General features: G+C 58.9%; 45 protein-coding genes (1 of these 45 running past the window's edge). 37 read left to right on the top strand and 8 right to left on the bottom strand.

Annotated features, from left to right (window positions below):
* Positions 1–1094, bottom strand: the 5' portion of a protein-coding gene (locus K6T12_RS01225) for a Na/Pi cotransporter family protein (RefSeq protein WP_222218645.1). Its footprint begins 625 nt before the window's first position; 1094 of the gene's 1719 nt are visible here — the first part of the coding sequence; it begins with the start codon at positions 1092–1094; its stop codon lies off the left edge, out of view.
* Between the two features lie 207 nt (positions 1095–1301).
* Between K6T12_RS01225 and msrA the strand changes: the two genes are divergently transcribed.
* The 13 genes from msrA to K6T12_RS01160 all read left to right on the top strand — a co-directional run bounded on the left by msrA (position 1302) and on the right by K6T12_RS01160 (position 15594).
* Positions 1302–1883 carry a peptide-methionine (S)-S-oxide reductase MsrA gene (gene msrA, locus K6T12_RS01220; RefSeq protein WP_222218643.1) on the top strand — a complete coding sequence of 194 codons (582 nt, stop codon included), beginning with the start codon at positions 1302–1304 and terminating at the stop codon, positions 1881–1883.
* Positions 1884–2080: 197 nt separating this feature from the next.
* On the top strand, positions 2081–3100 hold the full coding sequence (locus tag K6T12_RS01215; protein WP_255611467.1) for a DUF4231 domain-containing protein: 1020 nt from the start codon (positions 2081–2083) through the stop codon (positions 3098–3100).
* A 173-nt stretch (positions 3101–3273) separates the two neighbouring features.
* Positions 3274–5829: a toll/interleukin-1 receptor domain-containing protein gene (locus tag K6T12_RS01210; RefSeq protein ID WP_222218641.1), complete on the top strand. Its 2556-nt coding sequence runs from the start codon at positions 3274–3276 to the stop codon at positions 5827–5829.
* Between the two features lie 275 nt (positions 5830–6104).
* Positions 6105–7028 carry a DUF808 domain-containing protein gene (locus K6T12_RS01205; protein ID WP_222218639.1) on the top strand — a complete coding sequence of 308 codons (924 nt, stop codon included), beginning with the start codon at positions 6105–6107 and terminating at the stop codon, positions 7026–7028.
* Positions 7029–7123: 95 nt separating this feature from the next.
* Complete coding sequence (gene selD, locus K6T12_RS01200; RefSeq protein WP_222218637.1) at positions 7124–8179, top strand: selenide, water dikinase SelD; 1056 nt, start codon at positions 7124–7126, stop codon at positions 8177–8179.
* The gene (gene mnmH / locus K6T12_RS01195) at positions 8176–9303 is read left to right on the top strand and encodes a tRNA 2-selenouridine(34) synthase MnmH (protein WP_222218634.1); all 1128 of its coding nucleotides are present in this window, start codon (positions 8176–8178) and stop codon (positions 9301–9303) included. Before selD ends, mnmH begins: the two co-directional genes overlap by 4 nt.
* A gap of 29 nt (positions 9304–9332) precedes the next feature.
* Positions 9333–10190: a putative selenate ABC transporter substrate-binding protein gene (locus tag K6T12_RS01190; protein WP_222218632.1), complete on the top strand. Its 858-nt coding sequence runs from the start codon at positions 9333–9335 to the stop codon at positions 10188–10190.
* Positions 10183–10926, top strand: a complete 744-nt coding sequence (locus tag K6T12_RS01185) for an ATP-binding cassette domain-containing protein (RefSeq protein ID WP_255611466.1) — start codon at positions 10183–10185, stop codon at positions 10924–10926. The genes K6T12_RS01190 and K6T12_RS01185 overlap by 8 nt, the downstream gene beginning before the upstream one ends.
* Positions 10923–12449 carry a PhnE/PtxC family ABC transporter permease gene (locus K6T12_RS01180; RefSeq protein WP_255611465.1) on the top strand — a complete coding sequence of 509 codons (1527 nt, stop codon included), beginning with the start codon at positions 10923–10925 and terminating at the stop codon, positions 12447–12449. The genes K6T12_RS01185 and K6T12_RS01180 overlap by 4 nt, the downstream gene beginning before the upstream one ends.
* 92 nt (positions 12450–12541) lie before the next feature.
* On the top strand, positions 12542–13612 hold the full coding sequence (locus K6T12_RS01175) for an alpha/beta hydrolase family protein (RefSeq protein ID WP_222218630.1): 1071 nt from the start codon (positions 12542–12544) through the stop codon (positions 13610–13612).
* A gap of 212 nt (positions 13613–13824) precedes the next feature.
* Positions 13825–14700, top strand: coding sequence for a carboxylate/amino acid/amine transporter (locus K6T12_RS01170; protein ID WP_222218628.1), 876 nt, complete (start codon positions 13825–13827; stop codon positions 14698–14700).
* 129 nt (positions 14701–14829) lie between these two features.
* Positions 14830–15405: a hypothetical protein gene (locus K6T12_RS01165; protein ID WP_255611464.1), complete on the top strand. Its 576-nt coding sequence runs from the start codon at positions 14830–14832 to the stop codon at positions 15403–15405.
* Positions 15406–15417: 12 nt separating this feature from the next.
* Positions 15418–15594, top strand: coding sequence for an antibiotic biosynthesis monooxygenase family protein (locus tag K6T12_RS01160; protein ID WP_222218627.1), 177 nt, complete (start codon positions 15418–15420; stop codon positions 15592–15594).
* A 230-nt stretch (positions 15595–15824) separates the two neighbouring features.
* Here K6T12_RS01160 and K6T12_RS01155 read toward each other — a convergent pair whose 3' ends face one another.
* Positions 15825–16037, bottom strand: coding sequence for a hypothetical protein (locus K6T12_RS01155; protein WP_222218625.1), 213 nt, complete (start codon positions 16035–16037; stop codon positions 15825–15827).
* A 138-nt stretch (positions 16038–16175) separates the two neighbouring features.
* Here K6T12_RS01155 and K6T12_RS01150 point away from each other — a divergent pair, with 138 nt between their 5' ends.
* The 15 genes from K6T12_RS01150 (at position 16176) to thiM (ending at position 32754) form a co-directional block, all read left to right on the top strand.
* Entirely contained in the window at positions 16176–16721 is a 546-nt protein-coding gene (locus tag K6T12_RS01150; RefSeq protein ID WP_222218623.1) for a TetR/AcrR family transcriptional regulator, read from the top strand.
* 31 nt (positions 16722–16752) lie between these two features.
* The gene (locus tag K6T12_RS01145; protein ID WP_255611463.1) at positions 16753–17172 is read left to right on the top strand and encodes a VOC family protein; all 420 of its coding nucleotides are present in this window, start codon (positions 16753–16755) and stop codon (positions 17170–17172) included.
* Positions 17173–17248: 76 nt separating this feature from the next.
* Positions 17249–17755 carry a YgjV family protein gene (locus K6T12_RS01140; RefSeq protein WP_222218619.1) on the top strand — a complete coding sequence of 169 codons (507 nt, stop codon included), beginning with the start codon at positions 17249–17251 and terminating at the stop codon, positions 17753–17755.
* Between the two features lie 235 nt (positions 17756–17990).
* On the top strand, positions 17991–18950 hold the full coding sequence (locus K6T12_RS01135) for an ABC transporter substrate-binding protein (protein ID WP_222218617.1): 960 nt from the start codon (positions 17991–17993) through the stop codon (positions 18948–18950).
* A 161-nt stretch (positions 18951–19111) separates the two neighbouring features.
* A complete protein-coding gene (locus K6T12_RS01130) occupies positions 19112–20017 on the top strand; it encodes an ABC transporter permease (RefSeq protein ID WP_222218615.1) in 906 nt (301 codons plus the stop codon).
* A complete protein-coding gene (locus tag K6T12_RS01125; RefSeq protein WP_222218613.1) occupies positions 20014–20817 on the top strand; it encodes an ABC transporter ATP-binding protein in 804 nt (267 codons plus the stop codon). The genes K6T12_RS01130 and K6T12_RS01125 overlap by 4 nt, the downstream gene beginning before the upstream one ends.
* A 993-nt stretch (positions 20818–21810) precedes the next feature.
* Positions 21811–23199 carry an aminotransferase family protein gene (locus K6T12_RS01120; protein WP_222218611.1) on the top strand — a complete coding sequence of 463 codons (1389 nt, stop codon included), beginning with the start codon at positions 21811–21813 and terminating at the stop codon, positions 23197–23199.
* Positions 23200–23813: 614 nt separating this feature from the next.
* On the top strand, positions 23814–25283 hold the full coding sequence (pdxR, locus tag K6T12_RS01115) for a MocR-like pyridoxine biosynthesis transcription factor PdxR (protein WP_222218610.1): 1470 nt from the start codon (positions 23814–23816) through the stop codon (positions 25281–25283).
* A 443-nt stretch (positions 25284–25726) separates the two neighbouring features.
* Entirely contained in the window at positions 25727–26833 is a 1107-nt protein-coding gene (gene ald, locus K6T12_RS01110) for an alanine dehydrogenase (RefSeq protein WP_222218608.1), read from the top strand.
* A gap of 69 nt (positions 26834–26902) precedes the next feature.
* The gene (gene xsc, locus K6T12_RS01105; protein WP_222218606.1) at positions 26903–28666 is read left to right on the top strand and encodes a sulfoacetaldehyde acetyltransferase; all 1764 of its coding nucleotides are present in this window, start codon (positions 26903–26905) and stop codon (positions 28664–28666) included.
* A 128-nt stretch (positions 28667–28794) separates the two neighbouring features.
* On the top strand, positions 28795–29544 hold the full coding sequence (locus tag K6T12_RS01100; RefSeq protein WP_222218604.1) for a sulfite exporter TauE/SafE family protein: 750 nt from the start codon (positions 28795–28797) through the stop codon (positions 29542–29544).
* 76 nt (positions 29545–29620) lie between these two features.
* Positions 29621–30619: a phosphate acetyltransferase gene (pta, locus tag K6T12_RS01095; protein WP_222218602.1), complete on the top strand. Its 999-nt coding sequence runs from the start codon at positions 29621–29623 to the stop codon at positions 30617–30619.
* Positions 30620–30897: 278 nt separating this feature from the next.
* Entirely contained in the window at positions 30898–31197 is a 300-nt protein-coding gene (locus K6T12_RS01090) for a DUF6506 family protein (protein WP_222218600.1), read from the top strand.
* Between the two features lie 11 nt (positions 31198–31208).
* Complete coding sequence (locus K6T12_RS01085) at positions 31209–31868, top strand: LuxR family transcriptional regulator (RefSeq protein WP_222218598.1); 660 nt, start codon at positions 31209–31211, stop codon at positions 31866–31868.
* A gap of 31 nt (positions 31869–31899) precedes the next feature.
* The gene (gene thiM, locus K6T12_RS01080) at positions 31900–32754 is read left to right on the top strand and encodes a hydroxyethylthiazole kinase (protein ID WP_222218596.1); all 855 of its coding nucleotides are present in this window, start codon (positions 31900–31902) and stop codon (positions 32752–32754) included.
* Between the two features lie 149 nt (positions 32755–32903).
* Here the strand turns inward: thiM and K6T12_RS01075 are convergent, their stop codons facing one another.
* Positions 32904–33161: a hypothetical protein gene (locus tag K6T12_RS01075; protein WP_222218594.1), complete on the bottom strand. Its 258-nt coding sequence runs from the start codon at positions 33159–33161 to the stop codon at positions 32904–32906.
* Between the two features lie 233 nt (positions 33162–33394).
* Between K6T12_RS01075 and K6T12_RS01070 the strand changes: the two genes are divergently transcribed.
* The 3 genes from K6T12_RS01070 (at position 33395) to K6T12_RS21720 (ending at position 41432) form a co-directional block, all read left to right on the top strand.
* Positions 33395–39400 carry a DUF4347 domain-containing protein gene (locus tag K6T12_RS01070; RefSeq protein WP_222218592.1) on the top strand — a complete coding sequence of 2002 codons (6006 nt, stop codon included), beginning with the start codon at positions 33395–33397 and terminating at the stop codon, positions 39398–39400.
* Between the two features lie 250 nt (positions 39401–39650).
* Positions 39651–40154, top strand: coding sequence for a helix-turn-helix domain-containing protein (locus K6T12_RS01065; RefSeq protein WP_222218590.1), 504 nt, complete (start codon positions 39651–39653; stop codon positions 40152–40154).
* 327 nt (positions 40155–40481) lie between these two features.
* Positions 40482–41432 carry an AraC family transcriptional regulator gene (locus K6T12_RS21720; RefSeq protein ID WP_222218588.1) on the top strand — a complete coding sequence of 317 codons (951 nt, stop codon included), beginning with the start codon at positions 40482–40484 and terminating at the stop codon, positions 41430–41432.
* 152 nt (positions 41433–41584) lie between these two features.
* Here K6T12_RS21720 and K6T12_RS01055 read toward each other — a convergent pair whose 3' ends face one another.
* The 5 genes from K6T12_RS01055 to K6T12_RS01035 all read right to left on the bottom strand — a co-directional run bounded on the left by K6T12_RS01055 (position 41585) and on the right by K6T12_RS01035 (position 48040).
* Positions 41585–42508, bottom strand: coding sequence for a homoserine kinase (locus K6T12_RS01055; protein ID WP_222218586.1), 924 nt, complete (start codon positions 42506–42508; stop codon positions 41585–41587).
* 62 nt (positions 42509–42570) lie between these two features.
* Complete coding sequence (locus K6T12_RS01050; RefSeq protein WP_222218584.1) at positions 42571–43194, bottom strand: sarcosine oxidase subunit gamma family protein; 624 nt, start codon at positions 43192–43194, stop codon at positions 42571–42573.
* A gap of 1 nt (position 43195) precedes the next feature.
* The gene (lipA, locus tag K6T12_RS01045; protein ID WP_222218582.1) at positions 43196–44167 is read right to left on the bottom strand and encodes a lipoyl synthase; all 972 of its coding nucleotides are present in this window, start codon (positions 44165–44167) and stop codon (positions 43196–43198) included.
* A gap of 239 nt (positions 44168–44406) precedes the next feature.
* Positions 44407–45525 carry a glycine cleavage system aminomethyltransferase GcvT gene (gcvT, locus tag K6T12_RS01040; protein WP_222218580.1) on the bottom strand — a complete coding sequence of 373 codons (1119 nt, stop codon included), beginning with the start codon at positions 45523–45525 and terminating at the stop codon, positions 44407–44409.
* A 1867-nt stretch (positions 45526–47392) separates the two neighbouring features.
* On the bottom strand, positions 47393–48040 hold the full coding sequence (locus K6T12_RS01035) for a helix-turn-helix domain-containing protein (protein WP_222218578.1): 648 nt from the start codon (positions 48038–48040) through the stop codon (positions 47393–47395).
* Between the two features lie 321 nt (positions 48041–48361).
* On the opposite strand from K6T12_RS01035, the gene K6T12_RS01030 reads away from it, so the two are divergent.
* The 6 genes from K6T12_RS01030 (at position 48362) to K6T12_RS01005 (ending at position 57488) form a co-directional block, all read left to right on the top strand.
* Positions 48362–49741, top strand: a complete 1380-nt coding sequence (locus tag K6T12_RS01030) for an L-serine ammonia-lyase (RefSeq protein WP_315853546.1) — start codon at positions 48362–48364, stop codon at positions 49739–49741.
* 50 nt (positions 49742–49791) lie between these two features.
* Positions 49792–51087 carry a serine hydroxymethyltransferase gene (gene glyA / locus K6T12_RS01025; protein ID WP_222218576.1) on the top strand — a complete coding sequence of 432 codons (1296 nt, stop codon included), beginning with the start codon at positions 49792–49794 and terminating at the stop codon, positions 51085–51087.
* A 94-nt stretch (positions 51088–51181) separates the two neighbouring features.
* Complete coding sequence (gcvH, locus tag K6T12_RS01020; protein WP_222218575.1) at positions 51182–51574, top strand: glycine cleavage system protein GcvH; 393 nt, start codon at positions 51182–51184, stop codon at positions 51572–51574.
* 223 nt (positions 51575–51797) lie between these two features.
* Positions 51798–54695, top strand: coding sequence for an aminomethyl-transferring glycine dehydrogenase (gene gcvP, locus K6T12_RS01015; RefSeq protein WP_222218573.1), 2898 nt, complete (start codon positions 51798–51800; stop codon positions 54693–54695).
* Positions 54696–54977: 282 nt separating this feature from the next.
* Positions 54978–55445, top strand: a complete 468-nt coding sequence (locus tag K6T12_RS01010; RefSeq protein WP_222218571.1) for a YehS family protein — start codon at positions 54978–54980, stop codon at positions 55443–55445.
* A gap of 522 nt (positions 55446–55967) precedes the next feature.
* Positions 55968–57488: an alanine/glycine:cation symporter family protein gene (locus K6T12_RS01005; RefSeq protein ID WP_222218569.1), complete on the top strand. Its 1521-nt coding sequence runs from the start codon at positions 55968–55970 to the stop codon at positions 57486–57488.
* The last annotated feature ends 183 nt before the right edge of the window (positions 57489–57671 follow it).

The raw sequence follows: 57671 nt of genomic DNA, 5'->3' as shown, positions 1-57671 counted from the left end.
TCATGCAGCAGCTCGCCCAACTTTCTCATCATCCGCTGTTGCTCCAGCTGCAATGCCTTGATCGCCATATCGGGCACCTCGGCGGTGACCCGGTCGAGATACTTGGGCCGCGATGCCTGCTCCTCCTGGGAGTGAAAGCGACCTTGCAGGAAGCGGGTCAGCCGATCGGACAGCGGGATCATCGCCAGCACGCCGACCAGATTGAACACCGTATGGAACAGTGCCAGTGATACCGCCGGCGCGGCGTCCAGCTTCAGTGCCTCGCGTACCATCTCGACCAGCGTCAGGAAGAAGGTCAGCAAGACAAACGCGATGGCGGCGGCGATCAGGTTGAACACCACATGGGCGCCGGCCAGCCGGCGAGCATTGGCGCTGGCCTTCAGTACCGCCAGCAGGGCGGTGACGGTGGAGCCAATATTAGCGCCGATCACGGCGGCAGCACCGACCATCAGCGGCAGCATACCGGTGGAGACGGCGGTCAGCACGATTGCCAGTGAGGCGCTGGAGGATTGCATCAGCGCGGTCAGCAGGATGCCGAACAACACCATCGCCAGTAGATGCCAGATACTGTCGGGCCTGATCCAGGAGAGGTCGATATGCTGCTCGACACCGCTGAACGACTGCTGCATCAACTGCAGGCCGAGAAACAGCAGACCAAGTCCGGCCAGCGCACCGCCCAGCGACTTTCTACGTATGTGGCCGCTGAAGATGTACAACAGTGTGCCTAGGCCGACCGCCGGCAGCGCGAGGATCTCCACCTTCACCTTGAAACCGATCACCGCCACGATCCAGGCGGTCATGGTGGTGCCGACATTGCTGCCGAAGATCACCCACAGCGAGCGACTGAGATCCAGCAGGCCGGCATTGATAAAGCCGATTACCGCCACCGCCACCGCGCCGGAGGACTGCACCAGCGCTGTGATAGCGAACCCGGAGGCGAACGCCCGCTTGCGAGTCGAGGTGCCGGTCGCCAGTATATGTTGCAACGCATAGCCGCCAGCCAGTTTCAGGCCGTCGGTCATCATCCCCATGCCCAGTAGAAACAAACCCAGCCCGCCAATCAGGCCGGAAACAAGCGCCCAGGTACTGTCCATCGTCGATCCTTAATCTTGGCCGGGGCAGGGAGTTGCCAGCCGACTGCTGTTTCCGTCTAACTATAGATATTTACGGATAAAGCGGTCGAGAATTGCTTGATGCGCTGCCCGCTGGCACTGAACCAACCGCAACGACCTGTAGTCGAATCCGTAGACGAAATGGCTGAAACAGCCGAACAGACGGACTGGCCCGCAGGAGCGTCTTCCATGAAATCGACCACCTTACTGCTTGTCGCCACACTCGCCTCCGTTGCTGCAGGCACCAGCCGTGCCGATCAGGCGATCTTCGCCGGCGGCTGCTTCTGGTGCATGGAGGAGGCTTTTCAAAAACTGGACGGCGTTAGCGAAGTGATCTCCGGCTTTACCGGTGGCACTCTGGAAAACCCCACCTATGACGGCAACCACGAAGGCCACTACGAAGCGGTACAGGTGACCTACGACCCGAAAATAATCACTTATCAGCAGCTGCTGAAAGTCTACTGGCGTAATATCGACCCGTTCGACGACAAGGGCCAGTTCTGCGACAAGGGCCACAGCTACCTCAGCGCGATCTTCGTCGCCGACGACGAACAACGCCGGCTGGCCCGCGTATCGAAAGAAAAGGTGATCATGCGCTTCGCCGACCAGACGGTGGTCACCCCGATCCTCGCCGCTACCACCTTCTACCCGGTGAAAGCGCACCACCAGGACTACTATCTGAAGAACCCCTGGCGCTATAAGTTCTACAAAGCCGCCTGCCGCCGCACCGACCGGCTGGAGGAGATCTGGGGCAGGCCGGAGAAGCATTGATTCCTTCTTTTAATATCAATCTATTCCCTTAGCCAGTATGTGTTTGTTGAGTGTATTTGTATAAACGTTCGTTTTCTGGTTGGTGTTTAGTTTCGTCCCGGATTTGGAGCAAACAAAGCGCGGCTTCTAACCAAAGTAGTGCTGGTGGTGTTACTTTGGGCTAGCGATTTTCATAAAAATTTAGCAGAATCAAGAGGATGGACACGTGGGCAGTGATTGTTCCGCATATAGCTGGTATGCAAATGCAGCATTGTACGAAAGCCGGACTAAGAGATGTTAATATTTTTCTATATCAAGAATATGACTTTACCTGTGATCGGGGGTTATTAATAATAATGGATGAATTTAAAATAGATTCGTCATCTTTGCCCGGGCTATATAGATCTGCAGATCAAGCCTCTCTTTATGCGCAAAGTGCCTACTTTTGGGGATTAAGGTGGTATCTTTTGCTACTCATTGGTGCTGCATTTATTTCGTATAGTCGCCCGAGTGATATTGTGGGTGCGCTGATATCTTCAATTTTGTTCCTTGTTACGCTCGGTATACTTATATACATACGTGTGAAAAGACCTGATGATATCTGGTATAACGGAAGAGCCGTTGCTGAATCTGTAAAAACTAGATCTTGGCGTTGGATGATGAGAGCGGGTACTTACGGTGATTCTGAAAATATTGAAGTGGTTTCAAAGAGGTTTGTTGACGATCTGAAAGCTGTGTTAGATCAAAATAAAAGCCTTTCGCATTCTCTGCAAACTAGTATATTAAGTGATCCAATATCCGAAACAATGAAAGAAGTTAGAGCTTTGACGGTGTATGAACGATTAAAGATATATGTGGAGCACCGAATTATAGATCAAGCTAATTGGTATTGGTTTAAATCTGCGTTTAACAAGCGACGAGCCAAACAATGTTTTTGGGTCTCTGTGGTATTGCATGTCTTGGCAATAATAATGTTGCTGTGCAGAGTAAAAGACCCATCTCTTTCGCTTCCTGTAGAAGTGGTGGCAACTGCGGCAGGAGCTGCTTTAACTTGGTTGCAGGCTAAAAAATATAATGAACTGAATTCTGCATATGCTTTGGCTGCACATGAGGTTATCCTAATAAAAGAAGAGTCAAATTATGTTAGTAGTGAAAAGCAATTATCTGAATATGTTATTAATAGTGAAGCGGCCTTTTCACGAGAGCACACCCAATGGACGGCTAGAAAAATGGGTTAGTGTACAGATTGATGCTATTTTTAATAATGAGATAGGGTGAAAAAAGTCTTGTATAAAATTTTATCAAGTAGATGTTTTATGAATTAAGTGAAGTATCTTTTTTAGTGGTAGGTTTTGTTGGTTGGGGTGAAATTGTCTTTTCTTTGAGCGGTCTCTCTATAAGGAAGATGGGAATGACTAAGAAAGTATTTATAAGCTATTCGCATAAGGATGAAGCTTTTCGTGATGCCCTTGATGAGCACTTGTCCAGTCTTAGAATTAATGGAATCATAAATGATTGGCATGATAGAAAGATAGTGCCGGGACAAGATTGGGATAGTGAAATCTCAAAAAATTTACAAGAGTCAGAGGTTATAATATTTCTTGTAAGTTCAAGCTTTCTTGCTTCAGGGTATTGCATGGAACTAGAAGCTAAGAAAGCAATGGAAATGCATGAAAATAGTAGTGCGATACTAATACCAATAGTTGTTAGAGCATGTGATTGGGCAGGACATGAATTCTCAAAATGTCAAGGCCTTCCAAAAGACACAAAACCTGTAGCATCATGGGATAATGAGGATGAAGCTTGGCTGGATGTAGTAAATGGTTTAAAAAAATATCTATCTAGCTTTAGTCCTATTCGTAGTATAAAAAATGTGCCTTCTAGCAGTGAAAAAATTTCACTTAATAGTCAGGTGTATGAGTGGCTCGATGATACAGAAGTTGTTCTCACTCATCGTAAAGTTGATAAAGTCAAACTGTCAGATATATATGTTACTATTGACTTTGCGGTTGAGGGAGAGGTGGCTAAAAATGAAATGTCGGTGGTTTCATCTTCTAGCTTGAAAAGAAAAAAAGGGTTTTATCTTGTGTCGGGCGAGGAACAACAAGGTAAAACTAGTCTTCTTAAGGATTTGTTTAAGTATTTTGCGCTTAGTAAGAAATTTGTTATTTATGTCGATGCAAAGGATATTAAAAGTTCTGACTTAAATCAAGTGATACAGCGTGCTGCTCGTGAACAGTATATCGGTCTGGAAGTCGAAGGTGCTTTAAAAGAATGCGAGATTATTTTCTTGCTGGACAATCTTGATGAAATAGGGCTGAATCAAAAATTTAGGTCTAGGTTTTTGAAGCAGGTTAATGATGAGCTTGGTCATGTTGTTATTACGTGTCATTCATCATTTTCGTATGTTACCACAGAAATTCCGGAACTTGATAATTATATTATTCTTGAGATGCTGGGGCTTGGACATCAACGTAGGGCCGAGCTTGTAGAGAAATGGATATCACTTGGAGTAGAAGAGTCCATTGATGATGAAGAACTCTATTCTAAGTGTGATGAGCTGAAGGAGCGATTGGATACAGTAATAAGAAAAAATATTGTACCGGCTAAACCGGTTTACGTTCTTATGCTTTTACAGATGTTTGAAGCGTATGCTCAGCAGAATCTAGACTTGACTTCTCACGGCCATTGTTATCAGCAGCTTGTTTATAAGTCTTTTGATCAAGCCAAAATTCCTCCATCTGAAATAAGTAAGTATATTAATGTTCTTACTGAGTTGTCATGGGAGATACATAAAAATGGTAAAGGGTTGAATGCTCATCAGCTGGATCGATTCTTTTTAGGTTATGGGAAAACATATTTGCCTGTAGATCAGAGTGATGTTGTTGATAGGCTTAGGAAAAGTTTAATATTGACTGATCGTGAATACAGGGTTGAGTTTAAATATCAATATTTGTTTTATTTTTTTGTTGCAAGAAAAATTGCAGAGTCTTATTCGACGGATAAATCTATTAGGGATGAAGTTCAGGAGTTATTGAGGAACCTTCACAGGGAAGACTATGCTAATATTCTTGTGTTTGTCAATCACCATACAAAGGAGTCTTGGGTTCTTGATGAAATAAAGGGAGTATTATCGGGGCTTTTTAATGATGATAGTCCCGCTGAATTATCTAAAAGCCAGCTTTCATTTATGGATGAGTTTATAGCTCAGATCCCTGAGCTTATAATTGAACAGCGGGAAATAAGAGAAGAGCGCGAGAAGCATAACAAGAAGCTTGACTTTGCTGAAAGGGAGAAGGTTGAAGTTGAAAGTGAAGATTTTGAGTCTCTTCACTTGTTGGCAAATATAAATAAAACATTTAAAGGCATGGAAATAGCGGGGCAAATTATAAGAAATAGGCATGCATCGCTGACTAGAGATAGCCTATATGATCTTGCAAGTCATGGTGCTCTTACCGGATTAAGGTTTTTGAATTACTTTATAAATATTTCAGATGTTGCTAAAAGTGAAATAATTAGAATAATTGAAAAAAGTTTAATGGAGCACCCAAATCTTACGGATGATGATATTCAAGCTTCTGCGAAAAACGCATATTTGCATCTCACCTATGGTGTGATTGATGGTGTGGTTAAGAAAATCGCAGCGTCTATAGGGTCGAAAGAAGCTGGACAAATATATGATCTGCTGGAGAGTAATGAAAATACGCCTGCAATAACTCTTTTGAAACAGGCTATTGAATTAAAATTTTCTAGGTCTTTGGATGTTCAAAAAATAGAGATGTCGACTAGAAAGTTAAAAGATAATCCTGTTTGTAGTAGAATATTAAAGGAGATGGTTATACAGCACATTTATATGTTTCCTGTGGATTATAAGGTTAAGCAGCAGCTTGCTAACTTGTTGTCTATATCTGTTCGTGGTCAGAGGTTGATGGATATTAAGAAGTTAGGTAAGGGGGCAATGATTTAGTACGGTTGTTTAGATTCTATATTGTTAGTTTAGGACGAATATGACCGATTATTTTCAGATCGATATCGGTTTGGGAACTAACATGACCGCGGAATGAAAGTGGCGCAACAAAGTGAGGGCAGATGAAATTTTCTGATCGTCTTCCAGTAACAACAGGGAGCTGGCGGTTGAAGTTGTCTCGATTCAACAGATTCTAATACCGGCATCAAGGCTGCGCTATGCTGCAGCCAACAGGTTTCTCGCCCTATGGTTGAATGACACGCAAGGAGTGCCCATTGGCTGCAGCAAATTTACTGGCGTTGATCGATGATATTGCCACCCTGCTGGACGATATCGCGGTGCTGTCCAAGGTCGCGGCGAAAAAGACCGCCGGGGTGCTCGGTGACGATCTGGCGCTGAACGCCGAGCAGGTCTCGGGCGTCAAGGCGGAGCGCGAGCTGCCGGTGATCTGGGCCGTTTTCAAGGGCTCGCTGATCAACAAGCTGATCCTGGTGCCGGCGGCATTGCTGATCTCCGCCGTGGCGCCCTGGCTGATTACCCCGTTGTTGATGATCGGCGGTGCCTATCTCTGTTTCGAGGGGTTCGAAAAGATTCTGCACAGCATCAGGCCCGACAGGGAGGCGCATCAACGCGAATTGGCGGCGATCGCCGACCCCAACGTGGACCTGGTGGCGTTCGAGAGGGCGAAAATAAAAGGTGCCATCCGTACCGATTTTATCCTGTCGGCGGAGATCGTGGTGATCGTTCTGGGGACCGTCCAGGCGGCGGCGTTCAGCCTTCAGGTGGCGACCGTTTCCAGCATCGCGTTGGCGATGACCGTGGGGGTGTATGCGCTGGTGGCGGGCATCGTAAAACTGGATGATGCCGGGCTTTATCTGGTTCGGACAGGCGCCGGGGTGAGGGCGGCGCTGGGCCGGTTCCTGCTGCGGTTGGCGCCCTGGCTGATGAAGGCATTGTCGGTGGTCGGTACCGCGGCGATGTTTCTGGTCGGCGGCGGTATTCTGGTGCACGGCGTGCCCGGCTCGCACGCGTTTTTTCACCATCTCTCTGAATCCGCCGGGGCGCTGCCGGCGATTGGTGTTGTCATTGGTGGATTGCTGCCGATGCTGATCAACGCCGCTATCGGCGTGCTGGCCGGTGCCCTGGTATTTGCGGCGGTGGAATATATCGTCCAGCCGTTATTGAGATTGCGTAGTTAAGCCGCCATACCAACGGACGAATCGTCCCTTGTCGGCCTGACAAACCCCCTGGTTGCTCGTATCATTCATCCCCTGTTTGAATACGGAGACACGGCATGTCTGATTCCCCTGTACGCCTGACCGAATACAGCCACGGTGCGGGCTGTGGTTGCAAGATTTCCCCCAAGGTATTGGACCAGATTCTGGTGTCGCAGCTGCAGCTGCCGGAGTCGCCCCAACTGCTGGTGGGCAACAGCAGCAAGGATGATGCTGCCGCCTACGATCTGGGCGACGGTCAGGTGGTGCTCAGTACCACCGATTTCTTCATGCCGATTGTAGATGATCCGTTCGATTTCGGGCGGATCGCCGCCACCAACGCGATCAGCGATATCTACGCGATGGGCGGCATGCCGCTGATGGCGATCGCCATCCTGGGCTGGCCGATCAACAAATTGCCGCCTGAGGTCGCCCGGCAGGTGGTCGACGGCGGCCGCCGCGCCTGTGCCGATGCCGGCATTCCTCTGGCCGGCGGTCACAGCATCGATGCGCCGGAGCCGATCTTCGGCTTGGCGGTGACCGGCCTGACCAGCCGCGAACAGCTCAAGCAGAACGACCGCGCCCAGGCCGGCGACCGGCTCTACCTGACCAAGCCGCTCGGCATCGGCATTCTGACCACCGCCCAGAAGCAGAAGAAATTGCAGGCCGAACATACCCACTTGGCACGCGACATCATGTGCCAACTGAACAGCGTCGGTGCCCGGGTGTCCGCGCTCGAGGGGGTCAATGCGATCACCGATGTGACCGGCTTCGGCCTGATGGGCCATCTGCTCGAGGTGTGCGAAGGCAGCGGGCTGCAGGCGCGGGTGGATGCATCTGCCGTGCCGCTGATTCCGGAAGCGGTGGCCTATCTGCAGCAGGGCTGCGTACCGGGCGGCACCGGTCGCAACCTGGACAGCTACGGCCATAAGCTGGCGCCGATGGCACCGCACCTGCAGCAGCTGCTGTGTGACCCGCAGACCAGCGGTGGCCTGCTGATCGCGGTGCGGCCTGCGATGGCCGCCGCGCTGGAGACGTTGCTGGCCGAGCAGGGTGTTTGCCACCGCAGTATCGGTGAATTGCAGCCGGCGGATGGCGAGCATCGGGTGCAGGTGACCGGTGAGGTGGCACTGTGAGCCGTCCCGATAGCGGCGAGTTTCTGTCGATCTTCCTGAACGACATCCCGCTGATCGACACCCGCGCGCCGGTGGAGTTCGACAAGGGCGCCCTGCCAACCAGTCACAGCCTGCCACTGATGACCAACGAGGAGCGGGCGCAGGTCGGCACCTGCTACAAGCAGCAGGGCCAGCAGGCGGCGATCGAGCTGGGCCATCGGCTGGTCAGCGGCCAGATAAAGGAACAGCTGGTCGCTCGCTGGGTCGAGTTCGCCAATCAGCATCCGCAAGGTTACCTCTACTGCTGGCGCGGCGGGTTGCGCAGCCAGATCTGCCAGCAGTGGATGCGCGAGGCGGGCTGCGATTATCCGCGCATCACCGGCGGTTACAAGGCGATGCGTCGCTTCCTGATCGACGCCTTCGAGCGGATCTGCGCCGAGCAGCCGATGTTGCTGCTGGGCGGCCGTACCGGCTGCAACAAGACCCAAATGATCGAAGAGTTGCCGCAGGCGGTCGATCTGGAAGGACTGGCGCACCATCGCGGCTCCAGCTTCGGTCGTCGTCCCGGCGGCCAGCCGACTCAGCTCAATTTCGAGAATGCCTTGGCGGTCGACTTGCTGAAGGCGGAACACCAGCCGGCGGTGCGTGCCGGCCAGCCGATCCTGCTGGAGGACGAAGGGCGTCTGGTGGGGCGTTGTGCACTGCCGTTGCAACTGCAGAAGGCGATGGCGCGTAGCCCGATCGTGCTGCTGGAGGTGCCGCTGGATGAGCGAATCGAACACAGCTACCGCAACTACATTCTGCATAAGCTGGCCGAGTGGCAGCAGCAACTGGGCGAGGCGGCGGGCTTCGAGGCGTTCGCCGATGACCTGAGCCAGTCGCTGTACCGGGTGCGCAAGCGATTGGGTGGCGTGCGGTATCGCGATATCGGCGAACTGCTGGTGCGGGCACTCGCGGCCCACCGCGATGGCAGGCCGGCGCTGCACCGCGACTGGATACGCAGGCTGCTGGTCGACTACTACGACCCGATGTACGACTACCAGCTGAGCAAGCGGGCGGAGCGGATCGTTTTCCGGGGCGACCGGGCCGCGGTGCGCGATATTCTGTCTTCAAAAACCGGCTTTTTAAAAAGTAAAACTGACTGAACCTGACTGAAAGAAGCAAGGAGCTTTTTATGTCTTTCCTGCGTCGTTTTCTGGCCCTGGCACTGCTGCTGCCGGCACTGGCCCGGGCCGATACCTTCGTGTTCACCGCCATTCCGGACGAGGACGAATCCCGCCTGCAACAGCGCTTCGGCAAGGTGGCCGACTACCTGAGCGACCGGCTCGGCGTGGAGGTGCAGTACATCCCGGTCAAGTCCTATGCCGCGGCGATCACCGCGTTCCGCAACAACCAGGTGCAGCTGGCCTGGTTCGGCGGCCTGTCCGGCGTGCAGGCGCGCCGCCTGGTACCCGGCTCCGAAGCGTTGGCACAGGGCTACGAAGACCAGTTCTTTAAAACCTATTTCATCGCCCACGCCAGTGCCGGGGTCGAGCCGGCTGACCAACTGAGCGACTCACTTCGGGGCAAGACCTTCACCTTCGGCTCCAAGGGCTCCACGTCGGGCCGGTTGATGCCGGAGTTCCATCTGCGCGAACAGTTCGGCGAAGCGCCGCAGAAGATCTTCTCGCGGGTCGGCTTCTCCGGCGACCATAGCCGCACCATCGCCCAGGTGCAGTCCGGCGCCTACCAGATTGGCGCGGTGAACTACAGCGTCTGGGAAAGTGAGCTGGCGCAGGGCAAGATCGACCCGGACAAGGTGCGGGTGATCTGGACCACGCCGAGCTATCCGGATTACCAGTGGACCATCCGTGGCGATGTGGACGGCCGTTTCGGTGACGGTTTCAAGGAGCGGGTGCGCAGGGCGATGCTGGAGTTGAACGATCCCGAGCTGCTGGCCAGCTTCCCGCGTCAGCGCTTCGTGCCGGCCAGCAACAGCGACTATGCGCCGATCGAAGCGACCGCCAAGGCGATCGGCCTGCTGGATGACTGATCGCACCGGCAGTTCCGCCGTGCTGTTCCAGCTGGCCCGGCAGTCGTTGAGTTACGGCGAGCAGCGGGTGCTGGACGATATCACTCTGACCATCCGGCATGGCGAGAAGGTGGCGCTGCTCGGACCCTCCGGGGCGGGCAAGTCGACACTGCTGAACCTGCTCTACCGGCAGCAACCGGAATGCAGCGCGTGGCAACCGCAGGGCGGCGGGCTGGTCGACCTGCTGTCGGTCTACCAGAACATTTTTATCGGCGCGCTGGACCGGGTCGGCAGCCTGCCGGCGTTGTGGAATTTGCTGTGTCCGCTGCCGGCCCACCGCCGGGCGATCGAAGCACTGGCCCAGCTGTTGGGGCTGCAGGAGAAACTCTGGCAGTCGGCGGACAGGCTGTCCGGCGGCCAACGGCAGCGGGTCGCCATCGGCCGCGCTCTCTACCGCCAGCAGCCGGTGTTCCTCGGTGACGAGCCGGTGTCTTCGGTGGACCCGCTGCAGGCCGAGGCGCTGCTCAAGCATCTGCTCGAAAAGCACGAGACCGCCGTGGTCAGCCTGCATAACCGCCAGCTGGCACTGGATCATTTCGACCGGGTCGTGGTACTGCGCGATGGCCGCATCTGCTGCGATTGCCCGGCCAGTGAGCTGAACGCCGCGCGACTCGACGAGTTCTATCAGCAGCCAGACTCACCGGCCTACGAGCGACCGGAACCGGCCAGCGAAGGCTGGGTGATCCGTACCTCATGATTGCGCTGAGCGGCCTGCTACCCAGCCGGGGTTCCAGCGCACGTACGCTGAACGGCGTCTGCCTGCTGATGATCGGCGGCGCGCTGCTGGCGCTGATCGGCGCCGATATCCAGCTCTACTCGGTGGATCCCTGGCAGGAATTGTCGCGCATCGGCCTGGGGCTGCTGCAGCCGGGCTGGCGCGATTTTCCGACCCTGCTGGAGGCGGTGGGGCAGACCGTTGCCTTTGCGCTGCTGGCGGTGGCCCTGGCCGCGCCGCTGGGGCTGTTGCTGGCGACGGTCTTCCACTGGCTGCCGGTTCGGCTGCTCTGTGCGGCGCTGCGTTCGGTGCACGAGCTGTTCTGGGGGCTGATCTTCATGCAGCTCTATGGGCTCAGCGCCACCACCGGGCTGCTGGCGATCCTGGTGCCCTTTACCGGGGTGTTCGCCAAGGTGTTCGCCGAGATCTTCGAGCAGCAATCGCCGGAGCCTGCGCGGACGGTGCCGCCCGCCGCCGGGGGGCTGAAGCGACACCTGTATACCCTGATCCCCCAGTCCTGGCCGGCGCTGGTCAGCTACACCCGCTACCGGTTCGAATGCGCGTTGCGCTCCAGTGCGATTCTCGGTTTCATCGGCCTGCCGACGCTGGGCTTTCATCTGGAGACCGCCTTCAAGCAGGGCCAGTACAGCGAAGCCGGTGCGTTGCTCTGGGCCTTCCTGCTGCTGATCGCCAGCATCCGTTTCTGGCTGCGGCCACGGCTGATTCCGCTCTATCTGCTGGCAGCGCTCTGGCTGCTGCCGGAAACGATCGGTTTCAGCAACGGCGGCTACCTGTGGCAGTTCATCAGCAGCGATATCTGGCCGGCGGCAGTGCGGGCAGGGGAGTGGGGAGCGGCGCTGGACTGGTACGCCATGATGTTCAACGAACAGCTCTGGCCGGGACTGGTGCAGACCCTGCTGCTGACCCAGATCGCCCTGGTATTGAGCGGGGTCGTGGTGCTGGCCACCTATCCGTTCGCCAGCCGCGCGCTGGCCGGGCCGGTGCTGCGCTGGCCTGGCCGCTTCCTGCTGCTGGTGCTGCGCTCGACGCCGGAGATGGTGCTGGCGTTTGTGTTCCTACTGCTGTTCGGCCCGTCCGGGCTGCCGGCGGTACTGGCGCTGGCACTGCACAACGGCGGCCTGATCGCCTTCCTGGTGGCCAACGACAGCGATGCCGAGCGCAACGGCCCGCATGCCCGTCCGGACGACCCTAAAGGCCTGATGCGCTATGCCTATATCGAAACGCCGCGCCGCTTCCCGGCGCTGCTGGCGCTGCTGTTCTACCGCTGGGAGGTGATCCTGCGCGAGAGCGCCATCATGGGGATTCTGGGCATCGCCACGCTGGGCTTCTATATCGACTCGGCGTTCGAAGAGATCCGCTACGACCGTGCCTTCCTGCTGATCGCGGTGACCGCGCTATTGAATATGCTGGTCGACAGCCTATCGCGCCGCTTGCGGCGGTTGGCGCGAAGCGATCGGGCGGGGCTGTTGTCACGCCGCCATTGAAGGGCGGTAACCCGAGGCTGCTAACGTCATCGGCGTCAATGCGTTGGTTAACGCGAGTAAAGGGGGTTAACTGTTGGTATGAGGATTCTGGGATGAAAGGTCGGCGGCTTATCACGTCTGTAATCTATCTTGTCTTGATGGCCGCTGGCGCTCAGGTACAAGCATCGAGTGCAGTCGGTTATCAGGCCAGGGAGGTCCATGTAGCTGACCGAGGGGCGGCTATCAATGTCGATATCTGGTATCCGACAGCAGCGGAAACGCCTGTTGAGGAGATTTTAGGCAACAAGATCTTTCAAGGTGTGCCCGCCAGGAAAGGCGCGGATATGGCCGGCGGCAAGTATCCGCTGGTACTGCTGGCTCATGGCGGGCTGCGATCCGCGCCACGGATGGGTGGCTGGATTTCGGCTAACCTGGCATCGAGGGGATATATCGTGGTGGTGCCGCATCCGCCGCACTTAACCGACAACGATGCGGGCCTTGCCGTCAGCGAGCCATGGAAGCGCCCGAACGATCTGCGCAGTGCATTGGCCGAGCTTGTGCAGGACCCGGCGTTTGGCGGTCATATTGACGGTGACAGGGTCGGGGTCGTGGGGTTCTTCATCGGCGGAACTTCGGCGCTTGCATTGGCCGGCGCCCGGCTCGATCCGGATAAATACCGGCGATTATGCGAAAGTGACGCGTTGGCGATGGACTGCGCCTGGTTCGAGAAAAATGGTGTGGACCTGCACCGGATCGACTTTGCAAATTTTAAGGTGCCAATAAACGACAGCCGCATCAAGGTGGTGGTGGCGATCGATCCTGAACTGGGTCATGTATTTACCCCCGCAAGTTTGTCGGCAATAGAAACTCCGGTCAGCATCATCAACCTGGGCGGGAAAAAGGAGATAAACCTGGCACTGGATAGCGCGGGTTTGGCAGCTTCGATACCGATGTCCGGTTATCGGCGTGTGCCTGAGGCAACGCCATTCAGCGCTTTCAGCCTGTGTAAAAAGAGAGGGCTGAAAATTCTGCGGGCGTTAGGCGAGGACCAGCGCCTCTGTCAGGATCAGGCTGAGCGGTCGCGCGCGGAAATTCACTCTGAGCTGGCCGATATGATCGCCGGCTCGCTTGAAAAATATCTGCAGCCTCCTGTGCAAAACATCGACGGGGCAAGTTCGCCATAACAAGTTGGTAACGAGAACCGGAGCAGGCCGTCATGTCGGTCGGCACGGTTGGTTGGCGTGAATTTGGCGAACCCCTGCGTATCGACAATGCCCGCCTGTTCTTATTAAGAAGTATTCTTATTCGCACTGCTCTAATCTACAATGCCAGCGCTTCTTTAATTGCGTCCTGATAGCTCCGCACTGCGTTCTCTTCACTGATAAGGAAAATCATCTTGCGTTATCTGGTTTTGGTTACTGCCCTCTGGGCAGTCTCGTTCAGTCTGATCGGCGTCTACCTCGCCGGTCGTGTCGACAGCTATTTCGCGGTAATGACCCGCATTATCCTGGCCGGGCTGATCTTCCTGCCCTTTACCCGCTGGAGTGGCCTGCCCGGACAGCTGAAAGGCGGCATCGCCCTGGTGGGCAGCCTGCAGTTCGGCGTTACTTACGTCTGCCTGTACCAGTCGTTCCTGTACCTCACCGTACCCGAGGTGCTGCTGTTCACCATCTTCACGCCGCTGTATGTCACCCTGATCGATGATGCATTGAACCGCCGCTTCTCGCCGGCACCGCTGATAGCCACGGCGATCGCCGTGTTGGGGGCAGGGGTGATCCGCTACGACGGCCTGAGCGACGACTTCCTGACCGGCTTCCTGCTGCTGCAGGTGGCGAATATGGCGTTTGCCGCCGGACAGGTCGGTTATGCCAACCTGGTTAAGCGCTATCCGGTAGATCTACCGGCCTGGCGTTCGTTCGGCTATTTCTTCCTTGGCGCACTCTGCGTAGTGCTGCCGGCTTATCTGCTGCTGGGCAATCCGGATAAATTGCCGTCTACGGTTTTGCAGTGGAGCGTACTGGGCTGGCTGGGCGTGGTCGCCTCCGGCGCCGGTTTCTACCTGTGGAACAAGGGTGCCTGCCAGGTGGATGCCGGCACATTGGGGATCATGAACAATGCGCTGGTACCGGCCGGCCTGATCGTGAATATCCTGATCTGGAACCGGGACGCGGATATCGTCCGGCTGCTGATCGGCGGTGCTATCATCGCCCTGTCGCTCTGGGTCAACGCCCGCTGGAACCGTTGGTTCCAGTTGTCCGCCAAGGCGGCGTAACGAGAATTGGATTGCAACGAAAAGGGCGGCTCATTTGGGTTGCCCTTTTCTGTTGGCTTCGATTTGCTATGGTGTAGATCCTGAATTGTATGGGATGCTGAGTTCACAAACCTTAAGGATCAGGGCGCTATGAAAAGGATGTTCATTACTCTTCTGTTTTCTTCAGTACTGCTTGCCGGTTGCGCCGCGACCGGGCCGCAAAGTCAAAGAACCCATACCGTAGCAGGAATCGACGGCGTCGCTTGCGTCGGCCAGGTGATGTCGCCGCCGGGCGGATTTGTCGAAGTGATGGACCCTCCACTGTTGGAAAAAGCGCTCGGCGTCAGCGGCAAGGGCGGCCTCTGCGAGGGGCGGGTCTTCGAGGCGGCTGAACCGGTCGCGGTCTACCGGGTCTGGAACAGCGACAAGAGCTATACCTTGTACGGCGGCTGGTGGTCATTCGAACCACCGCACGGAACTAAGGCGCAATATCGCGAAGCCAACGCGATCTGCCCGTCATGGAGTACCCTGGACCGCGTCAGCCGCTGCACCTTGAAGGTCGGCAGCAGGGTGGTGGTTGGCCCGGGCCAGAGCGCCCAGTGCCAGGATTTCAGCTATGCCAAGTCCGCCGTCAACCAAGTGTATATTCCCAACGATGCCCGGAACGATCTTGTCTATGTGAAGGATTGTGATGAGTTGCGCCAGGATAATTGGACCGTGCATTGAAACGTGGAGAAGATGATATTGGAAGTCGCAATACTCAATGTAAAACCCGGCAAGGAAGCCGATTTTGAGCAAGCCTTCGGCAAGACTCAGGCGATTGTCTCAACCATGAAGGACTACCTATTGCACCATTTCTATGATTCTTTCCCCACCGTAGAGCGCTATACCTCTGTGTACGAAAATGCACACTAAGGTATTTATGAGGAGGCTGAGAGCCGCTACTAGTTATCCGGTTCCAGATTCAATCCTGTAAATGCGGACAAGCACCGGATTGCCGGACCATGCGGGGCGCGGCTCCCACTTCCCACTTCTCAGCGCTGGCACAAGGGCGCGATAACGACTTACTTTAATCCAATGGCCAGTCAGGCCGCACACCGACACGGTGGTCGGTAGCAGCCGGTTGGAGGCGCGCCCCGCGGCGATTATTCCACCGGTGCCGCTTTTGGCCGGCCTGAGTGGCCAAACAGCTCCTCTTTATAAATCTGCCATACTTCGCCACGGCCGATCGCCAGCAGCATTATCAGGCCGCCCGGCACCAGCACCAGGATCAGCAGCGGGCCCGCCACGTAGGAAAAGAACATCTGGTAGGGCAGGTACAGGCCGTAGCCCAGCATAAGTTTGATAAACGACTTCATAGAGATCTCTTCTTGATAAATGAGCGCGCTCAAAAAATAAATTGAGCGCGCTCATTAATCAAGAGCTTTCGCTGGCAAAGTGCGGTAGGCTTGCCGACAACGACTCAAACCAGCATTCGAAGGCCTCAGATACACACGATGGCGACCACCAAGCGACAGCTCACCCGCGAAAAAATTCTCAATGCCGCCTGGCATCTATTCAATCAGCAGGGCTATCAGGACACCAGTACCCGTCAGATCGCCCGCCAGGCCGGGGTGGCGGACGGTACCGTGTTCAGCCATTTCCCGACCAAACTGGAGATGCTGAAAGCCGGTATAGTGGCGCAGGTGGACAGGGTGTTGACCGAAGCGGAACAGCAGGATCCGGGCGGTTCTCCGGCTGAGCGGCTGCTGCACTATGCCGGTTATCTATACGGTTACTATGCCGACAACAGCGAGTTCAGCCGTGAACTGTTCAAGGAGACAATTTGGCAGCACGCGGAACTACAGCCGCAGATTGAGGTCTTCAAACAGCGCTTGATGGCCGATCGTCAGGACCCGGCCTATGCCGAGATCATGATCGACTGCTATTTCATGACGCTGCTGTACGGCCTGAACCAGCGCCAACCCAGTGCCAGCCGGATGCTGGAGCGCTTGCGGGAAAAATTGGCACGGCTGGGCGAGCCCAATGTCGTCAACGCCTGAGAGTGACTGTCATAAAGGAGGTAAGAACGGGATGAGCAAGGATATAGGGCTGACCCATGTGGCGCTGACGGCCAGCGATATCGCGGCCAGTGCCGATTTCTATGCGCGCTATGCGAACATGGCGGTGGTACACGAGCGTACCGATGAAGCCAGGGGCGTTCATGTGGTCTGGTTGTCGGATAGAACGCGGCCGTTCGTGCTGGTGCTGTCCCGATCGGATCAGCCGACTCCGATCCTGGGGCCGTTCGCCCATCTGGGCGTGGGGTGTACCAGCCGAGAGGAAGTGGATCGGCTGTGCGATCAGGCGCGGCAGGAGGGGATTCTGGCCAAGGAACCTGTCGATTCGGGTTACCCGATCGGTTACTGGGCGTTTATCCGCGACCCGGATGGCCACACGCTGGAACTGTCCTATGGCCAGGAGGTCGGTTTGACGGTTGAGCGATCAGAGTAAATGGAACAAACCGAACCGGCCGGTAAAGAGATGATGGCCGCCGAAAATACGGGACGTTGAATTGACGGAGATTGCTGTGTCCCACTTCCTGCTGTCACAGATTCTGGTCGCCATCGCGATCTGTTTCGATCTGCTGTCGTTCCAGTTCAAGGAACGCAAGCGCATTGTCGCGTGCCTGGCCTGTGCCGGGGTGCTGATCTCGTCGCACTTCGCGTTGCTGGAGCAGTGGACCGCGGCGGCGCTGATGTCGATCGCCACGGTGCGTTACCTGACCTCTGTGTTCACCACCTCCCGGTTGACGATGCTGCTGTTTGCGGCGGCCTCGGTTATCAGCACCCTGTTTACCTATGCCGGGCTGATCAGCCTGCTGAGCTGTAGCGGTTCGCTGTTGCAGACGGTGGCGGCGTTCCAGCGTGACGACAGGCGGTTGCGGTTGCTGATGATCGTCGGTACCAGTGTCTGGTTGCTGCACAATTACCTGGCCAATTCGCCGGTGGCGGTGGTGATGGAGGCGCTGTTTATCGGCAGTAACCTGGTGGGCTACTACCGTCACTATATTCGGCCGCAGCGCTCGGCAGTTTGAGCTGCTACGTTTATCGATCCATGCGTCGATGTTCAGATTTACTCGGATTCACAGTGTATCTGAATCAACCCAAGGCCCGATTTTAAGGCCCATTTCCCCATCCGACTTGCCTGCAAGGCATTGATTTATGGATACTACGCGCCATCCTTCCTGTTCGTTAGCGGCAAAACCGCTTTTCGTGCAGGCCGGCCGGGGAGTTCGGCCGGAATAACAATAGTTTTCCGGAGTATCAGTGATGAGTATCCGCACCCTTGCGAAAGCGGCCCTCGCCGCAGCTGTTCTGTCTTGCACCGCTGTTCAGGCGGAGCAGGTGCACGTGGCGACCACCGCGATTGTCGAGCACCCGGCGCTGGATTCGGTGCGCGACGGCATCAAGGCCAAGCTGGTCGAGGCTGGCTATACCGAAGACAAGATGAAATTCACCTACGAGAGCGCCCAGGGCAACCCGGCGATCGCGGCGCAGATCGCCCGCAAACTGGTCGGCGAGGCGCCGGACGTGATCGTGGCGATCGCTACCCCGTCGGCACAGGCGGCGGTCAGCGCGACTCAAGAGGTCCCGGTGGTGTTCTCGGTGGTGACCGATCCGCTGGGAGCCAAACTGGTCTCCAACCTGGAGCAGCCGGGCGGCAACGTCACCGGCCTGTCCGATATGCTGCCGGTGGCACAGCACCTGGCGCTGCTGAAGGAGATCGTCCCCTCGCTGAAGCAGCTGGGCGTGCCCTACAACCCGGGTGAGCCGAACGCGGTCTCCATCGTCGAGATGATGAAGATCGAAGGCGCCAAGATGGGTATCGAGATCGTCGAAGCGCCGGCGCCGAAATCCTCCGACGTGATGGTGGCCTGCCAGAAACTGGTCGGCAAGGTGCAGGCGATCTACACCCCGCTGGACAACACCATCATTACCGCGCTGGAGTCGGCGATCAAAGTGGGTATCGATGCCCAGATCCCGGTGTTCTCCGCCGATACCGATTCGGTGGAGCGTGGCTCCGTCGCGGCGCTGGGCTTCAACTACGCTGACCTGGGTCGCCAGACCGGCGAGATGGTACTGCGGGTGCTGAACGGCGAGCAGCCGGGCCAGATTCCGGTACAGATCGCCGAAGGCACCAACCTGTACGTGAACACCAAGACAGCCCGGATGATGGGGGTTGAGATCCCGGAGTCGGTGCTGTCGCGCGCCACCAAGGTGATCCAGTAATCAGTCATCCGTTTAGCGGTTGATCGAATCACGCCGCGTGGGTCCGTTTTTCGCAGCTCTCAAGTGGCGATAGGCGGGCCGCGCGGCGCGCTTTTTTGACGTTTTTAAACGTCGTATAGAGTTTTCAGGCGCTACTGCGTTTTATCAATCAGGAAGAGTGTATGTCCTTGTTTGCCTTTATGGGTACGCTGGAGATAGGGCTGGTCTATGGCCTGGTGGCCATCGGCGTCTATCTGACCTTCAGGGTGCTGGATTTCCCCGATCTGACCGTCGACGGCAGCTTCACGCTGGGCGCGGCGGTGGCGGCGTCGATGATCGTGACAGGTTTCAACCCCTATCTGGCGACCGGCTGTGCCGCGCTGGCCGGCGCGATGGCGGGCATGTGCACCGCCTGGTTGAACCTGCGTTTCAATATCCTGCACCTGCTGGCCAGTATCCTGACCATGACCGCGCTCTACACCATCAACCTGCGCATCATGGGCAAGCCCAACGTGGCGTTGATCATGGAGCCGACGGTGCTGAGTCCGTTCGAGGCGCTGGGCATTCCGGCGATGTACCTGAAGGTGATCTTCGTCGGTATCTGCGCGTTGCTGTTCGGCCTGCTGATCGCCTTCTTCCTGCAGACCCAGTACGGCCTGGCGATGCGTGCCACCGGCGCCAACAAGCGGATGGCGCAGGCCAATGGCATCGTCATCAAGGAGAAGATCTACGCCGGCCTGGCACTGTCCAATGCGCTGGTGGCGGTGGCCGGGGCGCTGTTCGCCCAGACCAACGGTTTCGCCGACTCCACCATGGGGATCGGTACCATCGTGGTCGGCCTGGCGGCGGTGATCGTCGGCGAATCGCTGATTGGCACCCGCAACATGTGGCTGATCGTGTTCAGCTGCATCATCGGCTCGCTGCTCTACCGGCTGGCGGTATCGATGGCGCTGAACGCCGACTTCCTCGGCTTTACCGCCTCCGATCTGAACCTGATCACCGCCGCACTGGTGGCGATTGCACTGGTGCTGCCGCAGCTGCGCCGTGAATGGAAGGCGCGTCAAGCGGCCCGGGAGGCGCAGTCATGATCCGTTGCGAAAACCTGCGGGTAACTTTCAACCCCGGCCTGCCGACCGAAAAGAAGGCGCTGCGTGGCGTCGATCTGGTGATCCCAGAAGGGGAGTTCGTCACCGTGATCGGCTCCAACGGCGCCGGCAAGTCGACCCTGCTGAACGCCATCGCCGGCGATATTCCCGCCTCCGGCGGCACCATCCTGTTCGGTGACAAGGACGTAACCAAGTTGCCGGCCACCGGCCGTACCCGCGACGTGGCGCGGGTATTCCAGGACCCGCTGGCCGGCACCTGCGGCAATATGACGGTCGAAGAAAACATGGCGCTGGCCTACGGGCGGGTGGAGCGGGGCAACCTGTCGTTCGCTCTGAACGACCGGCTGCGCGAGATCTTCCGTACCCAGTTGAAGCGGCTGAACCTCGGTTTGGAGAACCGCCTCGACGCCGAGATGGGATTGCTGTCCGGTGGCCAGCGCCAGTCGATCAGCCTGCTGATGTCGGCGTTGCAGCCGAGCAAGATCCTGCTGCTGGACGAGCATACCGCCGCGCTGGACCCGAAAACCGCCGCGCTGGTGATGGATATCACCAGCCAGATCGTTGCCGAGAAGAAGCTCACCGTGATGATGGTGACCCACTCGATGCGCCAGGCGCTGGATTACGGTACCCGCACGCTGATGCTGCATGAGGGTAAGGTGATCTTCGACCTGTCCGGCGAGGAGCGCAGGCAGTACCAGGTGAAGGATCTGCTGGCGCTGTTCGCCAAGGCGCGTGGCGACGGCGAGGAGCTGGACGACGACAAGCTGCTGCTGGGCAGCTGATAGTCTGCGCCAGGCAGACTGATGGCTCCAGAGTTGTTCGCTTTATTGGCCGGGGGATGGAGAGATCGGCTTGGCACTCTGCAACGCAGTCCCCCGGCAATAACGTAACGCTGTTCGGTTAAGTGGCAGGAACGGTGACTGTAGGGTTGACTCGGTGTGCCCTTCGGGGATCAGTCGACCAGGAGCCTGCAGGGCTCCACAACCGCCTGCGGCCGCGCCCCATCTACAATAACGGTCGCCCCGCCGAAACGGTGCGATGGAACAGTTTTTGACCATTGCTGAACGCCCACTTCCAGCCTTTTGCGTCCGGGTCGAATGCCAGGTAGAGAATTCAAACTGATGAGTAAGGGCTGCCGAGTGTGTCATAACCGTACCTGCAACTGTGTTCTTGCTAGGAGGTTAGATCACCGGTGGCCCTTCATAGCATCTACAAGGTGATGCGACCCCGGGAGCAGATATTTCTCCATTCGCGAACGGCATTGCCTGAACCGAACAGGATTACGTCTTAGGAGGGGCTTTGGCCGCGACCTGTGCACTGCATCTGTCTTACCAGGTGCTGCCGGAGCTGCGCCTGACGTTCACAACCCGGGCTGGATATAACCAAGCCTGATATTGCTGTCTCGTAGAAGTGCTGTTCGAGACAGGGGCGCCCGCAATACCGACAGGCGTTAAAAGCGGCTTGCCAAATAATCGTAAGCGCCTGTTGTAGCAGGGAATTCAGCTGCGATTTTTCTCCACTCGTGGTACCAGCACCATCCTCCCAATAAGACCAGTCGTCCCGCAAGCCCCGTATTCCGGGGCTGGCATCATGCCGGTCGGATAACTGGTTCTAACTGCTCTCGACCAATGATCCTACTTTTGATGACAACGGGGCTTCGCAGTGCCGCTCTGCAGAGACAGCAGCCAGAACCCGACGGAGCCCGTTAGTAATTGGATGTGAGGAGTTTGGCTCCTGCCGCCTAAAAAAATAACAAGCTCCGACAGGAGGTTTACATGACTTTCAATGCTAACGAATTCAATGCCGGCGAAGTGATCGAGCAGGACCGCAATCACGTCTGGCACCATATCACCCAGCACAAGCCGTTCGAGCAGAACGACCCGCTGGTGATCGTCAAAGGCGAGGGGATGCGGGTCTGGGATGCCAAGGGCAACGAATACCTGGATGCGGTCTCCGGCGCGGTCTGGACCGTCAATGTCGGCTATGGCCGCACCGAGATTGCCGATGCGGTGCGCGACCAGCTGGTCACCATGAACTACTTCGCCCAGACCGCCGGCAACGTGCCGGCGGCGCAGTTCGCCGAGAAGCTGCTGGACAAGATGCCGGGTATGAGCCGCGTCTATTACTCCAACTCCGGTTCAGAAGCCAACGAGAAGGCGTTCAAGATCGTCCGTCAGATCGCCGAGAAGAAATACGGCGGCAAGAAGTACAAGGTGCTGTATCGCGAGCGCGACTATCACGGCACCACCATCACGGCGCTGAGCGCCACCGGTCAGTTCGAACGCAAGAACCAGTACGGCCCGTTCACGCCGGGCTTCGTCGAAGTACCGCACTGCTGCGAATACCGTGCCCAGCCGGAAGCCGATCTGGACAATTACGGCGTCTGGGCGGCCGATCAGATCGAGAAGGTGATCCTGGCTGAGGGGCCGGACACTGTCGGCGCCCTCTGCCTGGAGCCGATCACCGCCGGCGGCGGGGTGATCGAGCCGCCGCAGGGCTACTGGCAGCGGGTGCAGGAGATCTGCAAGAAGTACGACGTGCTGCTGCATATCGACGAAGTGGTCTGCGGCCTGGGCCGTACCGGCAAGTGGTTCGGCTACCAGCACTACGGCATCCAGCCGGACATCGTCACCATGGCGAAAGGGGTTGCCTCCGGTTATGCGGCGATCTCCTGTACCGTGACCACCGAGGCGGTGTTCGAGGCCTTCAAAGAGGACGATGACGCACGCATGGGCTACTTCCGCGACATCTCCACCTTCGGCGGCTGCACCGCGGGCCCGGCGGCGGCGCTGGTTAACATGCAGATCATCGAGGATGAGAAACTGCTGGACAATGTGGCGCTGCAGGGCGAATACCTGCGCGGCCGGCTGAACCAGCTGATGGAGAAGTACGACGTGATCGGCGACGTGCGTGGCAAGGGGCTGTTTGCCGGTTTCGAGCTGGTGAAAGACCGTACCACTAAGGAGCCGGTCGACGAGAGTCTGCCGATCGCCATCGGCGCCCACTGCATGAAGAACGGCGTGATTATCGGGCGTACCAACCGTTCGTTCCGCGAGTTCAACAACACTATCTGCCTGAGCCCGGCGCTGATCGCCAGCCGCGAGGAGATCGACTGCATCGTCGATGCGCTCGACAACGCGCTGGCGGAGCTGGCGCCCAACTGAGTTCTGTTGCAAGCCTGACAGGCACTCTGGCGGCAGCAGGGACGGCTGCCGCATTGCTCAAAGCCGTTTGGTCTGACAAAGATTACGGACAGCCGCGACAACGATCGCGGCTTTTTTTGATTCATCGCGGGTTAGAGGGAAACATCGGCATCATATGTACAAGCGCGCGTGGGCACATAATACGAGCCCACCCTGCAAGGCTACCGAGACCGCTCTTCGTGGCAGCCCGCTCCGAGGGCGACACTTTCGAACCCCACAAACCTTGTCGTGATCGGTAGCCAAGAGGCATGCCGAGCCCGCTGCTGTCGAGCCCGCTGCTGCCGGGGCCGTACTCGGCATGCTTGGAGTCGACGTAGACAGGGCCGCCCGACCAAGGGGGGCCTGGCGGCAAGTTTATGACTGTCATGGAGGATTCCCTCTAAAGCGCGAAGAACCTTTTTTTATGGTTAGTGCCGTTTTTAATGTTAATTTTGTTCAAAATTGCGGGTGCGGGACCCCGGCAGTGGCTACCTATACTCAAGTCAGGGGTAGGGAGGCTGCCGAAGTAGTAGTAGGGGCGAGCCGGTATCACCAGCCGCCTCGGTTAAGCGAAATAACTATAATAAGGCATGGCTATGTTTCAACTCTTCCACTTGTCGCAGGACAAGGGTACCAGTCTGCAGCAGCAGTTGCGTGAGCAGATTGCTGCTGCGATTCTCAACGGCAATATCCCGCAGGATGCACCGTTGCCATCGAGCCGTAAACTGGCAAAACAGCTCAACGTGGCACGAAATACGGTGGTGCTGGCGTATGAGCATCTGCTCGATGACGGTTACCTGATCGCCCGAGAGCGCAGTGGCTATTATGTCAATCCGGATATCCTGGCCGGCAAGGTGGCGCTGGAAACCCCCCAGCCCGCCAGTGAGGCTGGCCTGCACCGGCCGGACTGGGATTACCGGATGAAAAGCCGGCCCTCCCAGCAGGCCAATATGGTCAAGCCGCGTGACTGGCAGAAATATACCTATCCCTTTATCTACGGCCAGTTCGATCCCTCGCTGTTTCCGACCAACAACTGGCGCGAATGCTGCCGCGATGCGGTAAGTGTGCCGGCGATCCGTGACTGGGCGTCCGACCGTTTCGATAATGACGACCCGCTGCTGATCGAGCAGATCCGTACCCGCTTGCTGCCACGACGGGGCGTCTGGGCGTCGGCGGACCAGATCCTGGTGACCGTTGGCGCCCAGCAGTCGCTCTATATGATGGCCCAGCTGCTGCTGGATCAGGACAGCCTGATCGGCCTGGAGGAACCGGGCTACGTCGATATCCGCAATATTGCCTCGATCCGGCCGTCGAGTGTCCGTCCGATCGAAGTGGACGACGACGGCATGGTCGTCGACGCGCGGTTGGACGATTGCGATCTGGTGTATACGACGCCGAGTCACCAGTGCCCGACCACCGTGACCATGCCGATCGAGCGACGTTACGAGTTGCTCAAGCGTGCCGACGAGCATGATTTCATCATTATCGAAGACGACTACGAGAGTGAAACCAACTTCAAGTCCAACCCGATTCCGGCGTTGAAGAGTCTCGATAAGAACGAACGGGTACTCTATATCGGCAGCCTGTCTAAAACCCTGGCGCCGGGGCTGCGGCTCGGCTATATGGTCGGCCCGACGGAGTTTATCCGCGAGGCGAGGGCGCTGCGCCGGCTGATGGTGCGTCACCCCGCCGCCAACAACCAGCGTTCGGTGGCGCTGTTCCTGGAGCGTGGTTACCACGACGCGTTGATCATGAACATCATGCGTTGTTACGAAGCACGCTGGCATGCGATGGACGAGGCGCTGAATACCCATCTGCCGGAGTCGCACAAGCAGCCGTCCTTCGGTGGCTCCTGCTACTGGGTGCAGGGGCCGGAAGGCCTGGATGCCCGTGAATTGCAAAAACGGGCGATGGAGCGTGACATCCTGATCGAACCCGGTGACATCCACTTCCTGCGTCAGCCGCCGCCGCTCAACTATTTCCGGCTCGGTTACTCGTCGATCTCCACCGACCGGATCGAACCCGGTATCCGTCTGCTGGCGGAACTGATCCACGAGATGGTTTAAGCGCGGCTGTAGGGTGTACTTCAGTGCACCACCGCCGTAGGCGGCTTGGAGCCCTTTGGGCTCCTGGTCGGCTAAAGCCAACCCTACAACACAACCGCAGATTCCGGCTGTAGGGTGTACTCGGTGTGCCCTTTGGGTATTAGTACACCACCGCCGTAGGCGGTTATATCCGATCTGATTCCCGGTGGGCTTATTTTCGATGTCAAAAAGCCACCTCAGAGGCTGCAATAGTTTCTGAGGTTGTTTTTTAATCTATTGAAATACAAAAGAAATAGCTCTCAATTCGGGCTGGCCCAATGCTGGCTTAACAGCTCCCCCGTATCTGGTCCTACTCCCAATTCCGCCCCCCTCCTAATCTTGATCTCACGTTAACCGGGCAGCTTGGCAATACCGTCGGCACCTGGTTGAACCACCCGCAATAACAATTAGAAGGGAGTGGCGACATGTTGATCGGTGTCCCGAAAGAGATCAAAAACCACGAGTATCGCGTCGGAATGGTGCCTGCCAGCGTGCAGGAGCTGACCAGCCGTGGTCACCAGGTGGTTGTGGAAACCAACGCCGGTGAAGGTATCGGCTTCAGCGACGACGACTACCGGGCGGCCGGCGCGTCTATCGCCGCCAGCGCCGAAGCGGTGTTCGCCGAAGCGGAGATGATCGTCAAGGTGAAGGAGCCGCAGGCGGTGGAGCGCAAGATGCTGCGTCCGGGCCAGCTGCTGTTCACCTACCTGCACCTGGCGCCGGACCCGGAGCAGACCCACGACCTGATCGCCAGCGGTGCCACCTGCATCGCCTATGAAACCGTCACTTCCGACAAGGGCGGCCTGCCGTTGCTGGCGCCGATGTCCGAGGTTGCCGGGCGGATGTCGATCCAGGCCGGTGCCGCCTGCCTGGAGAAATCCAAGCAGGGCCGCGGTGTACTGCTGGGCGGTGTGCCCGGCGTCGAGCCGGCCAAGGTGGTGATCATCGGTGGCGGTGTGGTCGGCAGTAATGCCGCCCGTATGGCGGTCGGCATGGGCGCCCAGGTGGTGGTGCTGGACCGCTCGGTCGACGTGCTGCGCCGACTGGTCGCCGAATTCGGCACCAGCATCCAGACCGTCTACTCCAGCAAGGCCTCGCTGGAAGCCCACGTACTTTCCGCCGACCTGGTGATCGGCGGGGTGCTGATCCCCGGTGCCGCGGCGCCGAAGCTGGTCACCGCCGAGATGGTCAAGCAGATGAAACCGGGTGCGGTGGTGGTCGACGTGGCGATCGACCAGGGTGGTTGCTTCGAGACCTCCCGCGCGACCACGCACCAGGAACCCACTTATATCGTTGACGACGTGGTGCACTACTGCGTTGCCAACATGCCGGGCGGTGTTGCCCGTACCTCCACGCTGGCCCTGAACAACGCCACGCTGCCGCACATTCTGGCACTGGCCGACCTCGGTTGGCAGGAAGCGATCCGTCGTGACAAGCATCTGGCCAACGGCCTGAACGTGCACAACGGTCAGATCACCTGCGCGGAAGTCGCAGAAGCCCTGGGCCTCGAGTACGCACCGTACAACGCCTGATTAAATCCAACACACTCTGTGGCGACAGTTGTCTCGCTGTCGCCCAATACAATAAGAAGGAATACGAATATGGCACGTATGACTCCAAGTGAAGCGATGGTGGAAACCCTCGTCGCCAATGGTGTAACCGAAGTCTTCGGCATCATGGGCTCCGCGTTCATGGATGCGATGGATATCTTCGCTCCGGCCGGTATCCGGCTGATCCCGGTAGTGCACGAGCAGGGCGCCGGTCACATGGCGGATGGTTTCGCACGCGTTTCGGGTCGTCACGGTGTTTGTATCGCTCAGAACGGTCCGGGTATCACCAACTTCGTAACCGCTATCGCAGCGGCCTACTGGGCACACTCGCCGGTGGTCTGCATCACCCCGGAAACCGGTACCAACTCCCAGGGCCTGGGTGGTTTCCAGGAAGCTCAGCAGCTGCCGTTCTTCGAAACAATCACCAAGTACCAGGTAAGCGTGGTCAACAACAGCCGTATGGCCGAGCTGACCGCCCGCTGCTTCGACCGCGCAATGCTGGAGAACGGCCCGACTCAGCTGAATATCCCGCGTGATCTGTTCTACGGCGATATCGACTGCGAAATCCCGCAGCCGATCCGTATCGAGCGCTCCGCCGGTGGCGAACAGGCGCTGAACGAAGCGGCCGAACTGCTGGCCAACGCCGAGTTCCCGGTGATGATCTCCGGCGGCGGTGTGGTGCTGGGCGATGCCTGGGAAGAAGCGATCGCACTGTCCGACGCGCTGGGCCTGCCGGTGGTAAACAGCTACCTGCATAACGACTCCTTCCCGGCGTCTCACCCGATGTGGTGTGGTCCGCTGGGTTACCAGGGCTCCAAGGCCGGTATGAAACTGATGGCCAAAGCCGACGTGGTGCTGGCGCTGGGCACCCGTCTGGGGCCGTTCGGCACCCTGCCGCAGCACGGCCTGGACTACTGGCCGAAGAACGCCAAGATCATCCAGGTCGATTGCGATCCGAAGATGCTGGGCCTGGTTAAGAAGATCGACGTGGGCATCTGCGGCGATGCGAAAGCCGCTGCCAAGGCGCTGTTGGCCCGACTGGCAGAAAAGTCGCCGAAGTGCCTGGAAAACCGTGCTGAGCGTGAAGCAACCATCGCCGCAGAGAAAGCGGCCTGGGAAGCGGAGCTGGACGACTGGATCCACGAGAAGGACGAATACTCAATGGATATGATCGCCGAGCAGCAAGCGGAAGAGGGCAACTGGCTGCATCCGCGTCAGGTGCTGCGCGAGCTTGAAAAAGCGATGCCGGCCGACGTGATGGTGTCCACCGATATCGGCAACATCAACTCCGTCTCCAACAGCTACCTGCGCTTCGAGCGTCCGCGCTCCTTCTTCGCGGCGATGTCGTTCGGTAACTGCGGTTACGCGCTGCCGACCATGATCGGTGCCAAAGTGGCTGCGCCGGATCGTCCGGGCATCTCCTACGCCGGTGACGGCGCCTGGGGTATGTCGATGATGGAGATCATGACCTGCGTACGCGAGAACATCCCGGTCACCTCCGTGGTATTCCACAACCGTCAGTGGGGTGCCGAGAAGAAGAACCAGGTCGACTTCTACAACCGCCGCTTCGTAGCCGGTGAGCTGGAGAACCCGAGCTTCGCCGCCATCGCCCGCTCCATGGGCGCCGAGGGTGTCACCGTCGACAAGCTGGAAGACGTGGGCCCGACGCTGCAGGAAGCGATCCGCAAGCAGATGGAAGAGGGCAAGACCACCGTTATCGAGATCATGTGTACTCGTGAGCTGGGCGACCCGTTCCGCCGCGACGCACTGTCCAAGCCGGTGCGCCACCTGGAGAAATACAAGGACTACGTGTAAGTCCGGATGCTGTAACCGGCATCGAAAAACCGGAGGCCTGCGGGCCTTCGGTTTTATCTTTCCCGCCTGCTTTTTTAACGCAGAGCCGGCCGGAAAGCTAAAAACGCATTGCGGAAGAGGATCGGGCGATGTTTGCAGGTATGGATAGCACGATGCTGGCGATCACCGCGCTGGTGGTGTTCATGGCGGCGATTATCCGCGGTTACGCCGGCTTCGGCTTTGCCGCGATGGCGGTGGCCGGCTTGTCGATCTTCCTGCCACCCACCTCGGTGGTGCCGGCGGTGCTGCTGGCCGAGATCGGCGCCGGGCTGACCCTGCTGCCGAGCGTCTGGCGCCAGACCGACTGGTTCCAGCTGCGCTGGATTTTGTTCGGCGCCTTGATCGCCACACCGCTCGGCCTGGCGCTGCTGGCCAGCCTGTCCAGCTTCACCATGCGGCTGGTGATCTCGTCGGTGATCATGCTGGCGGCGGCGTTGATCTGGCTGGGTGTGCGGATTCGCAACGGCGGCCAGCGGCGCTCGATCTTCAGCGCCGGCATCGTCTCCGGGCTGGCCAACGGCTCGGCCGGGATCGGTGGCATGCCGCTGGTGGTGTTCTTCCTCTCCAAAGATGAGGAGACCGGCCGGGCGCGCGCCACGGTGATCACCTATGCGCTGCTGCTGGATATCTATACCTGCACGCTGGCGGCGGGCGAGGGGCTGATTACCGGTGAGGTACTGGAACTGGCGTTTTTGATTTTGCTGCCGGTCGGGTTGGGTACCTTGGTCGGCAGTCTGCAGTTCGCCCGCCGGCCGCCGGAATCCTTCCGTAAGTTCACCCTGGCGCTGCTGATGCTGATCTCCGGCGGCGGGATGTTCCGGGCGCTGAATCAGCCCTGAGCGGTTTACCAATAACAACAATAACGCTTGCCAACGCCTTCCGCTTGGCGCCGGGCATCGATAAAAGGAACCTGTGATGAAGGCTCTGAACAATATTTTCAAACGTGCCAGCGAAGACCCGCGCCGGGTGGTGCTGGCCGAGGGTGAAGATCCGCGTATCCTCGAGGCCGCCGTGATCGCGACCGAGCGCGGCATCGCTAAGCTGACCCTGCTGGGCAACGTCGCCACCATCCAGGCGACAGCCGCGCAGCAGGGGCTGGATCTGACCGGCGTTGCGCTGCTGGACCCCGCCGACTCCGCTGACGCGGCGCGTTACGCCGAACAGCTCTACCAGCTGCGCCAGGCAAAAGGGATGACCCCGGAAAAAGCCGCCCAGCTGATGCAGGACCCGCTGCACTATGCCCAGATGATGGTGCACCTGGACGACGCCGACGGTTCCGTCTGTGGCGCGGTCTATACCACCGGCGATACGGTGCGGGCGGCGATTCAGATTATCGGCATGGCGGATGACGCCAGCATGGTATCGAGCTTCTTCCTGATGATGCTGTGCGAGCCGTTCCATGAACTGAAAGGGGGCGTGATCTTCTCCGACTGCGGCCTGGTGATCGATCCGGATAAAGAGCAGCTGGCGCAGATCGCCCTGTCCGCGGCCAACAGCGCCCGCACGCTGCTCGATGAAGAGCCGCGCGTGGCGATGCTGTCGTTCTCCACCAGTGGCAGTGCCCGTCATTCGGCGGTGGATAAAGTGGTGGCGGCGACCGAGATCGTCAAACAGCAATGCCCGGGTCTGGCGATCGACGGCGACGTTCAGCTCGATGCTGCCATCGTCGCGGAGATCGCCGAACGTAAGGTCGCCCAGTCGCAAACCGGTGGCCGGGCCAACGTACTGGTGTTCCCGAACCTGGAAGCCGGCAACATCGGCTACAAACTGGCCGAGCGGATCGGCAAGGCGGACGCCATCGGCCCGATCCTGCAGGGGCTGAAAAAACCGGCCAACGACCTGTCCCGAGGTTGCAGCGCCAACGATGTGGTGAACGTCATCGCCATCACCGTGGTACAGGCCCAGACGCTTTAATTCCTTTTCTATAAGTACGTTTTTGAGCCGTTACCGCTGCGGTAACGGCTCATACGACTGAATTGTAGGGCTGGCTCCGGCCGGGCAGGTTCAGCCGACCAGGTGCCCGCAGGGCTCCAACTCTCCCTCATCGCGCCAGCCCTACCTCATACGCAAAATAACCAAAACTCCCTCTTTGGTACTACGCCGAAAAAAACACTGGCTCTAAGCGCTTTCGCCAATCCCCCGTTTAATGGATGGAACAACAAAAACAACGGTAGTAAGAGGGGGAGTAGCCCATGGCCTTGGAACGTTACGGCTTTATCGTCAAATCGGCCGATCTCGAATTCCTGAAACACCACGCCCGCCTGAAAAGCGACGCTTTCGATATGTCGATCTCCGGCGTCAGCAATGTTGAAGAAGCGATGCTGGTGGCCCAGGAGATGATCACCAAGGGTATCCAACTGATCGAACTCTGCGGTGGTTTCCTGCCGGAAGACGCCCAGCGGGTGCGCGATGCGATCAACGACCATATCCCGGTCGGCGTTGTGCAGTACAGCGACGAGGAACGTGCCCGCCTGAAGCGCGAACTGGCCTGAGAGGTGATGTCATGACTGCAACCCGGAAAATCATCATCGCGGATGGATCGCCGCTCTACCGGCAGGGTTGCCGAATCGCCGCAGAACTGTCCGATCTCGATGTCGAGCTGCTCAGCTGCGACAGCCTGGTGGATGTGCTGCTGCAGCTGTCGTGCCAGTCCAAAGTGCAGCTGCTGGTGATCGACGCCAACCTGCCGGGGCTGGCCAACTTCGCCGCGCTCAAGTCGATCGGTCGCGAATACGGCGTCGGCGTGCTGTTGATGACCAACAACAATGATCCGGCCTTCGCCCGGCGGGCGTTCTTCAACGGCGCCCACGGCGTGATCGGCAAGGATGCTGCGCTGGAGACCCTCGCCGAGGCGATGCAGCGGGTGTTGGCTGGTGGTTTCTGGCGCCCGGTAGCGGACCCAGGCGTCGAGCTTCGTCAGCGCGAACGGGTCTATTTCAGCTATCTGCTGCGCCGGCTCTCCGAACAGGAGAAGAATGTGCTGAACTTAGTAAAGGACGGCTTGCGGAATAAGCAGATCGCGCAGCGGATGTGCCTTACCGAACATACGGTCAAATCCCATATGTCCAGCATCCTGCGCAAGCTGAATGTTGAGAACCGGACCCGGCTGGTGATGGCGGTCCAGCAACTGCCGGGGATGGACCAGGAACAATTGAGCGCCTGATGAGGGCGCCAGCACCGATGGGGGGTGTGATATGTCTACTGCATTCAAAGTTTCAGACCTCGCGGTACAGCAGAACCGCCGCTACGCCCGGGCCTGCGCCGAAGGCCTGGCCGCCATCCGGCGCCAGCGGCCGCGCATCCAGTGCATCACCAACACCGCGGCGATGGATTTCACTTCGGAGGTACTGCTGGCGGTCGGCGCCAGGCCGTCGCTGACCCTGGGGCTGGAGGAGATCCAGGAGTTCGTCGCCAGCGCCAACAGCCTGAGCGTCAATATCGGCACGCTGGATGCCAGCCGCAGAGCGGCGATCCGCCCGGCGATCGAAACCGCACTGGATTACCAGAAGCCCTGGGTATTGGACCCGGTGTCGGTGTACGCCTCGGAACAGCGCTGCAACTACGCCCGTGAATTGATGGAGCTGCGCCCGTCGGTGATCCGCGGCAACAGCGCCGAGATTCGCGCACTGGCGGGAACCGACGAGCCCGACGCCGCCTGGAAGCTGGCCCAGCGTACCGGCGCGGTAGTCGCCCAGACCGGCCAGGCGGATATCGTCACCGACGGCCGGCGCGCGCTGATGGTCGCCAACGGCAGCGAGATGCAGACCCACGTCTCCGGCATGGGCTGCGCGGAAACGGCGCTGGTCGCCGCCTTCCTGGCGATCGACCACGACGCCTTCGATGCCACCATGCAGGCGTTGCTGGCGATGGCGGTAGCCGGCGAGATCGCCGCCGAACGGGCCGCCGGCCCCGGCAGCCTGCATATGCATATGCTGGATACCCTATACAGCCTGAATGCCAGCGCGCTGGAGATGCACAGCCATATCGTCGCCTGCGAAGACGCCTCGATGGTCCGGTTGGGGCAGGGCGAGAAGCAGATGCAGTGGTAACCTCTGACCGGTTTCTTCTGCAATGAAGAAACCGGCCATTTAGGCGTATCGCCAGTCGGCGGGAGCGATGTAAACCCCCGTAGGGCCGCATCTGGGCGGCCAAGCGGCTAATACGGAAAGTCGGGCCGACTCGGTGTGCCCTTCGGGGATCAGTCGGCCAGCAGTCCGCAGAACTCCAAAACCGACAGCGGCAGTAGCGTAGGGTTGGCTTCAGCCGACCAGGAGCCCGTAGGGCTCCAAGATAGGTTTCCCACGGGAGAAACTACAAGGTCATTCCATTTGCAACAGAATTTTGCCTTAACCGAGCAGCATTCGGCATTCCAGCCGCTTTTTACTTCTGCCATCTCGTTTCTGCCGATTTCCACCACCGTCCCCGTTGCAATCCCCGCTCGACAGATTTTCTTCATTTCCCAGCTACCCTCATTACCGATCAGGTAATACCCGGAGTACAACTTGGAATCCGCTCCGGTTATGGCCAAAAATTTTGATTCAGCAAAATAATTATTTGATTTAACAAAGCTTTTCTTCAGTCGCCTAACAAAAAATTGACTATATTTGCTGTCCTGTGCAGTCGTTAGGCTCGTCCGTTTCTTGAAGTCATAAAGCCCTATACCAATTAAGCTGTTTGAAGAGGTTTAGCATGTCCACTCCCAACAAGGACGTTATCGTCGTCGATTCCTCCGTTGCCGACTGGCAGAGCCTGCTGGACGGTGTCGCTGAAACTACTGAAGTGATCGTTCTGGATGCTGGGCGCGACGGCCTTGCCCAGATCGCCGAAGCACTCGCCGACCGATCCGATATCGATGCGCTCCATATCGTCTCCCACGGTAGTGCCGGACTGCTGCAGCTGGGCAATGCCCGGGTGGATAGTGCTTCCCTCGACGGCTATGGCGACGAGCTGGCCACTATCGGCAACGCGCTGGCCGAGCAGGGCGATATCCTGTTGTATGGCTGCAACGTGGCGGCGGGTGCAGACGGTCAGGCATTTGTTGCGGCGTTGGCCGAGCGGACCGGCGCAGATGTCGCGGCGTCCGATGATCTCACCGGCTCGGAGCGGCTGGGCGGAGACTGGATGCTGGAACACCAGGTGGGCGATATCGCGACAGACAAGGTGCTAGCTTCTCAAGCTGACCTGTTGCTGGCGTCCACCGTGTTCGATTTCTCGGATGCCACTAAAGATGGCGATTTTGTCAATCAGACGGTTGCTGGCGTAGAACTGACCATTACGTCTGATGCAACGTCAGGGAACTCTAGTTACAATGTTATTAATGATTTCGGTGGCGCCGCGGGTACCTCGGGTAACGCTTTCTGGACGTACTCTAAAAGCGTCAATACCGCTACTATTTCTTTCGATAGCGCGGTGACGGTGAACAGCCTGCAGGTAGTTTCGAGTGAAACGAGCCAGTGGACCTTTTCGGTATCGGGTGCCTCCGATATCACAGCCCAGGTTGGTTTTACGGACACAGCGGTCAACCTTAGCGCTTTTGGCAATGTCAATGAGATCACCATCACAACAGACGAAGGCGATGGTACTGACTTTGCAATTGATACCATCAACTTTACCGCTCCAGCCGGCCCTTCTGTCACCGACGGCAATCTCTCCATTACCTCGTCGGGATCGGGTACCGGCGGCGCCTACAAGATCGGCGATACCGTTACCGTCCAATGGGACAACAGCGCCAGTGGCGATAACAACTCAGGCATTACCGGCGTCACCGCCGATTTCTCCGCCTTCGGTGGTGGCGCGGCTGTTGCAGCTTCAAATAGCGGCGATATCTGGACCGCCTCCTACCTCCTCACCAGCGGCACGATAGATGGCAGCAACCTGAACGTCTCGATCAGCGCCACTGACGGCAACGGCACTACCACAACCGCCGATTCCAGCAATCTGACGGCGGATAACCAGGCACCCACCGTCACCGATGGCAACCTGAGTATCTCTGGTGCCAGCGGTACCAGCGGTGCCTATAAAGTCGGCGATACCGTGACCGCCACCTGGAACAATACCGGCGCTGGCGACAACAACAGCGATACCATCACTGGCGTGACCTTCGACTTCTCGGCGTTCGGCGGCGGTTCAGCGGTAGCCGCCAGCAACAGCAGCGGCACCTGGACAGCAACCTATACCATCACCGAAGGGGCGATTGATGGCACCAGCCTGAACGTTTCCGCCACCGCCACCGATAATGCCGGCAATACCACCACCACCGCCGACAGCAGTAATGCCACGGTAGACAGCCAGTCGCCGACGGTCACCGATGGCAATATCAGCATTACCAGCAGCGGCTCGGGGAGCGATGGCGCCTATATTATCGGCGATACCGTCACGGCCACCTGGACCGATACCGGCGGCGATGCCAATAGCGACACCATTGCCGGCGTGACGGTCGATTTTAGCCAGTTCGGCGGCGGTTCTGCAGTCGCCGCCAGTGAAAGCGGGGGCGTCTGGACGGCCAGCTACACCCTCACCAGCGGCTCGGTTGATACCAACAACCGAAATGTGGCTGTCACAGCCACCGATAACGCCGGCAACACCACCACCACCGCAGATACCTCTAACCTGACAGTCGATAACCAGGCACCGTCCGCGCCCTCGACACCGGATCTGGCGGCTGGCTCGGATAGCGGCGATTCGACTACCGACGATCTCACCAACGATACCACCCCCACCTTTACCGGTACGGCGGAGGCGGGCGCAACGGTGACCCTGTACGACACCGACGGAACCACGGTACTGGGCATGACTACAGCCACCGGTGGTAACTGGAGCATCACCTCCAGCGCACTGACCGCCGGCAACCATACGGTAACCGCGAAAGCCCAGGATGCCGCCGGCAATATATCGTCGGCCTCGTCAGGCTTGACGATCAACGTGGATACCAGCGGTCCGGCGGTCAGCTCGGTCAACGTGCCGAGTGATGCGACCTATAAAGCCGGTGATACGCTGGATTTCACCGTCAACTTCGATGGCAACATCAGCGCCACCGGCACCGACTCGACACTGGCGCTCACCATCGGCAGCGAGTCCGTGACGGCAGACTACCTGTCCAAAACGGCGACCAGCATCACCTACCGCTATACGGTTCAGGCCAACGATCTCGATGCGGACGGTATCGCGGTCGGTGCATTGACGCTCAATAACAGCAGTATCACCGACAGCAGCGGCAACAGCGCCGACCTGACCCTGAACAGTGTGGGCAGTACGACGGCGGTGCTGGTCGATGGCGTACCGCCGGGCACGCCGGCCAGCAGTTCGCTGGCGGTGGATGAAAATTCGGCAAACAATACCGCGGTCGGCACGGTCAGCTCGACGGATGCGGTGGGTTTCACCCTGACCGACAATGCCGGCGGCCGCTTCAGCATCGATAACAGCGGCAACGTCACGGTGGCCAACGGCAGCCTGCTGGACCGGGAATCGGATGCCAGCCACCAGATCACCGTGCAGGCAACCGACTCGGCCGGCAATACCAGTTCGGATACGCTGACGGTGACCGTCAACAATGTGAATGAAGCGCCGACCGTTTCCTCCGCTCCCACCGTCGGTACCGCGCCGGTAACCGACTACACCTTTAGTGCAGCGGACTTCAATTTTAACGATGTGGATGGCGATGCCCTGCAGAGTATTGCCATTACCGCTATCGGCAGCGGCACGCTGAAGCTTGCCGGCAACGATATCAGTGGCAGCCTGCCGCAAACGGTCACCAAAGCCCAGCTCGACAACGGCGACCTAACGCTGACGCCGGATGGCAACGGCGATCAGACCTTAACGTACAGCGTATCGGATGGCAGCCTGTCGTCGTCATCGGCAACCATGACGGTGACTATCAACAATACTCCGGTGCTGGCGGATCTAGATGGCACGCCGACCTATTCCGAGGCAGCGGCAGCAGCGGTAACACTGGATACCGATGTCACGGTCAGCGATACGGAGATGGATGCTCAGAGCAGCGCCGGTGATTACAGCGGTGCCAGCCTGACCCTCAGCCGTAACGGCGGGGCAGACAGCCATGACAGCTTCGGCTTCGATACCGATGGTGCAGGTTTCACCATCAGTGACGGCAATCTGCAGAGTGGTAATCAAACCTTCGCTACCTTCACCAATAGCGGCGGTACCCTGACCATCACCTTCAATAGCATCGAAACAGCTGCCACCTCGGCATTGGTGGATGAGGTGTTGCAGCGCATCCAGTACAGCAACAACGATGATGCGCCCGAGGCCAGCGTACAACTGGATTACAGCTTCTCCGACGGCACCTCCGCGGCCAGCGGCAGTGTCTCGGTCAGCATCACCGCCGAAAACGATGCACCGGTGTTCAGCGGTCTGGATAACACACCGACCTTTACCGAAGATAGCAACGCCATCGTGCTGGATGCCAATGCCACGCTGGCCGATGCGGAGCTGGATGCCGCCGCTTCTGGCGATGGCAGTTATGACGGCGCTACCCTGACCATCGCCCGTAACGGCGGCGCCAATACTGAGGACCAGTTCAGCGCCTCCGGCACCCTGGGCGCGCTCACCGAGGGAGAGGCACTGACGGTCGGCGGCACCACCGTCGGCACCGTCACCACCAACAGCGCCGGCACCCTGCTGCTGACCTTCAATGCGTCTGCAACCTCCGCATTAGTGGACAGCGCCTTGCAGCAGATCGCCTACAGCAACAGCAGTGATATGCCGCCAGGGAGTGTGCAACTCGACTACAGGTTCAGTGACGGCAATAGCGCTGATCAAGGCAGTGGCGGTGCTAAAGAAGCCTCCGGTTCGGTAACGGTGGGGATCACTGCCACCAACGATCTGTCGGTTATCAGCAACCTCAACGGTGATAAGGTCAGCAACTACAAGGCCGGCAGTGGCGCGGTGCTGCTGGACAAGGGCGCTGATGCTGCAGTCGCCGACGCCGACGGCACCGGCTATAACTATGGCGCCGGCAATAATAGCGGCTCGCTGACCGTCAGTATCAGCAACGGCGGCGTGGATGCCGAGGATGTGCTGGCGATCAATGACGAAGGCACCGATGCGGGCCAGATTGGCCTTGATGGCACCAATGTCACCTATGGCAATGTCACCATCGGCAGCTTCAGTGGTGGGGCCGCCGGCAGCAATCTGGTGATTACCTTCAACGGTAACGCCGATGATGCGGCGGTCGGCGCGCTGCTGCAGAACATCAGCTACGAAAACACCAACACCAGCGCGCCGGACAAGACCGCCCGGACCTTCAGCTTCGTACTGGAAGATCAGCAGGGTGGCACCAGTCAGGCCGCCAGCACCACGCTGAGCTGGTATGTGCCGTCGAGCGGGGGTGGAAACACCGGCGGCGGTAGCACCACCAACGACACCGTCGACGGGGTGACGGTCAAGAAAAACACCACCACCAATACCGACGGCACCACCTCCAGTACCGTCACCATCGACCCGGTGGCCAATGATCGCCAGGAGGATACTGGCACCGACAACGGCGACAAGGCAGACATTCCGCTGCGCCAGGAGGATGATGGCAATGCGGCGCTGAAGGTGGCGATCCCGACCGGGGTGGGCATTACCGCCGAAGGCAATGACCAGGCCAAAACGGCCCAGGACAGTATTGCCGACCTGATCCGCTATATCGACGAAACCGCCGACGACAGCAGCGAAGCGGCCGACAAGGGCGATATGCTGCAGGGCGGTCAGCGCTTCCTGGAGACCCTGCAGGAGGGTAATCTTTGGGTCAACAAGCTGACGCTGACCACCAGCGGCAGTACCGCCCCGGACAGCCCGATCGTGGTCAGCGGCAACAGCCAGACCACCGGCAGCAGCGGCAGCGACAGCAGTCAGGCGGCGCTGGTGATCGACACCCGCAGTCTGCCGAGCGGCACCCTGCTGCAGCTGGAGGACGTCGAGTTTGCCGTGGTGGTGGGCGAGGGCACGGTCATCCGCGGCGGTAGCGGCTCGAACACGGTGTTCGCCGGCGCCGGCAGCCAGGATATCGTGCTGGGTGCCGATGATGATCAGCTCTACGGCGGCGCCGGCGACGATACCGTCGGCTCCGAAGGTGGCGACGACCTGCTGTTCGGCGAGTCGGGCAACGACACCCTGTTCGGCGGCGACGGTGCCGATACCCTGCACGGCGGAGCCGACAGCGATACCGCCACCTACGACGGCAATATGGACGATTACGAGGTGGTGCAGGTCAACGGCGTGGTAACGGTCACTCGCAAGGACGACAGCAGCGACAGCGACACCCTGGTCAATATCGAGCAACTGACCTTCGCCGATGGCAGCTTCAACCCGGTCTACGGCAGCGAACTGCAGGCGGTCGCCACGCTGTACAGCCAGGTGCTCGGTCGCCAGGCGGACCTCGGCGGCTTCCAGTGGTGGACCCAGGACAGCGCCACCGGGCTGCCGCTGGGCGGTATCGCACTGGAGTTCCTGCGCTCGTCTGAGTACCAGGCAAGCAGCGGTGTCGACTTCGATAGCCTGAGCAGCGACGACCAGCTCGAGCAGCTCTACCTGGCGGTGCTGGGCCGTGAATCGGACACGGAGGGCAAGGCGTTCTGGCTGGGCGAACTGACCAACGGTTCCACCATCGAGCAGATCGCCGGCGCTTTTGTAACGTCGGTGGAATTGAGCGGCCAGTACCTGCAGGGCGAGCAGTGGGATTTCAGCATGTAGTGAATTGCTGAACCGTCAACGGCTAACGTGAAAAACAATGCCGGGCAGGTGTGAACTTGCCCGGCATTTTTCTTTTGGCCCAACCACTATTTGATCCGGCAAAACTTTTATTCGCTTAGCCAAAACTTTTCAGAATTAGCTCGGCTATCCTTGTCAGTTACTCGCTGTGCCCATCGCTTCAGGAGGGTGCTGGGGCAGCTTGTGTCAGATTGGCCGTTCGGCTTTTGACAGCATAAGGAGCATTATCAGGATGGATGCCACCATGGATGGAAAGGTTGTGCTTGATACCCGCAAATTGAAGGCCCGCCGCAAGCAGCTCGGCTATAGTCAGGAAGCTCTCTCCTACGAGTGCGAGAAAAAACGCCTGAAGGTTTCGCTGGCGACCCTCAAGCGAGCCGAAACGGGGAAGCCCGTGACCTATCGTACCGCGCGGGACCTGGCGGAATTCTTTTCGCTACCGCCAACGGAGCTGATGGCACCGAAGCGTGAGGCTTTTTCGCCGAACCGATATTGTCCGCCGATGTGGAATGAGGTTGAACGACGCGGTTGTCTGCCTTCCTATGCACAGCCGTCCGGGCAGTGCTGGAGCCAACAGAGCGCTTTTGACTATGCCCAGATACACGAAAATACAGTGGCTTATGTCGTGCCCGAACCTGATGGCAGCGAGAGTGAGCATGGCCATGCAGATAAACTATCTGAGCGCACACTGCGCCGAGCCGATCGGCTATGGCTTAGCGTAAATCCTCATGTATAGCCTGCCTGGTTTCTTAACCTGGATGTAAGTTCTGCCGTGAATCCCGCCAGGGCAGGTATGGGTGAGTAGTGCCGCATGGCGGGCTACATGGAACTAGAGAGCGCCCAGCGTCTGCTTTGGCTGTTGATCCGTCAGACATTTTTCCCGCTTATTTGATTTGCCAAAACTATTATTTGATTTGCCAAAATCCGCACCGGCTAGAATCGGTCTTAATAGGGTATCTGAGTGGTCCGGCGATCGTTGGATCGCTGGCCCTAACCGACTTCATCAGCCGCAGTGTATAGCTGCCGTTCAGTGAGGTTGATCAGCGCTGTATAGGAGGCAGCTGTGTGGATTAAGGATAAGGCCAATTCTCTAATCGCGGGGGCGAGGTTCCAGAGTGACGCGAGGGAAGCAAGGGCGGTATCCGGTTCGGATCTCGTGCCTGAATCAGATGATCCGCAAGGTTGCGCCAGATTGCGGCTGGGCAATATCTGGTTAGCGCAGCCTCTCTGCGCCGCGCATCAGTCACAGTGTGCCGGCAGCGGCGCTGCGGGTATCGATGACAGCGGCTACATGCTGGTCTTTCCGAGTAAAGCGGCCAGGCTCCGGGTTGGCAACATTCAAAGATGTTTCCAGCCGGGCGAACCGTTCCTCTATCGCGCAGGCGTTGACGCTGTGCTGGTCGGGCAGGAGGTTTTGACGATCAGTATTCCCACCGCCGATCTGCAGCAAAAGCTGCCTGCGCTTCAACGGACCTGTCCACTGGCACTGAACCCCGCGTCGCCGGTGGTACAGATGCTCTGGCGCTACTGCAGTGACAGCCTGGCATTGGGACAGTGTATTGGTGAACGGCAGGGGCAGTTGTTTAGCGAGCAGATTGTCAGCTTGCTGAACCTGGAGCTGATCACCGTGCTGAACGGCGCCGAGAACAATGGCTGCGACATGACGGCGGTCCACCGAGGCCGTATTTTCGATCTGATCAATGCTGAATACGGTAATGCCGAATTCTCGCTGACCCGGCTCGCCATACAGCTGCACCTGAGCCGACGTTACGTGCAACGAATTCTGGCGCGCCACGGTACCAGCTTCAGCGATTATCTGCGCACCGTACGACTGGAAGCGGCGGCCGTGCAGCTGAGCCATGCGCAGCCGCCGCTGAAACTGGCGCAACTGGCTGAAGACTGTGGCTTCAGGAGTCAAAGCAGTTTTAACCGGGCGTTCAAGCGCCACTTTGGCCTGACGCCTCGTGCTTATCATGCGGAGGTGGTGGCGCAGCGCGAGTTACAGCCGCTATGAGCGGCCCCGCCTCCGCTGGTTTACCCGCAATGGAACCCTGCGGGCTGCTGGTCGGCTGGTTCTGCCCGCCGGAGCCAACCCTGTATGATTCGCAGTGTGTTGCGCTGGCTGTCGGGCGCCACCCGGGGCGCCAACATTAATCAGTGCGTTTACTACGCGTTGCGCAACAGATTTAACAGACCCCGTTTGCCGGCCGGGTCCTTGACGGTGACCAGTGCGCCATCCTTCGGGAACAGCTTGTCGCGCAGGCGCGATAGCCAGAAACGCAGCGCGGCGACCTGCTGCATCGCCGGCAGCCACTGCTGTTCCTCGTCGCTCAGCGACCGGCGGGCCTGATAGCGGGTGAGCAGCGCGTCCGCCTTGGTCTGATCGTACTGGCCGCTGACCTCGTCGTAGCACCAGGCATTCAGGGTAACCGCGAGATCGTATAGAAAGGGTGCCGAGCAGCTGTGGTAGAAATCGATCAGTCCGCTCAGCCGCTCGCCGTCGAACAGCGCGTTGTCGGGGAACAGGTCGCCATGGATCGGTCCCTGCGGCAGGTTGGTCCAGGGAATCTGGCCGGCATCCATCAATGCGTGTTGCAGCAGATCTTTATCGGCATCATCCAGCAAGGGCAGGATCGGGGCGGCGGTTTCGGTACACCACTGGTGCAGATGCACGTACTGATCGACCGGCAGTTCGCCGGCCAGTTGATGGCTGCGGGCCAGGGTGGCGCCGATGGTGCTGCATTGGTTAAACGTTGGCGTATCGAGCGGGGCACCGCTGAGCCGGTTCATCAGTACCGCCGGGCGGTTGTTGAGTTGGCCGAACAGGGCGCTGTCATTAAGATGGATCGGTTGGGCGCAGGCCAATCCGCTGCTGGCCAGGTGGTCGACGAAACCGAGAATGAACGGCAGTTTGTCGGCGCTGACCGACTCGACCAGCGTCAGTACGAATTCGCCAGCGCTGGTGGTGACAAAATAGTTGGTGTTTTCGACGCCGGCTTCGATGCCGCGGAAATCCTGCAAGGTGCCGACCTGGTAGTGAGTCAGGTAGGCTTCGAGCTCCGGCCGCTCGACGGGGGTATAGATCGACATAGTCCTCTGGGTCCTTCAGCGGGCCACCAGTCCGTGCAGGGGGCGGCCCGTTACTACGGGATTCAGCCGTTGGCGGCGAGTTTGAGTTCCTTGCGGCTCAGCCACTGGCAGAGCTGGTCGGCACAGCTCTGGCGCACCAGGATGTCATGGCTGTCACTCAGCGGCAGCAGCTGCACGCCCTGTTCCTTCAGTTGATGATGTGCGGCGCTACGTCTTGCCACGCCGTCGCGGTGTTCTTCGCGGGTGTTCTGGCTCTCCAGCAGGTAGCGGATCGCCGCTTCGCTAAGTCGCAGTCTCTGCTGGCCGTCCTGCTGGTCGATCTGCAGGTCGTCGCCAAAGGTTTCCTCCAGCGCCTCCTGTACCGTCAGATTGCGGCCCGGTGTCGGCAGTACCAGCCAGTGATGGGCATCCAGCCAGAGGATCGCCAGCGAACCGATGCAGCTGAGGCGGGTTACCGTCAGTGGTTGTTGCACGCCCATCACCTCGCCGACCGCAATCAGCAGCGCCAGGTTGTCGGGGTCGGTGTCCAGCTTCAGTTCGCCGATAAACGGTTGCTCGCGCACCATCAGTCCGCTGACGGCGTAACGGCTGTCGAACTGAACATTGATGTTCAGGTGGGCCAGCGGGCTGGCGATCATCGGCAGCTCAGCGGTCTGGCCCGCTTGTAGTTCAATCGGACCGGTCATCTCATTTCGCCTCCGGTTCGAACTGGCCAACCATGTCCATGCCGCTGGCCTGCAGGTCTGCGTGGTAAGAGGAGCGTACCATCGGGCCACTGGCGACGTTTTCGAAGCCCAGTTCATAACCGAGCACTTCATACTCTTTGAACTGCTCCGGCGTCACGTACTCTTCAACCGCCAGATGGTGCTTGCTCGGTTGCAGGTACTGGCCGATGGTCAGCATATCCACGCCATTGGCGCGCAGGTCTTTCATGACCTTGAGCATCTCGTCTTTTGTTTCGCCCAGGCCGACCATCAGGCCAGATTTGGTGGTCACCTGCGGATGCAGGCGCTTGTACTGGTACAGCAGGTTCAGCGACCAGTGGTAATCGGCACCCGGGCGGACCCGGTCATACAGGCTAGGCACCGTTTCCAGGTTATGGTTCAGTACGTCAGGCAGGTCGGTCGACAGCGCGTCGAGCGCCGCGTCCATCTTGCCGCGGAAATCCGGTACCAGGATCTCCACTTTCAGATTGTCGTTCAGCGCCCGGGCTTCGCGTACGCAGGCCGAGAAATGCGCCGCGCCACCATCGCGCAGGTCGTCGCGATCTACCGAGGTGATCACCACGTAGCGCAGGCCGAGCTGCTGGATGGTTTCTGCCACGTGACGCGGTTCTTCCGGGTCAAGCGCCATCGGCCGGCCGTGAGCGACGTCGCAGAACGGACAGCGACGGGTACAGATTGCACCCATGACCATAAATGTGGCGGTTTTCTTGCTGAAACACTCCGCCAGGTTGGGGCAGGAGGCTTCCTCGCAGACGGTGTGCAGCTTGGCGCCACGCAGCTGCTGTTTCACCTTGCTGACGTTTTTGGCGTTGCTGTGGGCGTCGATGCGGATCCACTCCGGTTTGCGCAGACGGGGACGGTTAGGGTCCGGCTTATGGCGCAGTTTCGCCATCTTGGATTCGCCTTTCAGTTCTCGTAACGGGATCAGGTCCATAGGAACCTCCAACAGGAGTGGATCGAAAATTCAATGGGTAAACAGGCGGTTAACTTAGGTAGCGACTCAGTTCAGTAGCGGTGTTCGCTGCGGGTCGCCCTCAGAGCGGGCTGTTACGGCATCGCAGCAGCGGGCTCACAACCAGTACCTAATTAACTGCCTGTTTGATAGCCCGGCGTCGCAGCGCCGGGCTGGCTCCGGCATGGTATTCACCGTGCCGGTTACGCTTCGGTAAGCAATTAACCGCGGTAGTAGCGCTGTTCGATGAACGGCATGCGGGCAACGGTCATCGGCAGCTTCTTGCCACGGACGTCGGCGAACACCTGGGTGTCCAGCGCGCTGAACTCGGTTGCCACGTAACCCATCGCCACCGGTGCCTCTACGGTCGGGCCGTAGGTGCCGGAGGTAACCACGCCGATCTCGTTGTCGTTGGCGTCGAACAGCTTGGTGCCTTCGCGAACCGGTGCACGGCCTTCGCCGATCAGGCCGATGCGCTTGCGGGTCCAGTTCTTGTTGGCGATCTGATCGAAGATCTTGTCGGCACCCGGGAAGCCACCGGCACGCTCGCCGTCGGCACGACGGTTCTTTGAGATCGCCCAGATCAGGCTGCCTTCCAGCGGGGTGGTGGTGGTATCGATATCGTGGCCGTACAGGCACAGACCGGATTCCAGGCGCAGTGAGTCGCGGGCACCCAGGCCGATCGCTTCGATCTCCGGCTGTGCCAGGAACAGGCGGGTCAGCCGATCAGCGTCAGCGGCCGGAATGGAGATTTCAAAACCGTCTTCGCCGGTATAGCCGGAACGGGATACGAAGCACTCGACACCGTCGATCTCCATGATGCGGGAATCCATGAACACCATGTCGTTGACGGCCGGCTGGATACGGGCGATCGCCGCAGCTGCTGTCGGGCCCTGGACGGCAACCAGTGCACGGTCGTCCAGCACTTCCAGCTCCACACCTTCACCCAGGTTGGCACGCATGTGGGCGATATCCTGGTCTTTGCAGGCTGCGTTGACCACGACATAGATATAGTCGCCGTAGTTGGTGACCATCAGGTCATCCATGATGCCGCCTTCGTCGTTGGTGAACAGCGCGTAACGCTGCTTGCCAACCGGCAGGTCGATGATGTCGACCGGTACCAGCTTCTCGAGCGCAGCGGCGGCGTTGGCGCCGGTCAGCTTGACCTGGCCCATGTGAGAAACATCGAACAGGCCAGCCTGCTCACGGGTGTGCAGGTGCTCTTTCTTTACGCCCAGCGGGTACTGCACCGGCATCTCATAACCGGCGAAGGGAACCATTTTGGCGCCCAGCTCGACATGCAGATCAAACAGCGGGGTTTTCAGCAGATTTTCTGACATCTCGTTTCTCTCTAGATTCAGTTACGGCGGTTGAATTAAAACTCCTGTCCCGGCGACCGGCGTGGCCGGTCACCGGACAGCAACAGAGCAGGCCGATTGCTTAACTGTCGCGGACAGGAAAAACATTTGAACGGCTAAATGTTCAGTGAGATATGCAACCCGCCGGTCTGGCAGGTTAGCAGGCTGCATATCTCGCTGGGCACTTGCCTGGTGGGTGATATGAGGGTGCTCATGCGTTGGCTCTCTTCTTATTGTTATCGGTATCACCGCTGCAGCAGGGCAGGGCGGGCGATTCTGGTGCGACTCCGGTGTTGGGCGGCGTGTGCCGTTGTTAACAGTAAAGCAGGCCTCGGCGTATCCGGGGTGGCCGTGGCGGTCGTTTGGCTGCAGGATCTTTGTTCCGCATTGACGTCTGAGGCCGCCGTAAGAAACTGATAAGCCAAATCGGGGAATCAAGTTTCTTATAGGAAACAAAATTAGTGGATGGGGAAACGCATTGCAACCAAAATTTGCGCATCGGGCACGGTTTTTTATCTGGCAGGCCGCGTAATGGCGGTGGTTGGCGTGGTAGCCCGCGTGTTATGTCCGCGGGCAGCCAAGGCTGGTATGGGTTTCAGGCCGGGTCGCATATGAATCTATCCGGCCGGAAACTTGCTACGAATCCCGATATAGGTCGCGGTCGGTACCCAAAGGGCATGCCAAGCCCGTTGCTACGGGTCTTCGGCGTAGCAGCCCGCTCCGAGGTCGACTGGGGGGAAGGCTGGGTTGCGGATGAACCTACCCGGCCGGAACCGCGCCTGCGATCCGTGTGTTGGTTGCGGGCTGGCTTCTTAGCGGGGCAGTGTCTCGTGGCGGCCCGCTTTTATGCCCGCAGGTGCCGAGCGCAGCCGAAAGCCTGGTGCGAATCTAGATACAGGTCGCGGTCGGTACCCAAAGGGCATGCCAAGCCCGTTGCTACGGGCTTTCGGCGTAGCAGCCCGCTTCGACGGCGACCGGAAACTTGCTACGAATCCCGTTACAGGTCGCGGTCGGTACCCAAAGGGCATGCCAAGCCCGCTGCTACGGGCTTTCGGCGTAGCAGTGCGCTTCGACGGCGACCGGAAACTTGCTGCGAATCCCGATACAGGTCGCGGTCGGTACCCAAAGGGCATGCCAAGCCCGTTGCTACGGGCTTTCGGCGTAGCAGCCCGCTCCGAGGGCGACTGGGGGGAAGGCTGGGTTGCGAATGAATCTACCCGGCCGGAACCGCGCCTGCGATCCGCGTGTTGGTTGCGGGCTGGCTTCTTAGCGGGGCAGTGTCTCGTGGCGGCCCGCTTTTATGCCCGCAGGTGCCGAGCGCGGCCGAAAGCCTGGTGCGAATCTAGATAAAGGTCGCGGTCGGAGCCCGCTGCTACGGGTTTTCGGCGTAGCAGTGCGCTTCGACGGCGACCGGAAACTTGCTACGAATCCCGATACAGGTCGCGGTCGGTACCCAAAGGGCATGCCAAGCCCGTTGCTACGGGCTTTCGGCGTAGCAGCCCGCTTCGACGGCGACCGGAAACTTGCTACGAATCCCGATACAGGTCGCGGTCGGTACCCAAAGGGCATGCCAAGCCCGCTGCTACGGGCTTTCGGCGCAGCAGTGCGCTTCGACGGCGACCGGAAACTTGCTACGAATCCCGATACAGGTCGCGGTCGGTACCCAAAGGGCATGCCAAGCCCGTTGCTACGGGCTTTCGGCGTAGCAGCCCGCTCCGAGGGCGACTGGGGGTAAGGCTGGGTTGCGAATGAATCTACCCGGCCGGAACCGCTTCTACGGTGCATGGAGTGGCTAGCCGCCTGGGGCAAAAGCGCCCGGTGGCGGCCCGTTTTTTATAGGGGGGGATTATCAGGCGGTCACCCAGAGCACCACCGCGTCCTCCTCGCTGGTGGAGACCAGCGCGTGCCCCATGTCGCAGTCATAGTAGGCCGAGTCGCCACTGTGTAGCTCAACAGGTTCATAGAACTCGGTATACAGCTGCACCGAGCCACTCAGTACGAACAGGAACTCCTCACCGTCGTGACGTACCCAATCCTGGTATTCGCTGAAGCTGTGGGCACAGACCCGGGTGCGATAGGGGATCATCTTCTTCTGGCTCAGCTGGGTCGCCAGTAGTTCATGCTCGTAGGTCGGTGTCGGATGCGGCTTGCCTTCGCCCAAGCGGGTGATATCACGCCGGCCGGAGGCCTGGGCGCGCTGCTCGGTCGGTTTGGCGAACAGCTGCGGGATATCGATGCCGAGCCCCTGGACCAGCTTCTGGACCGCGGCAAAGGTCGGCGAAATCTGTTCGTTCTCGATCTTCGACAGCGTAGAGCGGGCCAGGCCGGTGCGCTTGCTGGCTTCTTCCAGTGTCAGGTTCTGGCTCAGTCGTATCTCCTTGACCCGCTTGCCCAGCTCCAGCGGTTCCAGGGTCGCTTCGCCGCTGGCCAGTGTCAGTTTCCCCTGGTCAGAGGTCTTTTCCTTCTCTTCTATCAAGAAGTGCGGTTCGTCAGACATCGGCAAACTCTCCCGTACCGCGCAAGGCGCGCTGTACTCATCTATATAAAGGTCAGTCCCTATCGGTGGACAAATCTAAGTATACCTGAAAATCGGTGTACGAAGTTTCCTATAGGAAATATTTGTTGCCAGATGTGAAAACTGTTGCTAGTCTGAATCACAGGTAACCCACACAGGGTTCGTGGCTGAATCCAGCCTCATATATAAGGATGAGAGTCGGGTGGCCCCCGCCACAGACAGGACCGAACACAGGTCCACCTGCAGAGGGCAGAAAGTGCAGGGTCGGTGGCAGAGATAACAATAAACCGGAGGCATCAGGCAATGCTGCTGAGCATTTTCGACCTGTTTAAAATCGGTATCGGTCCGTCCAGTTCCCATACGGTCGGCCCGATGGTGGCGGCAAACCGCTTCCTCGATGAACTGCATGCAAATGGCCAGTTCGACAAGACCCAGGCTGTAAAAGTACACCTCTACGGCTCCCTGGCGATGACCGGTAAAGGTCACGCCACCGATATCGCGGTGATGGTTGGTCTGATGGGCGAACAGCCCGATACGGTCGACCCGGACATGGTGCCGGTCTACGTCGAGCAGATCCGCAACGATCACCAGCTGAACCTGGACGGTAAAAAGCAGATCACCTTCGATCCGGAGGTCCATCTGCCGTTCAATTTCGGCGAGTCCCTGCCGAAGCATCCCAACGGCATGCGTTTTCAGGCGTTCGACGACGCCGGCATTATCGTGCACGACAACATTTTCTATTCGGTCGGCGGCGGTTTCGTGTTGAGCGATGCCGAAGCGACCAAGGGGGCTGTCAGCGGTGGCCGGACCAGCGTGCCGTTCCACTTCAACAATGCCGCCGAGCTGCTGGTGCTGTGTAAAGAGCACCAGATGAGTATCGCCGAGCTGGTGCTGGCCAATGAGTATTCCCATACCGATAAGGACGAAGTCAGCCGCAAGCTGATGCAGATCTGGCAGGTGATGGACGGCTGCATCCGCCGTGGTTGCGAGCAGACCGGCGAGCTGCCGGGTGGCCTGCACGTCAAGCGCCGCGCCCATGAACTGCGCCGCGAGTTGATCGAGCAGCCGGAGAAGGCGCTGAAAGATCACCTGACCGTGATGGACTGGGTCAACCTGTTCGCCATCGCGGTCAACGAAGAGAATGCCGCCGGCGGCCGGGTGGTGACTGCACCGACCAACGGTGCGGCCGGTGTGATCCCGGCGGTGCTGGCGTACTACGATCGTTTCGTGCCGGGTTCCAACGAGGAGGGGATCAAGACCTTCCTGACCACCGCGGCGGCGATCGGCATGCTGTACAAGACCAACGCGTCGATCTCCGCCGCCGAAGTGGGCTGCCAGGGTGAGATCGGTGTGGCCTGCTCGATGGCGGCCGGTGCGCTCTGCGCGGTACTGGGCGGCACCATCACCCAGGTTGAGAATGCCGCCGAGATCGGCATGGAACACAACCTGGGCCTGACCTGCGACCCGATCGGCGGTCTGGTACAGGTACCCTGCATCGAGCGCAACACCATGGGTGCGGTCAAGGCGATCAACGCGGCCCGGCTGGCGTTGCGCGGTACCGGCGAGCACCACGTGTCGCTCGACTCGGTGATCGAGACCATGCGCCAGACCGGCGTGGATATGCAGGACAAATACAAGGAAACCTCCACCGGCGGCCTGGCCGTGAACGTGGTGGCCTGTTAATCGGCCTGTTGGCAGGCTCTTTAGAACAATAACCAGTTGAGACAGAAACCATGAGCAATCTGTATCAGAACAGCGAAACCGAACAGTTTTTTACCCAGGATCTGGCCGCCGCCGACGCCGCGTTGCTGAAAGCGGTCGACGACGAGTTCCGTCGCCAGGAAGATCAGATCGAGCTGATCGCGTCTGAGAACATCGTCTCCAAAGCGGTGATGCAGGCGCAGGGTACTGTGCTGACCAACAAGTACGCCGAAGGTTACGTCGGTCGCCGTTACTACGGTGGTTGTGAATACGTCGATGTAGCGGAAGCACTGGCGATTGATCGTGCCAAGCAGCTGTTCAACTGCGAATATGTCAACGTTCAGCCGCACTCCGGCGCCCAGGCCAACGGCGCGGTGTTCATGGCCCTGCTGCAGCCGGGCGACACCATCATGGGTATGTCGCTGGATGCCGGTGGTCACCTGACTCACGGTGCCCGTCCGGCTCAGTCCGGTAAGTGGTTCAACGCCGTTCAGTACGGCGTATCCAAAGAGACGCAGCGGATCGACTACGACGAGGTCGAGAAGCTGGCTGAAGAGTGCCAGCCGAAGCTGATCGTTGCCGGTGGTTCCGCGATTCCGCGCGAAATCGATTTCGCCCGTTTCCGCGCCATCGCCGACAAGGTCGGTGCCTACCTGATGGTCGACATGGCGCACATCGCCGGCCTGATCGCTACCGGCGTTCACCCGAGTCCGCTGCCGCACGCTCACGTGGTGACCACTACCACCCACAAGACCCTGCGCGGTCCGCGTGGCGGCATGATCCTGTCCAACGACCTGGAACTGGGCAAGAAGATCAACTCTGCGGTATTCCCGGGTCTGCAGGGCGGTCCGTTGATGCACGTGATCGCCGCCAAGGCGGTTGCCTTCGGTGAAGCGCTGCGCCCGGAGTTCAAAGGCTACATCCAGCGTGTCGTCGAGAACGCCAAGGTACTGGCTGAAACCCTGGTTGAGCGTGGTTGCGATATCGTCACCGGCGGTACCGATACCCACCTGATGCTGGTTGACCTGCGTCCGAAAGGGCTGAAAGGCAATGCGACCGAAGAGGCGCTGGAGCGTGCCGGCATCACCTGCAACAAGAACGGTATCCCGTTCGATCCGGAAAAGCCGATGGTGACCTCCGGTATCCGTCTGGGTACGCCGGCCGGTACCTCTCGCGGTTTCGGTGTCGAGGAATTCCGCCTGATCGGTAACCTGATCGGTGATGTGCTGGACGGCCTGGCGGCTAATCCGGAAGATAACGGCGCGGTGGAAGCAGAGGTTCGTGCCAAGGTGGCCGATCTGTGCAAGAAGTTCCCGCTGTACCGCTGAGTTTGCATAGACGAATTTGAGCTGAAGCTCGATCGGGGAGTGGCTGCTCCCCAGTTGAATGCCAATAAATTCAAAGAATTAAGAGAGAGTTATCATGAGCAACGTACCTTCTAACCTGAAATACGCCGCGTCTCACGAGTGGGTGCTGGACAACGGTGACGGCACAGTAACCGTTGGTATCTCCGACCACGCTCAGGAGTTGCTGGGCGACGTGGTGTTCGTCGAACTGCCGGAAATCGGCCGTGAAGTGAATGCAGGTGAAGAGTTCTCTCTGGTGGAATCCGTAAAAGCGGCGTCCGACATCTACGCGCCGATCAGCGGCGAAGTGGTTGCCGTCAATGAAGCGCTGGAAGACGCCCCGGAAACCGTCAACGAAGAAGCGTACGAAGGTGGCTGGATCGCCAAGATCAAAGTTGCTGATGCCGCTGAGCTGGAAGCCCTGCTGGACGCTGATGCGTACCAGGCAAAAGTTGCCGAAGAGGGTTGATCGTAGTGCGGGACTGTGAATAGGTGCAGTCCCGCACTAACTGTCCTCCGATCGACTCTTCGAAGCAAAGCGGGGGAGGAGTGCAGGCCGACCCCGCACCCTGTTTGTCGCCACCGGGCTCGCTAGGGAGCCCGGTGGTGGACAACCGGGGTTTGTTTAATTCTAGCCTTACTGCCGTCAGGCTGACACAGCCGGCAGCAAGGCCTCTGACAGGTTTACTACTATGGCTGTTGAAACTCGCGCACTGAGTGAACTGGAACAGAATTCCGAGTTTACTCGTCGTCATGTTGGTTCTGATGCCGCCGAGCAGCAGGCGATGCTGGCCGAGCTGGGCGTTGATTCCCTGGATGCACTGATCGAGCAGACCGTACCGGATTCGATCCGTCTGGACGATGCCCTGGATATGCCGACCGGCGTGACCGAAGCTGAAGCACTGGCGGAGCTGAAAGCCCTGGCCTCGCAGAACAAGGTCAACAAGTCCTACATCGGTATGGGTTACTACAACACCCTGGTGCCGAATGTGATTCTGCGCAACGTGATGGAAAACCCGGGCTGGTACACCGCTTACACGCCGTACCAGCCGGAGATCGCCCAGGGCCGCCTGGAGGCGTTGCTGAACTTCCAGCAGATGGTAATGGACCTGACCGGCATGGATCTGGCCAACGCCTCCCTGCTGGATGAGGCGACCGCTGCTGCTGAAGCGATGACGCTGTGCAAGCGCTCCAACCGCAAGAAGAGCAACAGCTATTTCGTCGCCGACGACGTTCACCCGCAGACCCTGGACGTGATCAAGACCCGTGCCGAATACTTCGGTTACGACATCGTGGTCGATTCCGCTGACAAGCTGGCCGACTACGACGTCTTTGGTGCCCAGCTGCAGTACCCGGGTACCACCGGTGAGATCAGCGATCTGAAAGCCCTGATCGAGAAAGCCAAAGAACAGCAGGCGATGGTCGCCGTAGCGACTGACCTGCTGGCGCTGGTGCTGCTGAAATCGCCGGGCGAGCTGGGTGCCGACGTGGTGCTGGGTTCCGCACAGCGGTTCGGTGTGCCGATGGGCTTTGGTGGTCCTCACGCCGCTTTCTTCGCTGCCAGCGAGAAGCTGAAGCGCTCCGTGCCGGGCCGTATCATCGGTGTCTCCGTCGACTCCAGCGGTAACCAGGCGTTGCGCATGGCGATGCAGACCCGTGAGCAGCACATCCGTCGTGAGAAGGCGACTTCCAACATCTGTACCGCTCAGGCGCTGCTGGCCAACATGGCAAGCTTCTACGCGGTCTACCACGGTCCGGACGGCCTGAAGACCATTGCCGAGCGCGTGCACCGGCTGGCCGCGATTCTGGCCAAGGGGCTGGCAGAGAAGGGCGTCCAGGTAACCGACAGCTACTTCGACACCCTGACGCTGACCGCTGACGACGCTGATGCAATCTACCAGCGCGCGCTGGACGCCGGCTGCAACCTGCGCAACTTCGGTGACGGTCGCCTGGGTATCAGCCTGGACGAAACCACTCGCGCGGCCGATGTGGCCGAGCTGTTCGATGTCGTGCTGGGCGAAGGTCACGGTCTGGAGATTGCGGCGATCGACGCCCGCATCACCGGTGGCGAAGCGACCGGTATCGCTGCAGAGCAGCGTCGCGAAGATGCGATTCTGAGCCACCCGACTTTCAACAGCTACCAGTCCGAGACCGAGATGCTGCGTTACATGAAGCGTCTGGAGAACAAGGACTACTCGCTGGTGCACGGCATGATCCCGCTGGGCTCCTGCACCATGAAGCTGAACGCCACCGCCGAGATGATCCCGGTGACCTGGCCGGAATTCTCCAACATGCACCCGTTTGCACCGGCCGATCAGGTTCAGGGTTATCACGCGATGCTGCATCAGCTGGAAGATCAGCTGGTTGAGATCACCGGCTACGACAAGGTCTCGCTGCAGCCGAACTCCGGTGCCTCCGGCGAATACGCCGGCCTGCTGGCGATCCGTAAGTACCAGGAATCGATCGGTGAAGGGCACCGTAACGTCTGCCTGATCCCGTCTTCCGCGCACGGCACCAACCCGGCGTCCGCGGCGATGATGGATATGAAGATCATCGTCACCGCCTGTGACGAGAAAGGTAACGTCGACGTGGCGGATCTGGCGGAAAAAGCCGAGCAGCACGCGGAAAACCTGTCCTGCCTGATGATCACCTATCCGTCGACCCACGGTGTCTACGAAGAGGATATCGTCGAGATCTGCCAGATCATCCACAAGCACGGTGGTCAGGTGTACATGGACGGCGCCAACATGAACGCGCAGGTCGGCATCTCCAAGCCGGGCATGATCGGCTCCGACGTCTCTCACCTGAACCTGCACAAGACCTTCGCCATCCCGCACGGTGGCGGTGGTCCGGGCATGGGGCCGATCGGCGTCAAGAGCCATCTGGCACCGTTCCTGGCCAGCCACAAGGTGAGCCCGGTTGAAGGCCTGAACCCGGAAAACGGCGCGGTCGCTGCAACGCCGTACGGTTCCGCATCCATCCTGCCGATCACCTGGATGTACAACCGGATGCTGGGTAAGGACGGTCTGAAGAACTCTACCCAGAACGCAATTCTGGGCGCCAACTACCTGGCCGAGAAGCTGTCTGAGCATTACCCGATCCTCTATCGTGGCCGCAATAACAAGGTGGCGCACGAGTGCATCGTCGATATCCGTCCGATCAAGGAAGCCTCCGGCGTGACCGAGGAGGATATCGCCAAGCGTCTGATGGACTACGGTTTCCACGCGCCGACCATGTCGTTCCCGGTAGCGGGTACGCTGATGATCGAGCCGACCGAATCCGAATCCAAGGCCGAGCTGGATCGCTTCATCGATGCGATGGTCAAGATCCGTGGCGAGATCGAGCGGGTGCAGAACGGTTCACTGCCGGCGGATAACAACCCGCTGTGCAACGCGCCGCACACCCAGGCCGACGTGATGGGCGACTGGAGCCGTCCGTACAGCCGTGAAGAGGCGGTGTTCCCGTCCGAGTCTGCGCGTGCTGCCAAGTTCTGGCCGGCGGTCAACCGCGTCGACAACGTGTACGGCGACCGTAACTTCATCTGCTCCTGCCCGAGCATCGACGCGTACCGCGACGACGAGCAGGCTTGATGAACCCGGCTGCGGCAGCCTTTGGGGTGCCGTAGCCATTCCGGTCGGAGCGGGACTTTTTCGGTCCGGCCGGGCATCCCCCGTTCACGTTTGTCAGGCGTGAACCGCAGCGGTGACGAGCCGTTGCACCTGTAAAAGCAATATGGCTTTGTACGGCTGCCTAGAGGGTGGCCGTTTTTTTTGCTTAGAGCTTCGTGCTATGGGCAACAGGAAGCGCGCTCCCTTTGGCGTACCGTCATGCTATAGTGCGCCGCTCTTTAGGATTAACCAGACGAGATAGCGATGATTACCAACGAAATCCTGCGCCGGCTTACCTCCACTCTAGAGCTTGGCGAGGAACAGATGCTGGCGCTGTTCCAGCTTGGCGGCTGTGAACTGGCAGCGGACGAGTTGCAACGGATGTTGTTGAAGGACCATGAGCCGGATTTCCTGAAATGCTGGGATGAGCGGCTGGTCGCTTTTCTCGACGGATTGATCACCGAACGACGCGGGCCGCGCGATACCAATGCCCCGGCACCGCAGATCGTCAAGCTGACCAACAATGCGGTGCTGAAGAAGATCCGTATCGCGCTGGATCTGCAGGAGCCGGCGATGTTGCAGGCTTTCCAGCAGGGTGGTGTAGAGCTGAGTCGGCCGGAGCTGCGAGCACTGTTCCGCAATGAACAGCATAAGCATTACAAGGCTTGCAGTGACCAGATGCTGCGCGCGTTGCTGGTCGGTCTGGAGGCACAACTTCAGGCGCCGTCCTGATCGCCAACGTCTTGTCTTAAAAGTCTTCGGGCATCGGCCAGGTCAGGCTGGTGCCAGCTCGCTGGGCGGTGTCGCTGTCGTGCCGGTTGCTGGTCAGCATACCGTTATCGGTTGAAACGATAGCGACCGGCCAAATCCAACTTCAATCGCGAATTCCGCCGGATTACCGGCCTGAGCCCGACGCCATCGAGCCATGAACGCCGTCCTGATCGTCGGTCCGCCTGAGTCTTCAGGCTCGCGCTGCACACTCATTCATCTTCCGGTTCCTGGCGTGCCTGGCTGTCAGCCGGGTGATATTCCTTATTATTCGATCTGTAGTCATACCAAAGTCTTATAACAATGATTTATAAAAATTCATGTCAAGGCTATATTCGCTAAAGTATGGCTTGGATGCAGGATAAATTCATGAATGAGCCTCCAATTCATGAAAATATGTTGAGCTGCCGCCATTAAAATTGGCCCCCCAATAATAAATCTAATAAGCACAGCGCATTAAGCGCTGGCATACGGGAGGACCCACCCTTGCAATCTTTTGTTGATTTCATGAATGGCATCATCTGGAGTCCGGCACTGATCTACCTGTGCCTGGGCGCCGGTCTCTTCTACTCCATCATGACCCGTTTCGTCCAAGTGCGGATGTTCGGCGAAATGTGGAAGCTGCTCCTGTCGGGCAAAAGCTCCGAACATGGTATCTCTTCGTTCCAGGCGCTGGCGGTTTCGCTGTCAGGCCGAGTCGGTACCGGTAACATTGCCGGTGTCGCCGCGGCGATCGGTTTTGGCGGTCCTGGTGCGGTGTTCTGGATGTGGGTAGTTGCCTTCCTGGGCGCTGCTACGGCCTATACCGAATCCACCCTGGCACAGATCTACAAGGAGAAGCAGGACGGCCAATACCGTGGCGGCCCGGCATTCTACTTCGAGAAGGCGATGGGCCAGAAATGGTTCGGCTGGATCTTCGCGATCGCTACCATCATGGCCTGCGGCCTGTTCCTGCCGGGCGTTCAGTCCAACAGTATCGGTAATGCCGCGGAAGCTGCCTTCGGCAGCGGCAGCATGATCGAGACGGCGATCGGTACCATCAGCTTTGCCAAGATCATGACCGGCACCGTTGTGGTACTGATCCTGGGCTTCATCATCTTCGGTGGTGTTAAGCGTATCGCGAACTTCACCCAGGTGGTGGTTCCGTTCATGGCGCTGGCCTACATCATCATCGCCTCGGTTATCGTGCTGCTGAACATCGACATGCTGCCGGAGATCGTCGGCATGATTCTCGGCGATGCCTTCACTCCGATGGCGGGCCTGGGCGCGGCGATCGGCTGGGGCGTCAAGCGCGGCGTATACTCCAACGAAGCGGGTCAGGGTACTGGTCCTCACGCGGCTGCGGCGGCAGAGGTTGAGCACCCGGCACAGCAGGGTCTGGTACAGGCGTTCTCCGTCTACATCGATACTCTGTTCGTCTGCTCCGCAACGGCATTCATGATCCTGATCACCGGTGCTTACAACGTGCACGGTGCCGGCGAAGCCTTCCTGGTTCAGAACCTGGCGGGTGACGTTGCCGCTAACGGTCCGTTGTTCACCCAGATGGCGATCGAGTCGGTATTGCCGGGCGTCGGTAATCCGTTTATCGCGTTCGCGCTGTTCTTCTTCTCGTTCACCACCATCCTGGCGTACTACTACATCGCGGAAACCAACATCGCCTACATCCAGCGTTCCTTTAAGATCCCAGGTCTGACCGGCGCTCTGAAGGTCGGTCTGATGGCGGCCACCTTCTACGGTGCGGTGAAGACCGCCAACCTGGCATGGGGCCTGGGTGACGTGGGTGTCGGCCTGATGGCTTGGTTGAACATCGTCGGTATCCTGATCATCTTCTTTACCGCGAAACCGGCTCTGCTGGCGCTGAAAGACTATGAGGCACAGCGCAAGGCAGGTGTTGCTCGCTACACCTTCGATCCGGAAAAACTGGGCATCAAGAATGCCGATTTCTGGGCCAAGCAGGCCAAGGAAGAAGCTGAAGCTCAGGCTGAAACTGAGAAAAAAGCTGCCTGATACCCCTTTGGGCTAATGCAGCGATAGCAAAAGGGCGACCATAGGGTCGCCCTTTTCGTTTGTGTGCGCCAGGCATGGCGCGTAGCGCCTTGACTGGCGCTGTTCCGGTACGCGTGGTGGCGGCCGGATGACTTGGTGGTGAAAGTCCACTGTCGGCCCGGCAAGGGGAACGATTAGCCGAAC

Source organism: Marinobacterium arenosum (genome assembly GCF_019795155.1).
In the GTDB taxonomy this organism is placed as follows: Bacteria; Pseudomonadota; Gammaproteobacteria; order Pseudomonadales; family Balneatricaceae; genus Marinobacterium_C; species Marinobacterium_C arenosum.
This window is presented reverse-complemented; position numbering and strand designations above follow the sequence as displayed.

What these genes read in the sequence shown, in the direction of transcription:
- pta (WP_222218602.1), top strand. Translation starts at nt 29,621, where the DNA reads ATGAAGGCTCTGAACAATATTTTCAAACGTGCCAGCGAAGACCCGCGC.
- K6T12_RS01150 (WP_222218623.1), top strand. Translation starts at nt 16,176, where the DNA reads ATGGCGACCACCAAGCGACAGCTCACCCGCGAAAAAATTCTCAATGCC.
- K6T12_RS01070 (WP_222218592.1), top strand. Translation starts at nt 33,395, where the DNA reads ATGTCCACTCCCAACAAGGACGTTATCGTCGTCGATTCCTCCGTTGCC.
- K6T12_RS01125 (WP_222218613.1), top strand. Translation starts at nt 20,014, where the DNA reads ATGATCCGTTGCGAAAACCTGCGGGTAACTTTCAACCCCGGCCTGCCG.
- ald (WP_222218608.1), top strand. Translation starts at nt 25,727, where the DNA reads ATGTTGATCGGTGTCCCGAAAGAGATCAAAAACCACGAGTATCGCGTC.
- K6T12_RS01155 (WP_222218625.1), bottom strand. Translation starts at nt 16,037, where the DNA reads ATGAAGTCGTTTATCAAACTTATGCTGGGCTACGGCCTGTACCTGCCC.
- K6T12_RS01050 (WP_222218584.1), bottom strand. Translation starts at nt 43,194, where the DNA reads ATGACCGGTCCGATTGAACTACAAGCGGGCCAGACCGCTGAGCTGCCG.
- xsc (WP_222218606.1), top strand. Translation starts at nt 26,903, where the DNA reads ATGGCACGTATGACTCCAAGTGAAGCGATGGTGGAAACCCTCGTCGCC.
- msrA (WP_222218643.1), top strand. Translation starts at nt 1,302, where the DNA reads ATGAAATCGACCACCTTACTGCTTGTCGCCACACTCGCCTCCGTTGCT.
- K6T12_RS01190 (WP_222218632.1), top strand. Translation starts at nt 9,333, where the DNA reads ATGTCTTTCCTGCGTCGTTTTCTGGCCCTGGCACTGCTGCTGCCGGCA.
- K6T12_RS01065 (WP_222218590.1), top strand. Translation starts at nt 39,651, where the DNA reads ATGGATGCCACCATGGATGGAAAGGTTGTGCTTGATACCCGCAAATTG.
- K6T12_RS01030 (WP_315853546.1), top strand. Translation starts at nt 48,362, where the DNA reads ATGCTGCTGAGCATTTTCGACCTGTTTAAAATCGGTATCGGTCCGTCC.
- K6T12_RS01035 (WP_222218578.1), bottom strand. Translation starts at nt 48,040, where the DNA reads ATGTCTGACGAACCGCACTTCTTGATAGAAGAGAAGGAAAAGACCTCT.
- K6T12_RS01085 (WP_222218598.1), top strand. Translation starts at nt 31,209, where the DNA reads ATGACTGCAACCCGGAAAATCATCATCGCGGATGGATCGCCGCTCTAC.
- K6T12_RS01175 (WP_222218630.1), top strand. Translation starts at nt 12,542, where the DNA reads ATGAAAGGTCGGCGGCTTATCACGTCTGTAATCTATCTTGTCTTGATG.
- selD (WP_222218637.1), top strand. Translation starts at nt 7,124, where the DNA reads ATGTCTGATTCCCCTGTACGCCTGACCGAATACAGCCACGGTGCGGGC.
- K6T12_RS01165 (WP_255611464.1), top strand. Translation starts at nt 14,830, where the DNA reads ATGAAAAGGATGTTCATTACTCTTCTGTTTTCTTCAGTACTGCTTGCC.
- gcvP (WP_222218573.1), top strand. Translation starts at nt 51,798, where the DNA reads ATGGCTGTTGAAACTCGCGCACTGAGTGAACTGGAACAGAATTCCGAG.
- thiM (WP_222218596.1), top strand. Translation starts at nt 31,900, where the DNA reads ATGTCTACTGCATTCAAAGTTTCAGACCTCGCGGTACAGCAGAACCGC.
- K6T12_RS01135 (WP_222218617.1), top strand. Translation starts at nt 17,991, where the DNA reads ATGAGTATCCGCACCCTTGCGAAAGCGGCCCTCGCCGCAGCTGTTCTG.
- gcvT (WP_222218580.1), bottom strand. Translation starts at nt 45,525, where the DNA reads ATGTCAGAAAATCTGCTGAAAACCCCGCTGTTTGATCTGCATGTCGAG.
- K6T12_RS01145 (WP_255611463.1), top strand. Translation starts at nt 16,753, where the DNA reads ATGAGCAAGGATATAGGGCTGACCCATGTGGCGCTGACGGCCAGCGAT.
- K6T12_RS01130 (WP_222218615.1), top strand. Translation starts at nt 19,112, where the DNA reads ATGTCCTTGTTTGCCTTTATGGGTACGCTGGAGATAGGGCTGGTCTAT.
- K6T12_RS01185 (WP_255611466.1), top strand. Translation starts at nt 10,183, where the DNA reads ATGACTGATCGCACCGGCAGTTCCGCCGTGCTGTTCCAGCTGGCCCGG.
- K6T12_RS01180 (WP_255611465.1), top strand. Translation starts at nt 10,923, where the DNA reads ATGATTGCGCTGAGCGGCCTGCTACCCAGCCGGGGTTCCAGCGCACGT.
- pdxR (WP_222218610.1), top strand. Translation starts at nt 23,814, where the DNA reads ATGTTTCAACTCTTCCACTTGTCGCAGGACAAGGGTACCAGTCTGCAG.
- K6T12_RS01210 (WP_222218641.1), top strand. Translation starts at nt 3,274, where the DNA reads ATGACTAAGAAAGTATTTATAAGCTATTCGCATAAGGATGAAGCTTTT.
- K6T12_RS01075 (WP_222218594.1), bottom strand. Translation starts at nt 33,161, where the DNA reads ATGAAGAAAATCTGTCGAGCGGGGATTGCAACGGGGACGGTGGTGGAA.
- lipA (WP_222218582.1), bottom strand. Translation starts at nt 44,167, where the DNA reads ATGGACCTGATCCCGTTACGAGAACTGAAAGGCGAATCCAAGATGGCG.
- K6T12_RS01010 (WP_222218571.1), top strand. Translation starts at nt 54,978, where the DNA reads ATGATTACCAACGAAATCCTGCGCCGGCTTACCTCCACTCTAGAGCTT.
- K6T12_RS01215 (WP_255611467.1), top strand. Translation starts at nt 2,081, where the DNA reads ATGGACACGTGGGCAGTGATTGTTCCGCATATAGCTGGTATGCAAATG.
- K6T12_RS01160 (WP_222218627.1), top strand. Translation starts at nt 15,418, where the DNA reads ATGATATTGGAAGTCGCAATACTCAATGTAAAACCCGGCAAGGAAGCC.
- glyA (WP_222218576.1), top strand. Translation starts at nt 49,792, where the DNA reads ATGAGCAATCTGTATCAGAACAGCGAAACCGAACAGTTTTTTACCCAG.
- K6T12_RS01100 (WP_222218604.1), top strand. Translation starts at nt 28,795, where the DNA reads ATGTTTGCAGGTATGGATAGCACGATGCTGGCGATCACCGCGCTGGTG.
- K6T12_RS01120 (WP_222218611.1), top strand. Translation starts at nt 21,811, where the DNA reads ATGACTTTCAATGCTAACGAATTCAATGCCGGCGAAGTGATCGAGCAG.
- K6T12_RS01090 (WP_222218600.1), top strand. Translation starts at nt 30,898, where the DNA reads ATGGCCTTGGAACGTTACGGCTTTATCGTCAAATCGGCCGATCTCGAA.
- K6T12_RS01055 (WP_222218586.1), bottom strand. Translation starts at nt 42,508, where the DNA reads ATGTCGATCTATACCCCCGTCGAGCGGCCGGAGCTCGAAGCCTACCTG.
- gcvH (WP_222218575.1), top strand. Translation starts at nt 51,182, where the DNA reads ATGAGCAACGTACCTTCTAACCTGAAATACGCCGCGTCTCACGAGTGG.